General features: G+C 63.9%; 54 protein-coding genes (1 of these 54 only partly in view). 21 read left to right on the top strand and 33 right to left on the bottom strand.

The genetic code is table 11. The features are described 5' to 3' along the window. Positions 1 to 33: 33 nt before the first annotated feature. The 4 genes from ACFZCE_RS08215 to ACFZCE_RS08200 all read right to left on the bottom strand — a co-directional run bounded on the left by ACFZCE_RS08215 (position 34) and on the right by ACFZCE_RS08200 (position 3035). On the bottom strand, positions 34 to 282 hold the full coding sequence (locus tag ACFZCE_RS08215) for a GlsB/YeaQ/YmgE family stress response membrane protein (protein WP_390937840.1): 249 nt from the start codon (positions 280 to 282) through the stop codon (positions 34 to 36). A gap of 78 nt (positions 283 to 360) precedes the next feature. Next, a complete protein-coding gene (locus tag ACFZCE_RS08210) occupies positions 361 to 1437 on the bottom strand; it encodes a 5-(carboxyamino)imidazole ribonucleotide synthase (protein WP_390937838.1) in 1077 nt (358 codons plus the stop codon). A gap of 11 nt (positions 1438 to 1448) precedes the next feature. Next, a complete protein-coding gene (gene purE / locus ACFZCE_RS08205) occupies positions 1449 to 1940 on the bottom strand; it encodes a 5-(carboxyamino)imidazole ribonucleotide mutase (protein WP_390937836.1) in 492 nt (163 codons plus the stop codon). A gap of 177 nt (positions 1941 to 2117) precedes the next feature. Further along, positions 2118 to 3035 (bottom strand): LysR substrate-binding domain-containing protein, encoded by a 918-nt coding sequence (locus tag ACFZCE_RS08200; protein ID WP_390937834.1) that lies wholly within the window; start codon positions 3033 to 3035, stop codon positions 2118 to 2120. A 175-nt stretch (positions 3036 to 3210) separates the two neighbouring features. Between ACFZCE_RS08200 and ACFZCE_RS08195 the strand changes: the two genes are divergently transcribed. Continuing rightward, complete coding sequence (locus ACFZCE_RS08195) at positions 3211 to 4635, top strand: aspartate ammonia-lyase (RefSeq protein ID WP_390937832.1); 1425 nt, start codon at positions 3211 to 3213, stop codon at positions 4633 to 4635. A gap of 91 nt (positions 4636 to 4726) precedes the next feature. Here ACFZCE_RS08195 and ACFZCE_RS08190 read toward each other — a convergent pair whose 3' ends face one another. Further along, positions 4727 to 5542 (bottom strand): helix-turn-helix domain-containing protein, encoded by an 816-nt coding sequence (locus tag ACFZCE_RS08190; RefSeq protein WP_390937830.1) that lies wholly within the window; start codon positions 5540 to 5542, stop codon positions 4727 to 4729. Positions 5543 to 5728: 186 nt separating this feature from the next. Between ACFZCE_RS08190 and ACFZCE_RS08185 the strand changes: the two genes are divergently transcribed. The 6 genes from ACFZCE_RS08185 to ACFZCE_RS08160 all read left to right on the top strand — a co-directional run bounded on the left by ACFZCE_RS08185 (position 5729) and on the right by ACFZCE_RS08160 (position 12271). Then, on the top strand, positions 5729 to 7174 hold the full coding sequence (locus ACFZCE_RS08185) for an amino acid carrier protein (RefSeq protein WP_390937829.1): 1446 nt from the start codon (positions 5729 to 5731) through the stop codon (positions 7172 to 7174). Continuing rightward, the gene (locus ACFZCE_RS08180) at positions 7174 to 7953 is read left to right on the top strand and encodes an aspartate/glutamate racemase family protein (RefSeq protein ID WP_390937827.1); all 780 of its coding nucleotides are present in this window, start codon (positions 7174 to 7176) and stop codon (positions 7951 to 7953) included. The genes ACFZCE_RS08185 and ACFZCE_RS08180 overlap by 1 nt, the downstream gene beginning before the upstream one ends. Further along, positions 7950 to 8948 (top strand): asparaginase domain-containing protein, encoded by a 999-nt coding sequence (locus tag ACFZCE_RS08175; RefSeq protein ID WP_390937825.1) that lies wholly within the window; start codon positions 7950 to 7952, stop codon positions 8946 to 8948. Before ACFZCE_RS08180 ends, ACFZCE_RS08175 begins: the two co-directional genes overlap by 4 nt. A 44-nt stretch (positions 8949 to 8992) precedes the next feature. Further along, entirely contained in the window at positions 8993 to 9985 is a 993-nt protein-coding gene (locus ACFZCE_RS08170; protein WP_390937823.1) for an AraC family transcriptional regulator ligand-binding domain-containing protein, read from the top strand. 142 nt (positions 9986 to 10127) lie between these two features. Beyond that, positions 10128 to 11171, top strand: coding sequence for a histone deacetylase family protein (locus tag ACFZCE_RS08165; protein ID WP_390937821.1), 1044 nt, complete (start codon positions 10128 to 10130; stop codon positions 11169 to 11171). Further along, positions 11171 to 12271, top strand: a complete 1101-nt coding sequence (locus tag ACFZCE_RS08160; protein ID WP_390938627.1) for an extracellular solute-binding protein — start codon at positions 11171 to 11173, stop codon at positions 12269 to 12271. The genes ACFZCE_RS08165 and ACFZCE_RS08160 overlap by 1 nt, the downstream gene beginning before the upstream one ends. Here the strand turns inward: ACFZCE_RS08160 and ACFZCE_RS08155 are convergent. The 4 genes from ACFZCE_RS08155 to ACFZCE_RS08140 form a co-directional block, all read right to left on the bottom strand. Next, positions 12260 to 12598, bottom strand: a complete 339-nt coding sequence (locus ACFZCE_RS08155; RefSeq protein ID WP_390937819.1) for a helix-turn-helix domain-containing protein — start codon at positions 12596 to 12598, stop codon at positions 12260 to 12262. The genes ACFZCE_RS08160 and ACFZCE_RS08155 overlap by 12 nt on opposite strands. Before the next feature lie 40 nt (positions 12599 to 12638). Further along, positions 12639 to 12899, bottom strand: a complete 261-nt coding sequence (locus ACFZCE_RS08150; RefSeq protein WP_390937817.1) for a hypothetical protein — start codon at positions 12897 to 12899, stop codon at positions 12639 to 12641. Between the two features lie 68 nt (positions 12900 to 12967). Then, positions 12968 to 13849: a bestrophin family ion channel gene (locus ACFZCE_RS08145; RefSeq protein WP_390937815.1), complete on the bottom strand. Its 882-nt coding sequence runs from the start codon at positions 13847 to 13849 to the stop codon at positions 12968 to 12970. A 57-nt stretch (positions 13850 to 13906) separates the two neighbouring features. Further along, positions 13907 to 15403, bottom strand: a complete 1497-nt coding sequence (locus tag ACFZCE_RS08140) for an aminotransferase class I/II-fold pyridoxal phosphate-dependent enzyme (RefSeq protein WP_390937813.1) — start codon at positions 15401 to 15403, stop codon at positions 13907 to 13909. 97 nt (positions 15404 to 15500) lie between these two features. Here ACFZCE_RS08140 and ACFZCE_RS08135 point away from each other — a divergent pair, with 97 nt between their 5' ends. The 5 genes from ACFZCE_RS08135 to ACFZCE_RS08115 all read left to right on the top strand — a co-directional run bounded on the left by ACFZCE_RS08135 (position 15501) and on the right by ACFZCE_RS08115 (position 21108). Beyond that, complete coding sequence (locus tag ACFZCE_RS08135; protein WP_390937811.1) at positions 15501 to 15944, top strand: GNAT family N-acetyltransferase; 444 nt, start codon at positions 15501 to 15503, stop codon at positions 15942 to 15944. 9 nt (positions 15945 to 15953) lie between these two features. Further along, positions 15954 to 16631, top strand: a complete 678-nt coding sequence (locus ACFZCE_RS08130; protein WP_390937809.1) for a GNAT family N-acetyltransferase — start codon at positions 15954 to 15956, stop codon at positions 16629 to 16631. A 61-nt stretch (positions 16632 to 16692) separates the two neighbouring features. Then, positions 16693 to 19683, top strand: a complete 2991-nt coding sequence (locus tag ACFZCE_RS08125) for an autotransporter domain-containing protein (RefSeq protein ID WP_390937807.1) — start codon at positions 16693 to 16695, stop codon at positions 19681 to 19683. Positions 19684 to 19789: 106 nt separating this feature from the next. Continuing rightward, positions 19790 to 20254, top strand: a complete 465-nt coding sequence (locus ACFZCE_RS08120; RefSeq protein WP_390937805.1) for an NfeD family protein — start codon at positions 19790 to 19792, stop codon at positions 20252 to 20254. Beyond that, positions 20251 to 21108, top strand: a complete 858-nt coding sequence (locus ACFZCE_RS08115; protein WP_390937803.1) for an SPFH domain-containing protein — start codon at positions 20251 to 20253, stop codon at positions 21106 to 21108. The genes ACFZCE_RS08120 and ACFZCE_RS08115 overlap by 4 nt, the downstream gene beginning before the upstream one ends. A 72-nt stretch (positions 21109 to 21180) precedes the next feature. Here the strand turns inward: ACFZCE_RS08115 and oadA are convergent, their stop codons facing one another. After that, positions 21181 to 22998: a sodium-extruding oxaloacetate decarboxylase subunit alpha gene (gene oadA / locus ACFZCE_RS08110; protein WP_390937801.1), complete on the bottom strand. Its 1818-nt coding sequence runs from the start codon at positions 22996 to 22998 to the stop codon at positions 21181 to 21183. 28 nt (positions 22999 to 23026) lie between these two features. Further along, entirely contained in the window at positions 23027 to 24442 is a 1416-nt protein-coding gene (locus ACFZCE_RS08105) for an acetyl-CoA carboxylase biotin carboxylase subunit (RefSeq protein WP_390937799.1), read from the bottom strand. A 184-nt stretch (positions 24443 to 24626) separates the two neighbouring features. On the opposite strand from ACFZCE_RS08105, the gene ACFZCE_RS08100 reads away from it, so the two are divergent. Further along, positions 24627 to 25607, top strand: a complete 981-nt coding sequence (locus ACFZCE_RS08100) for a LysR substrate-binding domain-containing protein (protein WP_390937797.1) — start codon at positions 24627 to 24629, stop codon at positions 25605 to 25607. On the opposite strand, the gene ACFZCE_RS08095 is transcribed toward ACFZCE_RS08100, so the two are convergent. The 3 genes from ACFZCE_RS08095 to ACFZCE_RS08085 all read right to left on the bottom strand — a co-directional run bounded on the left by ACFZCE_RS08095 (position 25531) and on the right by ACFZCE_RS08085 (position 29630). Beyond that, positions 25531 to 25731: a PA3496 family putative envelope integrity protein gene (locus tag ACFZCE_RS08095; RefSeq protein WP_390937795.1), complete on the bottom strand. Its 201-nt coding sequence runs from the start codon at positions 25729 to 25731 to the stop codon at positions 25531 to 25533. The genes ACFZCE_RS08100 and ACFZCE_RS08095 overlap by 77 nt on opposite strands. Before the next feature lie 88 nt (positions 25732 to 25819). After that, positions 25820 to 26686, bottom strand: a complete 867-nt coding sequence (gene hexR, locus ACFZCE_RS08090; protein WP_390937793.1) for a transcriptional regulator HexR — start codon at positions 26684 to 26686, stop codon at positions 25820 to 25822. Between the two features lie 79 nt (positions 26687 to 26765). Continuing rightward, positions 26766 to 29630: an EAL domain-containing protein gene (locus ACFZCE_RS08085; RefSeq protein ID WP_390937791.1), complete on the bottom strand. Its 2865-nt coding sequence runs from the start codon at positions 29628 to 29630 to the stop codon at positions 26766 to 26768. A gap of 149 nt (positions 29631 to 29779) precedes the next feature. On the opposite strand from ACFZCE_RS08085, the gene uvrD reads away from it, so the two are divergent. From uvrD to ACFZCE_RS08070, 3 genes are all read left to right on the top strand, one after another. Then, positions 29780 to 31960, top strand: a complete 2181-nt coding sequence (gene uvrD, locus ACFZCE_RS08080) for a DNA helicase II (RefSeq protein ID WP_390937789.1) — start codon at positions 29780 to 29782, stop codon at positions 31958 to 31960. A gap of 121 nt (positions 31961 to 32081) precedes the next feature. Further along, a complete protein-coding gene (locus tag ACFZCE_RS08075; protein WP_390937787.1) occupies positions 32082 to 32945 on the top strand; it encodes a TIM44-like domain-containing protein in 864 nt (287 codons plus the stop codon). Positions 32946 to 33114: 169 nt separating this feature from the next. Then, a complete protein-coding gene (locus ACFZCE_RS08070) occupies positions 33115 to 33522 on the top strand; it encodes an SMI1/KNR4 family protein (RefSeq protein ID WP_390937785.1) in 408 nt (135 codons plus the stop codon). 3 nt (positions 33523 to 33525) lie between these two features. Here the strand turns inward: ACFZCE_RS08070 and ACFZCE_RS08065 are convergent, their stop codons facing one another. Continuing rightward, complete coding sequence (locus tag ACFZCE_RS08065; RefSeq protein ID WP_390937783.1) at positions 33526 to 35289, bottom strand: cation:proton antiporter; 1764 nt, start codon at positions 35287 to 35289, stop codon at positions 33526 to 33528. A gap of 208 nt (positions 35290 to 35497) precedes the next feature. Here ACFZCE_RS08065 and ACFZCE_RS08060 point away from each other — a divergent pair, with 208 nt between their 5' ends. Beyond that, positions 35498 to 35995, top strand: coding sequence for a hotdog domain-containing protein (locus ACFZCE_RS08060; protein ID WP_390937781.1), 498 nt, complete (start codon positions 35498 to 35500; stop codon positions 35993 to 35995). On the opposite strand, the gene pdxY is transcribed toward ACFZCE_RS08060, so the two are convergent. Beyond that, on the bottom strand, positions 35992 to 36858 hold the full coding sequence (gene pdxY, locus ACFZCE_RS08055; protein WP_390937779.1) for a pyridoxal kinase PdxY: 867 nt from the start codon (positions 36856 to 36858) through the stop codon (positions 35992 to 35994). The two genes, ACFZCE_RS08060 and pdxY, sit on opposite strands and share 4 nt — an antisense overlap. 117 nt (positions 36859 to 36975) lie before the next feature. On the opposite strand from pdxY, the gene ACFZCE_RS08050 reads away from it, so the two are divergent. After that, complete coding sequence (locus ACFZCE_RS08050; RefSeq protein WP_390937777.1) at positions 36976 to 37365, top strand: DUF3301 domain-containing protein; 390 nt, start codon at positions 36976 to 36978, stop codon at positions 37363 to 37365. Positions 37366 to 37370: 5 nt separating this feature from the next. Here the strand turns inward: ACFZCE_RS08050 and ACFZCE_RS08045 are convergent, their stop codons facing one another. Beyond that, complete coding sequence (locus tag ACFZCE_RS08045) at positions 37371 to 38318, bottom strand: GTP-binding protein (protein ID WP_390937775.1); 948 nt, start codon at positions 38316 to 38318, stop codon at positions 37371 to 37373. 17 nt (positions 38319 to 38335) lie between these two features. On the opposite strand from ACFZCE_RS08045, the gene ACFZCE_RS08040 reads away from it, so the two are divergent. Further along, positions 38336 to 38692 (top strand): NADH:ubiquinone oxidoreductase, encoded by a 357-nt coding sequence (locus tag ACFZCE_RS08040; RefSeq protein ID WP_390937773.1) that lies wholly within the window; start codon positions 38336 to 38338, stop codon positions 38690 to 38692. Here ACFZCE_RS08040 and zigA read toward each other — a convergent pair whose 3' ends face one another. Together zigA and ACFZCE_RS08030 are read right to left on the bottom strand one after the other, a co-directional pair. Then, on the bottom strand, positions 38693 to 39892 hold the full coding sequence (gene zigA / locus ACFZCE_RS08035) for a zinc metallochaperone GTPase ZigA (protein WP_390937771.1): 1200 nt from the start codon (positions 39890 to 39892) through the stop codon (positions 38693 to 38695). 86 nt (positions 39893 to 39978) lie between these two features. Then, positions 39979 to 40500, bottom strand: coding sequence for a DUF3617 family protein (locus ACFZCE_RS08030; RefSeq protein ID WP_390937770.1), 522 nt, complete (start codon positions 40498 to 40500; stop codon positions 39979 to 39981). A 131-nt stretch (positions 40501 to 40631) separates the two neighbouring features. Here ACFZCE_RS08030 and cls point away from each other — a divergent pair, with 131 nt between their 5' ends. Both cls and ACFZCE_RS08020 read left to right on the top strand, forming a co-directional pair. Next, positions 40632 to 42071: a cardiolipin synthase gene (cls, locus tag ACFZCE_RS08025; protein ID WP_390937768.1), complete on the top strand. Its 1440-nt coding sequence runs from the start codon at positions 40632 to 40634 to the stop codon at positions 42069 to 42071. Between the two features lie 157 nt (positions 42072 to 42228). Beyond that, positions 42229 to 42480 (top strand): hypothetical protein, encoded by a 252-nt coding sequence (locus ACFZCE_RS08020; RefSeq protein ID WP_390937766.1) that lies wholly within the window; start codon positions 42229 to 42231, stop codon positions 42478 to 42480. 15 nt (positions 42481 to 42495) lie between these two features. Here ACFZCE_RS08020 and glmS read toward each other — a convergent pair whose 3' ends face one another. From glmS to ACFZCE_RS07950, 14 genes are all read right to left on the bottom strand, one after another. After that, entirely contained in the window at positions 42496 to 44331 is a 1836-nt protein-coding gene (gene glmS / locus ACFZCE_RS08015; protein WP_390937764.1) for a glutamine--fructose-6-phosphate transaminase (isomerizing), read from the bottom strand. A gap of 2 nt (positions 44332 to 44333) precedes the next feature. Further along, positions 44334 to 45110 carry a DeoR family transcriptional regulator gene (locus ACFZCE_RS08010; protein WP_390937762.1) on the bottom strand — a complete coding sequence of 259 codons (777 nt, stop codon included), beginning with the start codon at positions 45108 to 45110 and terminating at the stop codon, positions 44334 to 44336. A gap of 133 nt (positions 45111 to 45243) precedes the next feature. Next, positions 45244 to 46611, bottom strand: coding sequence for a bifunctional UDP-N-acetylglucosamine diphosphorylase/glucosamine-1-phosphate N-acetyltransferase GlmU (gene glmU, locus ACFZCE_RS08005; RefSeq protein ID WP_390937760.1), 1368 nt, complete (start codon positions 46609 to 46611; stop codon positions 45244 to 45246). Positions 46612 to 46710: 99 nt separating this feature from the next. Then, a complete protein-coding gene (locus tag ACFZCE_RS08000) occupies positions 46711 to 47136 on the bottom strand; it encodes a F0F1 ATP synthase subunit epsilon (protein WP_390937758.1) in 426 nt (141 codons plus the stop codon). A 44-nt stretch (positions 47137 to 47180) separates the two neighbouring features. Further along, complete coding sequence (gene atpD / locus ACFZCE_RS07995) at positions 47181 to 48557, bottom strand: F0F1 ATP synthase subunit beta (protein ID WP_390937756.1); 1377 nt, start codon at positions 48555 to 48557, stop codon at positions 47181 to 47183. Positions 48558 to 48584: 27 nt separating this feature from the next. Then, positions 48585 to 49445 (bottom strand): F0F1 ATP synthase subunit gamma, encoded by an 861-nt coding sequence (gene atpG / locus ACFZCE_RS07990; RefSeq protein ID WP_390937754.1) that lies wholly within the window; start codon positions 49443 to 49445, stop codon positions 48585 to 48587. Between the two features lie 47 nt (positions 49446 to 49492). Further along, positions 49493 to 51037, bottom strand: a complete 1545-nt coding sequence (gene atpA / locus ACFZCE_RS07985; protein WP_390937752.1) for a F0F1 ATP synthase subunit alpha — start codon at positions 51035 to 51037, stop codon at positions 49493 to 49495. A 21-nt stretch (positions 51038 to 51058) separates the two neighbouring features. Continuing rightward, positions 51059 to 51595 carry a F0F1 ATP synthase subunit delta gene (locus tag ACFZCE_RS07980; protein ID WP_390937750.1) on the bottom strand — a complete coding sequence of 179 codons (537 nt, stop codon included), beginning with the start codon at positions 51593 to 51595 and terminating at the stop codon, positions 51059 to 51061. Between the two features lie 12 nt (positions 51596 to 51607). Continuing rightward, entirely contained in the window at positions 51608 to 52078 is a 471-nt protein-coding gene (locus ACFZCE_RS07975) for a F0F1 ATP synthase subunit B (protein ID WP_390937748.1), read from the bottom strand. A gap of 56 nt (positions 52079 to 52134) precedes the next feature. Next, positions 52135 to 52392, bottom strand: coding sequence for a F0F1 ATP synthase subunit C (gene atpE / locus ACFZCE_RS07970; protein WP_003097235.1), 258 nt, complete (start codon positions 52390 to 52392; stop codon positions 52135 to 52137). Positions 52393 to 52546: 154 nt separating this feature from the next. Next, positions 52547 to 53416, bottom strand: a complete 870-nt coding sequence (atpB, locus tag ACFZCE_RS07965) for a F0F1 ATP synthase subunit A (RefSeq protein WP_390937743.1) — start codon at positions 53414 to 53416, stop codon at positions 52547 to 52549. Between the two features lie 16 nt (positions 53417 to 53432). Then, positions 53433 to 53840, bottom strand: coding sequence for a F0F1 ATP synthase subunit I (locus ACFZCE_RS07960; protein WP_390937741.1), 408 nt, complete (start codon positions 53838 to 53840; stop codon positions 53433 to 53435). A 148-nt stretch (positions 53841 to 53988) separates the two neighbouring features. Beyond that, positions 53989 to 54861 carry a ParB/RepB/Spo0J family partition protein gene (locus tag ACFZCE_RS07955; RefSeq protein ID WP_390937739.1) on the bottom strand — a complete coding sequence of 291 codons (873 nt, stop codon included), beginning with the start codon at positions 54859 to 54861 and terminating at the stop codon, positions 53989 to 53991. Between the two features lie 9 nt (positions 54862 to 54870). Then, on the bottom strand, positions 54871 to 55536 hold the 3' portion of the coding sequence (locus ACFZCE_RS07950; RefSeq protein ID WP_390937737.1) for an AAA family ATPase. The gene runs 126 nt beyond the window's last position; only the last 666 of its 792 coding nucleotides appear in the window; its start codon lies beyond the right edge, outside the window; it ends in the stop codon at positions 54871 to 54873.

The raw sequence follows: 55536 nt of genomic DNA, 5'->3' as shown, positions 1-55536 counted from the left end.
TTACGGCACAGCCGGGCGAAGGGCCGGCGAGCCTTAGCTCTTCTTCTTGATCAACCCGTAGATGACCAGCAACACGATGGCCCCGACCAGCGCGCCCAGGAAGCCCGCGGCCTGGCCAGCCTGGTAGATGCCCAGCGCCTGGCCGCCGTAGGTGGCCAGCAACGAGCCGCCAATCCCCAGCAGCACGGTCATGATGAAGCCCATGCTGTCGTCGCCGGGCTTGAGGAAGCGGGCCAGCAGCCCGACGATGAAACCGATGATGATGGTGCCGATGATACCCATGTGTCTCCCCTTCCAATGGCTGTGCCGCCCACGGCGGCCTCAGCCATCAGAGAGCGGGGAGCTGCGTTGGTTCCACCGTCAAACCAGCGCTTGCACCTCTGCGATGCGCTTTTTCAGCGTGGCCGAATCGGCGCAGCGCAGGGTGGCGTGGCCAACCTTGCGGCCCACCTTGAACGCCTTGCCGTAGTGGTGCAGGTGGCAATCGCCAATGGCCGCGACCTGGGCCACCGCGGGCACTTCGCCGATGAAGTTGATCATCGCGCTCTCGCCCACCTTGGCGGTGGAGCCCAGCGGCAGCCCGGCGACCGCGCGCAGGTGGTTCTCGAACTGGCTGCACTCGGCGCCTTCGATGGTCCAGTGCCCGGAGTTGTGCACCCGTGGGGCGATTTCGTTGGCCTTCAGGCCACCGTCGACCTCGAAGAACTCGAACGCCAGCACGCCGACGTAGTCGAGCTTCTGCAGTACCCGGCCCACGTAGTCTTCGGCCAGCGCCTGCAGCGGGTGGCCACTGCTGGCCACCGACAGGCGCAGGATGCCGTTGTCGTGGGTGTTGTGCACCAGCGGGTAGAAGCGCGTTTCGCCGTCGCGGCCACGCACGGCCACCAGCGACACCTCGCCAGTGAACGGCACGAAGCCCTCGAGCAGGCACGGCACGCTGCCCAGCTCGGCGAAGGTGCCGGCCACGTCGGCGGCGCTGCGCAACACCTTCTGGCCCTTGCCGTCGTAGCCCAGGGTGCGGGTTTTCAGCACCGCCGGCAGGCCGATGCTGGCCACCGCGGCCTCAAGGCCGGCTTGCGACTGGATGTCGGCGAAGGCCGGGGTGGGAATGCCCAGGTCCTTGAACAGGGTTTTTTCGAACAGCCGGTCGCGGGCGATGCGCAGCGCCTCGGCGCTGGGGTACACCGGCACGAACTGCGAAAGGAAGGCGACGGTTTCAGCCGGCACGCTCTCGAATTCGAAGGTGACCAGGTCGACCTCGTCGGCCAACTGGCGCAGGTGCGCCTGGTCGCCGTAGTCAGCCCGCAGGTGCTCGCCCAGCGGCGCCGCACAGGCGTCTGGCGCGGGGTCGAGGAAGGCGAAGTTCATGCCCAGCGGAGTGCCCGCCAGGGCCAGCATGCGGCCCAGCTGGCCGCCACCGATGACACCGATTTTCATGGAACGAGACCTCAGGCCTGGCGCGGATCAGGGTTGTCGAGCACGGTTTGCGTCTGCTCGGTGCGGAACTGCTCCAGCGCCGCATGGTACTGGGGGTGCTTGCCGCCGAGGATGCTCGCCGACAGCAGCGCCGCGTTGACGGCACCGGCCTTGCCGATGGCCAGGGTCGCGACCGGCACGCCCGCGGGCATTTGCACGATCGACAGCAGCGAGTCGACGCCGGAGAGCATCGCCGACTGCACCGGCACGCCCAGCACCGGCAGGTGGGTTTTCGCCGCGCACATGCCCGGCAGGTGGGCGGCGCCGCCGGCACCGGCGATGATCACCTCGATGCCGCGCCCGGCCGCCTGTTCGGCGTATTGGAACAGCAGGTCAGGGGTGCGATGGGCCGATACCACCTTCACTTCGAAGGGAATGCCGAGCTTTTCAAGCATATCGGCGGTGTGGCTAAGGGTGGACCAATCGGACTTGGAGCCCATGATCACGCCAACCAGTGCACTCATCGTCGAGCCTCTTTCATCGTGGCGCCGCGCGGCGCGTCAAAAAACAACAAGCCACGCGGCTAACCAGCGTGGCTTGTAGTGATGGCCGGCCAGGGTGTGCCACCGGCCGAAGGCCGCGCAGTATACCGCAAACCCGCGGGAAAAAACGGCCCCGGCCGATAATCGCAACAGGCCGCCTCAGGCGCCCTCGCCGGCCACGTTGCCCTTGGCTTCAAGCTTGCGCCACAGCAGCCGCACGTTGGCCTTGCGCACCAGCGCGCAGCGGTACAGGCGGATCTCCAGCGGCACCTGCCAATGGGCACCGCCACACACCACCAGTTCGCCCCGGGCCAGCTCGGAACGCACGCTCAGCCGCGGCACCCAGGCCACGCCCATGCCTTCGAGGGCCATCGACTTGTGGCTGTCGGCCATGGCGGTTTCATACACCGTGGTGTAGCGCAGGTTGCGCTGGCGCAGCAGGCCGCTGACCGAACGGCCGAGGAACGCCCCGGCGCTGTAGGCCAACAGCGGCACGCTGGCGTCGCTGTCGAGGTCATACAGCGCCCGGCCGTGGCCATCCACGGCGCACACCGGGAGCATTTCGGTCATGCCCAGGTGCAGCGAGGGAAAGATCTCCGGGTCCATCTGCATGGCCGAGTCCGGGTCGTAGAAGGCCAGCATGATGTCGCAACTCCCCTCGCGCAGGGCATGCACCGCATCGCCGACGTTGGTTGCCACCAGGCGCGTGGCCATCGGCAGGCCGTCGTTGCGCAACTGCGCCACCCAGCCCGGGAAGAACCCCAGCGCCAGCGAGTGCGCCGCGGCCACCTGCACCACCTCGCCCTGGCCGCCTTCGAGGTGATGCAAATGCCGCAGCACCTCGGCGAGCTGGTCGACCACCGTGCGCGCGGTGACCAGGAACAGCTGGCCGGCTTCGGTCAACTCCACCGGGGTGCGCGAGCGGTTGACCAGGGTCAGGCCCAGCGCGGCCTCCAGGCTACGGATGCGCCGGCTGAAGGCCGGCTGGGTGACGAAGCGCCGCTCCGCCGCCTGGGAAAAACTCCGGGTGGCGGCCAGGGCGCTGAAATCTTCGAGCCATTTGCTTTCAAGGTTCATCTCGAACTCCGGTTGCACCGGGTTGCACACGCCCGAGTGCGGCATAAGGTCACATCAATCGTTATGCCGTTTGTGCATAGGCCAGCGAGGAACAGCATTGGCCACCGTACGGCTACAAGTGCAGTATTATAGGCATTCCGGTACAGGCCGGGCCATCCCAGAGACTACCTCTATCATGTCCTCCGCTGCATCAGTGCGCACCGAAAAAGACCTGCTTGGCGTTCTCGAAGTCCCCGCTGATGCCTATTACGGCATCCAGACACTGCGGGCAGTGAACAACTTCCGCCTGACCGGCGTGCCGTTGTCGCACTACCCCAAGCTGGTGGTTGCACTGGCGATGGTCAAACAGGCCGCCGCCGACGCCAACCGCGAACTGGGCCACTTGCCGCAAGACAAACACGCGGCGATCAGCGAAGCCTGTGCCCGCCTTATCCGCGGCGACTACCGTGACCAGTTCGTGGTCGACATGATCCAGGGCGGGGCCGGCACCTCGACCAACATGAACGCCAACGAGGTGATCGCCAACATCGCCCTCGAGGCGATGGGCAAGCAGAAGGGTGAATACCAGTACCTGCACCCGAACAACGACGTGAACATGGCGCAGTCGACCAACGACGCCTACCCCACGGCCATCCGCCTGGGCCTGCTGCTGGGCCACGATGCGCTGCTGGCCAGCCTCGACAGCCTGATCCAGGCCTTCGCCGCCAAGGGCGAGGAATTCGCCCACGTGCTGAAGATGGGCCGCACCCAGCTGCAAGACGCCGTGCCGATGACCCTCGGCCAGGAATTCCACGCCTTCGCCACCACCCTGACCGAAGACCTCAACCGCCTGCGTACCCTGGCCCCCGAGCTGCTGACCGAAGTCAACCTGGGCGGCACCGCGATCGGCACCGGCATCAACGCCGACCCGCGCTACCAGCACCTGGCGGTGCAGCGCCTGGCGACCATCAGCGGCCAACCGCTGGTACCCGCCGCCGACCTGATCGAAGCCACCTCCGACATGGGCGCCTTCGTGCTGTTCTCGGGCATGCTCAAGCGCACCGCGGTCAAGCTGTCGAAGATCTGCAACGACCTGCGCCTGCTCTCCAGCGGCCCGCGCACCGGCATCAACGAGATCAACCTGCCGGCGCGCCAGCCGGGCAGCTCGATCATGCCGGGCAAGGTCAACCCGGTGATCCCGGAGGCGGTGAACATGGTCGCCTTCGAAATCATGGGCAACGACCTGGCGCTGACCATCGCCGCCGAAGGCGGGCAACTGCAGCTGAACGTGATGGAGCCGCTGATCGCCTACAAGATCTTCGACTCGATCCGCCTGCTGCAGCGCGCCATGGACATGCTGCGCGAGCACTGCGTGGTGGGCATCACCGCCAACGAACAACGCTGCCGCGAACTGGTCGAGCACTCGATCGGCCTGGTCACCGCGCTGAACCCTTACATCGGCTATGAAAACGCCACCCGCGTCGCCCGCACCGCGCTGCAAACCGGCCGCGGCGTGCTGGAGCTGGTACGCGAAGAAGGGCTGCTCGACGACGCCATGCTGGCCGACATCCTGCGCCCGGAAAACATGATCGCCCCGCGCCTGGCCCCACTGAAGGCCTAAACGCGCACTGTCTCACCAGGTCGAGGGACTAGACACCTCTCACCTTTCAAGGCTCCAGGGCAGTCCCTGGGGCCTTTTTTTTGTGCCTGGGTTACTGGCCAATCTGAAACAACCCATCCTGCAGGCGGGTATCGGCCAGGCGCGCCTTGATGTCATCGTCGATGTCGGGCGAATCGGGGCTGTGCAGGCGTACCTTGCGGTAGGCACTGACGCGGTTGACCTCGCTGCCCAGGTACTCCCACACCACCCGCGTGCAGGCCGGGGCGCGTTGGTCGGCGGAGGACACACCGATCTTCAAGCCATTGAGCCGGCTGATCCGCGCTTTATAGCTGGGGATCAGAACTGTCTGAGAAATCTCGTTGGAGGTCAGCGACTCGTAATCGACGAAGAACAGCCGGTTCTGCAGGTAATAGGCCACGCCCAGGTAGCGGTAGCGCTCGAACTCCTCGCCACGCCCGGTATTGCTTTGCAGACGTTCGTTTCGTTCGTAGGTATAGTGCCCGCCCTCTTCGCGCAGGTGCACCAGCGCGCAGAGGATGCGCCCGGGCACCGACATGGAGTGGTAGTACTCATGGTAGTAGCCAGCCAGGGCTTTCAGTTCAGGGGAAGAACACTGCCGCAGGTGGTCCAGGATGCCACGTGGGGCGCTCTTGTCCGCCTTTTCGCCGGCCGTGGGCTGGCGCACACCGATCAACCGGGTGAACTGCTCGGCCGGTAGGCCGATTTCGTACTCTTCAACCCCGAAAAAGTCGCAGATGCGCTTGAGGTTGAAGGGCGTGGGCAGGCTTTGGCCGCTAAGGTACTTGTTGAACTGCGCACGGTTGATGCCCAGTTGGCGGCAAACTTCGGCGATTGACCGGTAATGGCGGCACAACAGCTGAAGATTTGAGGGAAGGTGATCACGCATGGTTCGCTCGTCGGAATGGCGCGGCATGATGCGAAGGTAGCATCAAGTCGCAACAAATTCTAACAACCTGCGAACTTGTTCATGGCGGCACAATCGCCAACTATTTGCGCCCCTGGTCCGGGGCAGCGGCCACGAGCCAAAACCGGCCAGGTTCGCCATCAGAAAAAAAACAGCGAGGTTTACTCAATGCTCGAAGTCATCAACGACTTCCTTTCCGGCAAAGTACTGATCGTACTCATCGTCGGCCTTGGCGGTTACTTCACGATCCGTTCGCGTTTCGTGCAGTTGCGCCATTTCTGCCATATGTTCGCTGTGTTTCGTGACAGCTTGCGCAACAGCTCCTCCCAGCTTTCGTCGTTCCAGGCACTGATGCTCAGCCTGGCCGGCCGCGTGGGCGCCGGTAACATCGCCGGTGTCGGCGTGGCCGTGACCCTTGGCGGCCCGGGCGCGGTGTTCTGGATGTGGGTCACCGCCCTGGTGGGCATGGCCAGCAGCTTCTTCGAATGCTCCCTGGCGCAGTTGTTCAAGCGCTGCTCGCCGGATGGCCAGTACGTCGGCGGCCCGTCGTTCTACATCCAGCACGGCCTGAAACAGCGCTGGCTGGGGATGGTCATGGCGTTCTTGCTGCTGATCACCTTCGGCTTCGCCTTCAACGGCCTGCAGTCGCACGCAGTCACCACCTCGCTGAACGACGCCTTCGGCGTTGACGTGCGCTACGCCGGGATCGCCCTGGCGGTGCTGATGGCGCTGGTGTTCATCGGCGGGATCAAGCGTATCGCCAAGGTCGCCGACCTGCTGGTACCGGTGAAAACCCTCGCCTACATCGCCGTGACCCTCTACGTGATCGTGCTGCAGCACGAGTTGGTGCCACAAATGCTGATGACCATCGTCAAGAGCGCCCTGGGTATCGACCAGGTGTTCGGCGGGCTGATCGGCAGCGCCATCGTGATGGGCGTGAAGCGTGGCGTGTTCGCCAACGAAGCCGGCCTGGGCAGCGCCCCCAACGTGGCCGCGGTGGCGCAGGTCGAGCACCCGGTGGCACAGGGCGTGGTGCAGGCGTTCAGCGTGTTCCTCGACACCTTCGTGATCTGCACCTGCACCGCGCTGCTGATCCTGCTGTCGGGCATCTACTCGGTGAGCTTCGCCGGCAACGGCATCGTCCTGGCGCAGGATTCGCTCGCCGCCGTGGTCGGGCCGTGGGGCAAGATCTTCATCAGCGTGGCGCTGGCGTTGTTCGTGTTCACCTCGATGCTCTACAACTACTACCTGGGCGAGAACAACCTGCGCTTCATGGTCGGTGAGCGCAAAGGCGCCGTGTGGAGCTACCGCGCGCTGGTGCTGGCGCTGGTGGTCTGGGGCGCGGTCGAAGACCTCTCCACCGTATTCGCCTTCGCCGACATCACCATGACCCTGCTGGCGTTCGTCAACCTGATCTCGCTGTTCCTGCTGTTCAACATCGGCCTGCGCCTGCTGGCGGACTACGACGGCCAGCGCAAGGCCGGGATCAAAACCCCGGTGTTCGACCGCAGCCAGTTCAGCGACCTCGACCTCGACCCTCAGGCCTGGCCGCTGAAGGGTGAAACCCCGGCCGCCGCCACCGAGGCCCAGGCCAAGCCGCAGGCCCAACACTGATGGAGCGCGCGGCGGGCCTGGCCGGCGCGCGCTATCAGGCCCGCCCCCGGCTCGGCATCATCACCGGGTCCGGGCCTGAGGCCGGCATGGACATGTGGGCCAAGCTGCTGGTGGAAAACCGCCGGCGGCTGGGCCCGCGCTTTCGCGGCGACATCGACGCGCCCGCCCTGCGCCTGGTCAGTGACCCGGAGCTGGGCCTGTCGATGGAGCTGGAAACCACCGAAGACCAAGTGTGGCTGGCGCTGCGCGATGCCATCTGTGCCCTCGACGGGCAGGTGGCGGCGTTCGCCATCGCCTGCAACACCCTCAACCTGTTCGCCGAGCGCATCGCCGGCCTGCGCCTGCAGAGCGAGTTCGTCTCGTTCCAGGGCGTGGTGCACGCCTGGGCGGCCGAGCAGGGCATTCAGCAACTGTGTGTGCTCGGTGGCCGCCAGGTCGCGGAGCTCGGCGCCTGGTCGGCCTACCGCGCGCTGGCCGGGCAGGTGCGCTGCGAGCCGGTGCCGGATGCCGCCGCTCTGCACCAACTGATTTACGACATCAAAACCCACGGTGCCGAGCACCCGGGCCTGGCGGCGCGGTTCGACACCTTGCTGGCCGGCATCGGCAGCGATACGGTGTTGCTGGCCGGCATCGGCAGCGATACGGTGTTGCTGGCCTGCACCGAACTGCCATTGCTCAACGGTTTGAACACCTCAAAAAACCTGGTCGACGTGACCCAACTGGTCGCCCAGGCATTACTCGATCACAGCGGCGTATTCGCTACGGAGCCCTCCCCATGACCTCCCCGCAACCCGCGCGCAACGTACGCGTGCTCTACACCGGCGGCACCATCGGCATGCTGCAGAACGCCAACGGCAGCCTGGCGCCCGCCAGCGGTTTCGAAGGCCGCATGCGCGCGCAGCTGAAGGAGCAGGCGGTCGCCGTGCCGGCGTGGTCGTTCCGTGAGATGCAGCCGCTGATCGACAGCGCCAACATGACCCCAGCCTACTGGCAGCAACTGCGCGAGGCCATCGTGCAAGCGGTAGACGCCGACGGCTGTGACGCGGTGCTGGTGCTGCATGGCACCGACACCCTCGCCTACAGCGCCGCGGCCCTGGCGTTCCAACTGCTTGGCCTGCCGGCGCCGGTGTTGTTCACCGGCTCCATGCTGCCGGCTGGCGCGCCCCAGAGCGATGCCTGGGAAAACGTCAACGGCGCCCTCGCCGCCCTCGGCGCCGGGCAACCGGCCGGCGTGCAGTTGTTCTTCCATGGCGAGCTGATCGCCCCCAGCCGCTGCGCGAAAATCCGCAGCTACGGCCGCCGCCCGTTCGCGTCGTTGCAACGCAACGGCGGCGTGGCCAAGGCCGAGGCGCTGCCGGCGCAACTGCGCTACACCCAGCACAAGGAACTGGCCAACGTGGCCGCCCTGCCGCTGGTGCCAGGCTTCGACGCCGCGGTGTTGCGGGCGATCGTCGACAGCGGTGTGCAGGGGCTGATCCTCGAGTGCTACGGCAGCGGCACCGGCCCCAGCGACAACAGCGCCTTCCTGGAAGCCTTGCAGCATGCCAAGGCCAAAGGGGTGATCGTGGTCGCCATCACCCAGTGCCATGAAGGCGGGGTCGAGTTGGGCATCTACGAAGCCGGCAGCCGCTTGCGTGAAGCCGGGGTGTTGTCTGGCGGCGGGATGACCCGTGAAGCCGCTTTCGGCAAGCTGCATGGCCTGCTGGGCATTGGCTTGTCGCCGAGCGAAATTCGCCGCCTGGTTGAGCTCGACCTGTGCGGTGAGCTGCGCTAGGTACGTAACTTGCTCGGTCAGGCCCACACCCAAGGGCCTGGCCGATGCTCCACTCCCACCTCACCACCCTCAACGCCGTCTCGCTGGTGCTCAGCACCCTGCGCGATGAGGGCGTCAGCGCCGCCACGCTGTTGGCCGGCAGCGGTATCTGCGAAGCGGATCTCGCCCAACTCGACCCTCGGATCACCACCGCCCAGGAGATGCAGGTGTGCGCCAACGCACTGGCCCTGCGCGAAGCCTTTGGCCTGGAATTGGGCCAGCGGATGCATGTGTCGTCTTACGGCATGCTCGGTTACGCCCTGCTGCTCAGTGCCACCTTAGGTAGCGCCCTGGCGCTGGCGTTACGTTACCCGGCGCTGCTCGGCACGCTGTTCCACCTGCGCCTAGTGCCAGACGGCGAGCGCGTGTGGCTGTGCGCCAGCGATTACGACCACCGCCCGGAGCTGGCGGTGTTCAACGCTGAACTGTGCCTGGGCTCGCTGCGGGTGATCTGCAGCGACCTGCTCGGCCAGCGCCTGCCGTTGCTGGCCGCGCGCTTTGCCCACCCGGCCCCCGCCTACCATCAGCAATACACCGCGCGGTACGGCTGCCCGGTGCAGTTTGGCGCCGCCGACCACGGCTTTGCCTTCGCCCGCCAATGGCTGGAGCAGCCACTGCCCCTGGCCGACGCAGTCACCCACCGCGCCATGGCCGAGCGCTGCCGCCAGCAGAACGCCGAGTTCACCGGCCGCCAGGCCTGGCTGGGGCGGATCCGCCAACTGCTGGCCGAGCAGTTGGCCAGCCCGCCTGGGCTGGAAGGCCTGGCGCGGCAGATGAAGTGCTCGTCGCGCAGCCTGCGCCGGCACCTGCACGCGGTGGGCAGCAGCTACCAGGACCTGCTCGACGGCCTGCGCTTCGAACGCGCCAAGCACCTGCTTGCCGAGGGCCAGTGGCCCATCCAGCACATCGCCGATGCCTTGGGCTACAGCGAAACCGCCAGCTTTCGCCATGCGTTCATCCGCTGGAGCGGTGTAGCGCCCAGCCAGTTTCGCACCTGAACGGGGCTGGGCGCCCTCTAAAAGAGCGATATGCGGTCAGTGGTTTTGGCCACATCGATCCCCTTTTGGCCGTTCGCAACGTTCTCCCCCGGGGCCAGCTACTTTGACAATGCAAGGCGCCACCCGCCTGAGGAGAACAACAATGCTGACCATCTACTCTGACGACCACCACCTGCACCACGGCCGCTGCGAGCTGATCGACGGGCAACTGATGCCCTGCTTCGAGATGCCGTCGCGGGCTGATCACATTCTGCAACGTGTACAGGCCCAGGCCCTCGGCCCGGTCGAGCCGCCCAAGGACCACGGCCGCGAGCCGCTGCGCCGGGTGCACAGCGATGACTACCTGGCGTTTTTCGAAGGCGCCTGGGCGCGCTGGCAGGCCATGGGCGATGACGGTGACCTGCTGCCCTTCACCTGGCCGGCGCGCACCCTGCGCGCGGTCAAGCCGCGGGGCCTGCATGGCGAGCTGGGCTACTACAGCTTCGACGGCGGCGCGCCGATCACCGCCGGCACCTGGCAGGCGGCCTACAGCGCCGCCCAGGTGGCGCTCACCGCCCAGGCCGCGGTGCAGGCCGGCGCCGACAGCGCCTTTGCCCTCTGCCGGCCGCCGGGGCACCACGCCGCCAGCGACCTGATGGGCGGCTACTGCTACCTGAACAACGCCGCCATCGCCGCCCAGGCGTTCATCGACCAGGGCCGCGCCAAGGTGGCGATCCTCGACGTGGACTACCACCACGGCAACGGCACCCAGTCGATTTTCTACGATCGCGCCGACGTGCTGTTCACCTCGATCCACGGCGACCCGGCCGATGAGTTTCCGTTCTTCCTCGGCTATGCCGACGAAACCGGCGAAGGCGCGGGCGAAGGCTTCAACCTCAACCTGCCGCTGCCCCACGGTAGCGACTGGGCGCGTTGGAGCCAGGCCCTGGAGCATGCCTGCCAGGCCATCGCCGAGTACGGCGCCGAGGTGCTGGTGGTATCGCTGGGGGTAGACACCTTCAAGCAAGACCCGATCTCGCAGTTCAAGCTCGACAGCCCCGACTACCTGACCATGGGCGCGCGCATCGCCGCCCTCGGCCTGCCGACGCTGTTCGTGATGGAAGGCGGCTACGCCGTGGAAGAAATCGGCATCAACGCCGTGAACGTACTCGAAGGTTACCAAACCGCCCGCAAGGAGGCCGCATGATGAACTGGCTCAAACGTTCCCTGGCATCGGCGCTGTGCGCCGCGCTGGCCACTGGCATGGCGAGTGGCGCCGAACAGCGCACGCTGAAGGTGTACAACTGGTTCGACTACATCACCCCGCAAACCCTTACGGCGTTTCAGCAAGAGGCCAACCTGAAGCTGGTGTACGACATCTTCGACACCAACGAGGCGCTGGAAGCCAAGCTGCTCACTGGCAACTCCGGCTATGACGTGGTGGTGCCCTCGAACGTGTTCCTGGCCAAGCAGATCGAGGCCGGGGTGTTCCAGCCGCTGGACCGCGCCAAGCTGCCGAACTGGCAGCACCTCGACCCGAAGCTGATGAAACTGCTCGAAGCCAACGACCCCGGCAACCGCTTTGCCGTGCCATACATGTACGGCACGATTCTGATCGGCTTCAACCCGGCCAAGGTCAAGGCCGCGCTGGGCGACGATGCGCCGGTGGACAGTTGGGACCTGCTGTTCAAGCCTGAGAACATCAGCAAGCTGAAAAGCTGCGGCGTGGCGATGCTCGACTCGCCGTCGGAGATCCTGCCACTGGCGCTGCAGTACCTCGGCCTGGACCCAAACTCCAACAAACCGGCCGACTACCAGAAGGCCGAGCAGTTGATGCTGAAGATCCGCCCGGACATCACCTACTTCCACTCTTCCAAGTACATGGCCGACATCGCCAACGGCGACATCTGCGTGGCCGTGGGCTACTCGGGCAGCTTCTCCCAGGCCGCCAACCGCGCCAAAGAAGCCAAGAACGGCGTGGTGGTCGACATGCGCCTGCCCAAGGAAGGCGCGCCGATCTGGTTCGACATGCTGGCCATCCCCAAAGGCGCGGCCAACCCCGAAGACGCCCATGCATTCATCAACTACCTGCTGCGCCCCGAGGTGATCGCGCCGATCAGCGACTTCGTGGGCTACCCCAACCCCAACAAGGACGCCACCGACAAGGTAGACCCGGCGATCCGCAACAACCCCAACCTCTACCCCACCGAAGCGGCGATGGCGCACCTGTATACGCTCAAGCCGCTGGACCGCGACGGTGAACGCGCGCGCACCCGGGCGTGGACGCGGATCAAGTCAGGGACTTGAGGGCTCAGGGCCGTCCAGTTGCGCCAGCCACTGGACGGTTTCAGGATGTTTGGCAATCAACCGAATCAGAATAGTTGCCTGGTCGTTCGGCCGGGAGCGACCTTGCTCCCAATTTTTCAACGTAGACGGCTTGGCATGCAGGGTTTGCGCAAATACCGGCTGAGACATATTCAAACTACGCCGTACTTCTTGAATTTCTTCGGCAGAGGCCGGCGCCAATGCTTCAAGATCATGCACATGCCCCCGCAGCGTTCGTTTGCCCTGCCGGTGCGCGGCCAGGTCATCGAAGCCTTCCAGCAGCTCAGCGTAAATATTCCTTTGTTTCATTGCTCAGCCCTCGCGCTCAATTCGCGCTCTAGCAAAGATTTCAGCCCTGTACGTTGCTCATGGCAAAGGTCATCCTGCTGCGCTTTCCTTTTCCGCGGTGAGGGTCCGCGTATCGAACTTTTCGCAGGCCACCGGTACCTGCAATTACATCGCCCGAATATGGGCGCTCAAGAAGCATTTCTTGCAATCCACGAAACTGCTCATCGGAAAGGAGACCTGACCGGTGGCGCTCGAAGGGCTTGAGCTCTAGAAACATCTGCAGCATCAAATTGTACGCCATTTGCGTATAAATTGGCTGCAAGCTTTCTCCAGATCCCCAAGCCAGGTAAAGCGCCTAACTGTTTCCTCAAGCTTCCAGGCGCTAGGCCATCACGCCGGCACCCGCTGCGCATCCCGCAGCATCGTCAGCAGGTTGCCCTCGATGTTCTCGCACAGTGAATCCATCCTGATCTGGTGCTCGCTGGGCTGGAAGGGGCTTTGCAGGTCGCTGCCGATCTTCTCGATGGCCAGCAGCATGAAGCCCACCACGCTGGAGGCCAGTGGGGTGAACCAACCGAGGGTTTCGACCAGGCCGATCGGCACGATCATGCAGAACAGCGTGATGAAGATCCGCGGGAACGCCACGTAGGGGTACGGCAGCGGCGTGTTGGCGATGCGCTCCATCCCGCCCTGGGCGTTGGAGATGTCGACCAGGGTGGATTCGATCCGCGCCAGGCGGATGCTGTCGAGCCGGCCGCTTTTGTATTCCTGGGCGATCATGCCGGCGGAATAGTTGAGGATGTCGTTGGGGAAGTTGTTGGTGTGCTGGCGGCGGGCGTACTCGGCGGGCGTGAGCAGGCTTTCAACGCTCTCAGGCATCGGCTGGTGGCGCAGGTGCGCGTTCAGGCAGCGCACGTAGGCCACGTGGCGGCGCAGCAGGGTGCCCTTGATTTCGTTTTTTTCGTCGAGGTCGTCGATCAGCGTGAGCACCTGGCGGCCGAAGCTGCGCGAGTTGTTGACCATGGTGCCCCACAGGGTGCGCGCCTCCCACCAACGGCCATAGGCGCTGGAGTTGCGAAAACTGGTGAGCACCACCAGCGCCGAGCCAAGCAGCGTGAGCGGCAGGTTGGGCAGGGTCAGCTTGCGTTCGAGAAACACCATGTAATCCACGGTGACGATCACATCCCAGATGAGCAGCCAGAACAACGACCAGCCTACGTAACGGACGGTCTGCTGGATCACTCGGCACTGGCGGGTCAATAGGTTGGCCATAAGCCGGGCTCCTGTGGTTTTACGTCAGAGCCTTCGAATGCAAATGGCTGGAAGGGTTCAGCGCCGCCAGGCAATCTGCAGTGCTTTACACGCCTCGGCGATAGCCCCCTCGTTGACGCTGGCAAAGCCCAGCACCAGGCCAGTACGGCTGGGCGCGGCAGGGCCTTGCCGGTAGGCACTGAGCCGGTTCAGCTCAACGCCCGCCGCTGCCGCCCGGCTGACCAACTCGGCCTCCCGCGCGGCATTGGCCACCTCCACGCTCAGGTGCAAGCCGGCACTCACCCGCGGCAGCGGCGCGCAGCCGGCCACGGCCTGCGGCCAGTGCTCGATCAACGCATTGCGCCGCGCCAGCGCGGCCTTGCGCATGCGCCGGATATGCCGCTGGAAGTGCCCATCGGCGATGAACCGCGCCATCACCTTCTGCGTGCCCACCTCGAGGTGGCGGCCGGCCAACGCGCTGGCGTTGACGAACGCCGGCACCAGCGCCGGGGGCAATACCAGGTAGCCCAGGCGCAGCGCGGGGAACGCCACCTTGCCGAACGTGCCCACGTAAACCACCCGCCCGGCGCGATCGAGAGCCGCCAGGGGCGCGAGCGGCGCACCGCTGTAGCGGTACTCGCCGTCGTAGTCGTCTTCGATGATCCAGCCATTCTGCCGCTGCGCCCACTCCAGCAGCGCCAAGCGCCGGGCCAGGCTCATGGTCACCCCGGTAGGGTACTGGTGCGCGGGGGTGACGTAGGCCAGTTGGCACCCCGCGAGCGCCGCCAGTTGCTCGACGCAAAGCCCTTCGGCGTCGACCTCGACCGGCTGCACCTGAGCGCCGGCATTGGCCAGGGCAAGGCCCGCGGCACGGTACCCGGGGTTTTCCACAGCGGCGCAGGTGCCAGGTTGTAGCAGGATCTGTGCACAAAGTGCTACGGCCTGTTGTGCGCCGCAGGTGAGCACAATTTGATCAGCATCGCAGTACAACCCGCGCGAGCTGCGTAAATAGGCGGCGATCAGCTCGCGCAGTTGGCGGTCCCCGGCGGGGTGCTGGTAACCCAGGTCTGCCAGCGCCGGGGCCCGCCAATAGGCGGCTTGCAGCTTGCTCCAGGTGTGAAACGGGAACAGATCGAACGCCGGCACCCCCACCCGGAAGGCCTTCGGTGGCTGCGCCGAGGGCAACGGCAAGGCCAACGCGGGCAATGTTACCTCGCCTGCCGCGTCGGCCTTTTGCGGGCAATCTGTGGACAACCCTGTTGATAAGCCTGGGGATAAACCTGTGGATGACTTTGTGGATTGTTTCACGGCGTCAAGCGCCAGCGGTGAAACATATGTGCCATCCCCTACCCTACCCTCGATAAACCCCTCGGCGTAGAGCTGGTCATAGGCGCGCATCACGCTGTTGCGAGAAATCCGCAGTGCGCTGGCCAACTCGCGGCTGGCCGGCATGCGCACGCCACTGGCCAGGCGGCCGTCGAGCATGCGCGCGCGCAGCGCCTGGTACAGCTGGCGGCTGAGGCCGCCGGCGCGGTCCAGTTGCAGGCCGGCGGGGTCGAAAGGCAATCGGGTCATGGTAATGGACCTACGCAAATACGCGGCAATGGATCTTGGGAAGGGCCAATTTGCCACCTAGCATGGGGCACACGCAACCCACCCCCTGGAGCCGACCATGCCCCTCACCCTCCGCCCCGCCCGCGCCGAAGACCACGCTGCCTGGCTGCCCCTGTGGCAGGCCTACCAGGCTTTTTACAACGTCAGCCTCAGCGAGGCCGTGACAGCCAGCACCTGGGCGCGCATTCTCGATGAACACGAGCCGATCCATGCCACGCTGGCTTGGCAGGGGGCCACCGCGGTGGGCCTGGTGCACTACATTTATCATCGCTCGTGCTGGAGCATCGAGAACTCCTGCTACCTGCAGGATCTAATCGTCAGCGAGGGGCAACGGGGCCAAGGTACAGGCCGGCGGTTGATCGAGCACGTGTACCAGCAGGCGAAGGCCGATGGCTGCGTGAAGGTCCACTGGCTGACCCATGAAACCAACAGCACCGCCATTGGCCTGTACGAGCAAGTGGCCGAGCGCCCCGGCTTCATACAGTTTCGAAAGGCCATCTAGGAGCCAATAATGTCCACTGCACTGCACTGGAACCCCGTGAAAGCCCCTGTGGCCACGACGATCGAAGGCCGTTACATGCGCCTTGAAAAGCTCGACCCCGGCCGCCACGGCGATGACCTGTGGGATCTGCTGCACGGCCCGGCCGCGGATAAAAAGCAGTGGGACTACCTGCCCTACGGGCCCTTCCGCGACCGCGAGATGTTCGACATCTGGCTAGACGGCTACGCGGTCAGCCCAGACCCGCTGGGCTATTGCGTGGTCGACCGCAAAACCGAGCAGGCCCAGGGCATCCTCAGCCTGATGTCGATCGTGCCGGCCCACGGCCGTATCGAGATCGGCCATGTGGCGTTTTCCTCGGCGATGCAACGCACGCCCAAGGGCACCGAGGCCATCTACCTGCTGGCGCAGTACATCTTTGGCCTGGGTTACCGGCGCGTGGAATGGAAGTGCGACAACGCCAACGAACGCTCACGCCGCGCCGCCACCCGCTTCGGCTTCACCCCCGAGGGGGTGTTCCGCCAGCACATGGTGGTCAAGGGGCATAACCGCGATACCGCCTGGTTCTCGATCCGCGACCAAGACTGGCCCGCGCTGGAAAAAAGCTACGAGGCCTGGTTAGCCCCCAGTAACTTCAAACAGGGTGAACAGATACAAACCTTGGAGAAACTGCGCGGACTGTATCCATAAAAATGTAATGTCACTTGGCTATACAGGGCGATCCTAAAGAAAAACTCATGGTCGCCCTCCTATGTTATTCACACCCCACCGCTTGGCCGCCGCCGTCGCCCTGCTGAGTGCCGGCGCGCCTCTGGCCGCGCACGCTACTGGCTACAACCTCGACACGACTTCCAGCAGCCAGGTGAGCTTGGTGGGTGGCGATACCTACACGGTGGGCAGTAACGGCAAGCTCACCCCTTCAGGTGGCAAAAAAGCAGTGAGCTTGGCGGCCGACACCGCCGGCCAGACCATCACTGTGGATAACGCTGGGCAAATTACCTCGACCGCCAAACGCGGCATCGACACAGACGCCGACGGCGTGAGCGAAACCCATTTCGTGATCACCAACCGGGCTGGCGCGCTGATCAAGGGCTACGACGACGGTATCCGTATCGACACCAACCCCACGGCGGGCGGCACCGTCGTGATCAACAACGCCGGCACCATCACCTCCCAGACCGGGCAGGCCATCGACCTCGAAAGCGTGGGCATCGACAACCCGCTGTTCGGCACTGTGATCACCAACCAGGCGACCGGGGTTATCCACAGCGATGGCAACGACGCCTTGAAAACCGGCTCCAATGCCGTGTTGTACAACTACGGAGAGATATCCACAGCCACCGCGCCGCAAAAGAGTGACGGTAGCGACGACCATTACGATGGCGTCAAGATCGACGAATCGACCAACGTCACGGTGTACAACTACGGCACCATCAGTGCCGACCGCCACGGCATCGACCTGAAAACCGATGCCACACTGTACAACTACGAAGGCGCCAGCATCACTGGGCGCAACGGCTCGGGCTTCGGCTCAGATGGCTATGGCACGGTGTACAACTGGGGCACCATCACCGGCGCGAAGAACGACAGCAAGGTCAACGGCGACGGCGATGGTGTCGACATCGACTTTGTTGGCCATGTGTATAACTACGGCATCATCCAGGGCCAGGGCGCCAAAGGCGTGGACTCCGGCGGCCAGCCGAACAACAGCGAAGGCATCGCCATGGGCGGCGGTGAAGTCATCAACTATGCAGGCGGGATCATCCGCAGCGTTGACAACGGCATCCTGGTTGACGACGGTTCCAACGGCTCCGGCGTGGCCACCACCCATATCACCAACTATGGCACCATCGAAGGCACCAACGGGTTCGGTATCAAGCTGGTAGGCGACTTTGCCGACACCGTGATCAACGCCGGCACCATCAGTGGTGGTGACGGCCTGGCCCTGAGCATGGGCGCCGGCGACGACAGCCTGATCGTACAAACCGGCGGCGTGTTCGACGGCCTGGTAGACGGCGGCGACGGCACCGACACCGTTGAGTTGCAGGGCACCGGTACGTTCGGCAACAGCGCCAACTTCGAAAAACTGCTGGTCAGCAGCGGCCAGTGGACCCTCACCAGCATCGATGACTTCAGCCAGGGCGGCGAAGTGGCCAGCGGCGCCACGCTGATCAACCAGGGCAGTGTGCTCGGCACGATGCTGGTCGATGCCGGTGGCGTTTATGCCGGTGGCGGTTCGGTGGGCGGGCTGACGGTCAACGGCACCCTGCTGACCAACACCGGCCTCGGCGTGGCCCACGTGGCCGGCGACCTGACCTTCGGCAGCGGCGGGGCCCTGGTGTACGGGGTGAACGCCGACGGCAGCAGCGCGCCAATCAGCGTAAGCGGCACCGCCAGCCTGAACGGCGCCAGCCTGCAGGTGCAACCTTCGGCCGGCGAGTACCCCTGGCAAAGCCATTACACCGTGCTGACCGCCAGCGCGGTGAACGGTACCTTCGGCAGCGTGACCAGTGACTACGCCTTCCTCACCCCCACGCTGACCTACAGCAGCACCAGCGTTGGGCTGGATTACACCCGCAACGACGTCAGCTTCGCCAGCTATGCCAGCAGCGGCAACGGCGGCGCCGCGGCCCGCAGCCTCAGCGGCCTCGGCAGCAGCAGCAAGCTGTACAACGCCCTGCTCAACACCTCTACCGCTTCGGCCAGCAGCGCCATCGAGCAATTGGCCGGCAGCAGCACCGCCAACCTCGCCGCCGCGACCGTGAGCGGCAGCGCCCAGGTGGGCAGCACCATGCTCTCGGCGATGCAATCGATGGGCAGCAACGCCAGCCTGCTGGTGGGCATGAACGACCAGGACACCCCCACCCTGGCCGCCACCGGTGTGCCGCAAAGCGCGCGCAACCTGAACAACCCGAACGCCTTGGGCCGGGTGTGGGTGCAGGCGCTGGGCAGCTACGGCAAGCTCGACAGCAGCCATGGCGGCAGCAGCCTGGAACAACGCACCCGCGGCGCGGTGCTGGGCGCAGACTGGGCCCTGAACGACCTGTGGCGCCTGGGTGTGCTGGGCGGTTACTCGCGCACCACCCTCGACACCACCGGCATGGATGGCAACGTTGGCAGCTGGCACGCCGGCGTTTATGCACTGCGCCAGAGCGGCCCACTGGCCCTGCGCCTGGGCGCGGCCTACAGCAGCCATGACGGCGAAAGCAAACGCAGCATCAGCTTCGACGGCTTCAACGAGCGCCCCAAGGGCAACTACGACGCCGCCAGCCAGCAGGCCTTCGCCGAGCTGGGCTATGCCCTGGGCAGCGGCCGCTTCAGCGCCGAGCCATTCGCCAACCTCGGCTACCAGCGCTACCACCGCGACGCCTACAGCGAAAAAGGCGGCGATGCCGCGTTGCGCGTAGAGGCCGATACCCAGGAGAACGTGACCAGCACCTTCGGTGTGCGAGTGGCGCACCTGGGCCAGTTGGCCAACGGCATGAGCCTGACCCCACGCGGCAGCCTCGGCTGGCGCCATACCTACGGCAGCGTCGATACCAGCAGCCGCCAGGCGTTTCTCTCCGGTGGCAACGCGTTCAGCGTCGAAGGCAGTGCCCTGGACCGCGACAGCCTGGTGGTCGAGGCCGGCCTTGACCTCGGCGTGAGCGCCCGGCAAACCCTGGGCGTGGGTTACAGCGGCGAACTGGGCAGCAACAGCCGCAACCACGCGGTGGTCGGCCAGTGGCAGCTGAAGTTCTGAAAATAGCGGTAATACATATTTAGTGACGCCAAGGCGCTGCCGGGATCCAATCGCCCAGCGCTATACTTGCGCCTTGTTCACGCCATCAGGGATAAGGCGCTTGTCCATGGACGTTACCTGGTATTACTGGCTCATTCTTGGCCTGGCCATGGCCGCGCTCGAGGTGTTCACCGGCACCTTCGTGCTGCTTTGTTTCGGCCTCGGCGCGGTGCTGGTCGGGGCGCTGAGCTGGGCATTCCCCTCACTGCCGTTGTGGGGCGCGGTGCTGGCCTGGGTCGCCTTCACCTGCCCGCTGTTCGCCGCCTGCCTGCGCTGGGCCCGGCGCCAACCCAAAGACGCCCGCTGGACGGCCGACGAAGCCTTGGGCGAAACCGGCCTGCTCACCGTGGCCGTGAATGAATTCAACAAAGGCCGCGTGCGCTTCCAGAAGCCCATTCTGGGCGCGGACGAATGGCCCTGCATCGCCGATGCGCCCATCGCCGCCGGCGAGCGGGTGCGGGTGCTCGCCGTGCTGGGCGGCTCGATGCGCGTGTGCTCTACCGCCCCTTCACCACAAGGAACCCCCTCATGACCCCTAGCCTGATCCTCATGGTCGCCCTGCTGGTCTTCGTCGCCATCACCCTGGCCAAGGGCATTCGCATCGTGCCCCAGGGCGAAGAGAAGATCGTCGAGCGCCTGGGCCGTTATCACAGCACCCTCAAGCCTGGCCTGAACTTCACCATTCCCTACGTCGACCGGGTGCGCTACACCCTGCCCACCAAAGACATCATCCTTGACATCCAGCAGCAGGAGATCATCACCCGCGACAACGCGGTGATCCTCGCCAACGCCCTGTGCTTCGCCAAGGTGATCGACCCGAAAAAAGCCGCCTACGGGGTGGAAAACTACCAATTCGCCGTGGCCAGCCTGACCATGACCGCCCTGCGCGCGATCATCGGCACCATGGACCTCGACGAAGCGCTGTCGAGCCGCGAAATGATCAAGGCGCGGCTGGCCGAGGCCATGACCGTGCAAACAGACGACTGGGGCATCGCCGTGCGTTCGGTCGAAATCCAGGACATCAAGCCGTCGGAATCCATGCAGATCGCCATGGAACGCCAGGCCGCCGCCGAACGTGAGCGTAAAGCCGCGGTGACCCGCGCCGAAGGCGAGCGCCAGGCCGCGGTGCTGGCGGCGCAGGCGCGCCTGGAGTCGGCCGAGCGCGACGCCGCGGCCACCGTGCAGTTGGCCGAGGCCTCGGCGGTGGCCATTGAAAAAGTCGCCCGCGCGGTGGGCAACGACAACGCCCCTGCCCTGTTCCTGCTCGGCGAGCGCTACATCACCGCGATGCAGGCGCTGGCCACCAGCAACAATGCGAAAACCGTGGTATTGCCGGCGGATATTCAGCAAACCTTGGGCGGGCTATTGGGTAAAGTCAGGGCTTGAGGCCCCTTGCCCCAGGCAAAAAAAGGGGGAGCCTAAGCTCCCCTACGAGGTTAACCAGCGACCAAGCCCTGCTCAGCCTTCAATTTCGATCAGCACTTCACCCGGGTTCACCCGGTCGCCCTTGGCGATATGGATCGCCTTCACCTTACCGGCGATCGGCGCCTGCACTTCGGTTTCCATCTTCATGGCCTCGGTGATCAGCACCGCCTGGCCCGCCTTGACCTGATCGTCCACCTTCACCAACACATCGACGATGTTGCCTGGCATGGTGGTGCTCACATCCCCTGGCGCGCTGGCCTGTTGGCGTTTGCCACTGCCACCGCTGGCGACGAACTCGTTGAGCGGTTCGAACACCACCTCTTCCGGCACGCCGTCGATGGACAGGTAGAAGTGGCGTTTGCCTTCGGCTTTCACGCCCACGCCGGTGATGTCGACCCGGTAGCTTTCACCGTGCACATCAACGATGAACTCGGTCGGCACACCGCCCTTGGCGCTGGCGGCCGTGGCGCTGGCGCCGGCTTCCGGGATCGGCAGCAGCGGCTCTGGCGCCAGCGTGCCGGCGGCGCGCTCTTCGAGGAACTTGCGGCCAATGTCTGGGAACATGGCAAAGGTGAGCACGTCTTCTTCGCTTTGGGCCAGCTCGCCGATGTCGGCGCGCAGCTTGTCCATCTCGGGCTTGAGCAGGTCAGCCGGGCGCACGTCGATGATCTCTTCGCTGCCGATGGCCTGGCGCTGCAGTTTTTCGTTGATCTGCCCCGGCGCCTTGCCGTAACGGCCCTGCAAGTACAGCTTCACCTCGTTGGTGATGGTTTTATAACGCTCGCCGGCCAACACGTTGAAAAACGCCTGGGTGCCGACGATCTGCGAGGTCGGGGTGACCAGGGGCGGAAAGCCGAGGTCTTCACGCACCCGCGGGATTTCCGCCAGCACTTCGCCCATGCGGTTCAGCGCGCCCTGCTCCTTGAGCTGGTTGGCGAGGTTGGAGATCATCCCGCCGGGCACCTGGTTGACTTGCACGCGGGTATCCACCGAGGTGAACTCGCTTTCGAACTGGTGGTACTTCTTGCGCACGGCATAGAAGTACAGGCCGATTTCCTGCAACAGCTCGAGGTCCAGGCCGGTGTCGAATTCGCTGCCCTTGAGCGCCGCGACCATCGACTCGGTGCCCGGGTGGCTGGTGCCCCAGGCAAAGCTGGAGATCGCCGTGTCGATGTGGTCCGCGCCGTTTTCAATGGCCTTGAGCTGGCACATGGCGGCCAGGCCAGCGGTGTCGTGGGAATGGATGAACACCGGCAGCGACTGCTCGGCCTTCAGCGCCTTGACCAACTCGCCGGTGGCGTAGGGGGTGAGCAAACCGGCCATGTCTTTGATGGCCACCGAATCGCAACCCATGGCCTGCATCTGCTTGGCCTGGGCCACGAAGGCCTTGATGGTGTGCACCGGGCTGGTGGTATAGGCGATGGTGCCCTGGGCGTGCTTGCCAGACGCCTTCACCGCTTCGATGGCCACCTGCAGGTTACGCACATCGTTCATGGCGTCGAAAATGCGGAATACGTCGATGCCGTTGTCGGCCGCCTTGGCCACGAACGCCCGGACCACGTCGTCGCTGTAATGGCGGTAACCGAGCAGGTTCTGCCCGCGCAGCAGCATTTGCAGGCGCGTGTTCGGCAGCGCGGCGCGCAGTTGGCGCAGGCGCTCCCATGGGTCTTCCTTGAGGAAGCGCACACAGGCGTCGAACGTGGCGCCACCCCAGGCCTCCAGCGACCAGTAGCCGACCTTGTCGAGCTTGTCGCAGATCGGCAGCATGTCTTCGGTGCGCATGCGGGTCGCCAGCAGCGATTGGTGGCCATCACGCAAAACGGTGTCGGTTACGAAAATCTTCTTGGTCATTTTTTGATCTCTCCGTAGCTCGCCGGCTTCACAGCCCTGCGTGTGCGGCAATGGCGGCGGCAATGGCCAAGGCCAGTTCTTCAGGTTTGCGCTTGATCGAGTAGTTGGTCAGCTCGGGGTGGCTCTCGACGAAACTGGTGTTGAACTGCCCACTGCGAAACTCTGGGTTGCGCAGGATTTCCTGGTAATACGCGGCGGTGGTCTTCACCCCCTGCACGCGCATGTCGTCGAGCGCGCGCAGGCCGCGGTCCATCGCCTCTTCCCAGGTCAGGGCCCACACCACCAGCTTCAGGCACATCGAGTCGTAATACGGCGGGATGGTGTAGCCGGTATAGATGGCGGTGTCGGTGCGCACCCCCGGCCCACCCGGCGCGTAGTAGCGGGTGATTTTGCCGAAGCTGGGCAGGAAGTTGTTTTTCGGGTCTTCGGCGTTGATCCGGAACTGCAACGCGAAACCGCGGTGAATGATGTCTTCCTGCTTGACCGACAGCGGCAACCCCGAGGCGATGCGGATCTGCTCGCGAACGATGTCGATGCCGGTGATTTCTTCGGTAATGGTGTGCTCCACCTGCACCCGGGTGTTCATTTCCATGAAGTACACCTCGCCCTCGGCGAGCAGGAACTCCACGGTACCCGCGTTCTCATAGCCCACCGCCTTGGCCGCGCGCACCGCCAGGTCGCCGATATAGGCGCGCTGTTCGGGGGTCAGTTGGGGGCTGGGGGCGATCTCGATGAGCTTCTGGTTGCGCCGCTGGATCGAACAATCCCGCTCGAACAGGTGCACCACGTTGCCGAAGCTGTCGCCGAGCACCTGGGCCTCGATGTGCTTGGGGTTGACGATGCACTTTTCGAGATACACTTCGGCCGAGCCAAAGGCCTTGGTCGCCTCGGAAATCACCCGCGGGAAGGCGTGCTCGAGCTCTTCACGGCTGTTGCAGCGGCGAATGCCACGGCCGCCGCCGCCGGAGGTGGCCTTGAGCATCACCGGGTAGCCAATGCGGTCGCCTTCGGCCAAGGCTTCGGCGATGTCCGCCACGTTGCCTTCGGTGCCAGGGGTGCAAGGCACGCCGGCGGCGATCATGCTGCGGCGGGCTTCGGTCTTGTCGCCCATGCGGCGGATCACGTCGGCGCTGGGGCCGATGAACTTGATGCCACGCTGGGCGCAGATTTCTGCCAGCTCAGCGTTTTCAGAGAGAAACCCGTAACCGGGGTGCAAGGCGTCGCAACCGGTTTCCACCGCCAGGTTCACCAGCTTGCGCGGGTTGAGGTAGCCGGCCAGCGGCTCCGCGCCAATGCTGTGGGCCTCGTCGGCGCGCTTGACGTGCAACGCGTGGCGGTCTGCGTCGGAGTAGATCGCGACAGAGCGAATACCCATTTCGGCGCAGGCCCGCACGATGCGGACGGCAATTTCACCACGGTTGGCGATGAGTATTTTTTTTATCACGTGGGCTTCCCTCGACCTGAAATCGAAAAGGGCCAGCAGCGCTGGCCCACGACCGGAACGCCAGTAACCTGTCGCCCCATTACGTTAGCGCCGGGCAGCAATTAACAAAAATTAATCTTTGTTAGGTTACACATTAGCAATCACTTATATTAGCGGGGAGCCACCGGCCTGGAGCGATCTGAAAATGCGTAAGTCATTGATGCGTATCACGTTGCGGCAATTGCAGGTGTTCAATGAAGTGTGCGACCTGCGCTCGTACAGCCGCGCGGCGCAAGAGATGTCACTCACGCAACCGGCGGTCAGCCTGCAGATTCGCCAGCTCGAAGAGGTGATTGGCCAGCCGTTGTTCGAATACGTGAACAAGCGCCTGTACCTCACCGATGCCGCCCAGGCGCTGCAGCGGGCAAGCCGCGACATCTTCGGCCGGCTAGAGAGCTTCGACATGCAGCTGTCTGACATGCAGGGCTCGCTTCAAGGGCAATTGAAGCTGGCCGTGGAGTCCAGCGCCAAGTATTTTGCCCCGCATTTGTTCGCGGCCTTCCGCCGCGAGCACCCGGAAGTGAGCCTGAGCCTTACCGTGGCGAACCGTGCGCAGGTGATCCGCCGCCTGTCGGACAACCGCGATGACCTGATCATCATGTCGATGGTGCCGCAAGACATGGGCCTGGATTTTCTGCCGTTCCTGAACAACCCGATCGTGGCCGTGGCGCCACCGGACCACCCGTTGTGCCAGCAGCCCAGCCTGCGTTTGCGCGACCTGGAGCCGTACCCGTTGCTGATTCGCGAGCAAGGTTCGGGCACCCGCCAGGCGTGCGAGGAGTTCTTCAAGGAGAAGCATCTGCACTGCGCGCAAACGCTGGAGGTAGCGTCTTCGGAGGCGCAGAAGGAAGGCGTCAACGCCGGCCTGGGCATCGCCCTGATGACCCGCCACGCGTTGCCGCTGGAGCTGCAAAGCGGGCGGCTGGTGGAGTTGCCGATCGAAGAACTGCCGCTTTACCGCAGTTGGTGCATCGTCAAGGCCAAGGCCAAGCGGCAATCACCGGTGGCCATGGCGTTCGTTGACTTCATCCGCACCCAGCGCCAGCAGATCAGTACCCTGGCTGAGCGTTTTGCCAGCCCGGCATGGCCGGCGCCTGCCACAAGGCAGCATCCGGATAGTCACTGATTTCGCTCAGCAGCCGCCGCTCGTCTTCGCGGCATTCGATCGCACGGCGGAACGCCATGCGGCGGGCATCTTCCTGTTGCCGGCGGGTTTTGCTGGTTGCTGGCCCTTCGAAGGAACGCGCCATGGGTGTCATCCTGTTCGAGTTCGGGGAACTCTACGATGCACCTGGCAGGTGACGGTTTAACAACCGGCCGATGACAAGGCCATGAAGCTCAGTCGTCTAGCGCTTTCACCGATTTTGGCGACAGGCGCAGGCTGCGCAGGCTACGTTTGACGCTTTTCAGGTGGTTCACCAGCGCCGGCCCGCGGGCCATGGCCACGCCCATGGCGAGCACGTCGATCACCACCAGGTGGGCGATGCGCGAGGTCAGCGGGGTATAGATTTCAGTGTCTTCGTGCACGTCGATGGCCAGGTTCACCGTGGCGAGGTCGGCCAGCGGCGTTTGGCTGGGGCACAGGGTGATCAACGACGCGCCGGTTTCGCGCACGATGTTGGCGGTGATCAGCAAATCTTTCGAGCGCCCGGACTGCGAGATGCACACCGCAACGTCTCCAGGCTTGAGGGTGACCGCCGACATCGCCTGCATGTGCGGGTCGGAGTAGGCGGCCGCGCTGAGCAGCAGGCGGAAGAACTTGTGCTGGGCATCGGCGGCGACCGCGCCGGAGGCGCCAAAGCCGTAGAACTCGACCCGCTGGGCCTGGGCCATGGCGGTCACGGCGCGCTGCAAGGCCTGGGGGTCGAGGTGCTCGCGCACTTCCATCAGGGTATGCAGGGTGGTGTCGAAAATCTTCAGGCTGAAGTCTTCGACCGAGTCGTCTTCATGGATCGCGAACTGGCCGAAGCTCGCGCCGGCGGCCAGGCTCTGGGCCAGCTTCAGTTTCAGGTCCTGGAAGCCCGTGCAGCCAATCGCGCGGCAGAAACGCACGATGGTCGGCTCGCTGATACCCACGTGGTGCGCCAGGTCCGCCATGGAGCTGTGCATCACCGCGGCCGGGTCGAGCAGTACATGTTCGGCCACCTTCAGCTCGGATTTACGAAGCAGGTGGCGGGACTGGGCGATGTGCTGCAAAAGGTTCAAGGGCAGGCTCTTCTTCGTGGCTACGTGGCCTGTGGGCCAGGTTCTTGTAGTTATACTACATGCCTGTTGCCAGGCCCAGTTAAACCGGCTGGCACCCTTCGGCCAGCAGCGAAGCCAGGGCTGGCGCGGGCACCGGCCGGCTGAACAGGTAGCCTTGCACCTCATCGCAATGCAGTTGCCGCAAGCGTTCGCACTGCGCCGGGGTCTCGACGCCTTCGGCCACTACCTCCAGGCCCAGCCCATGGGCCAGTTCGATCACTGCCCGCACGATGGCCTCGTCGGCGCTACCCGCCTGGCCCAGGCCGCGGATGAACACCTGGTCGATTTTCACGCAATCCACCGGTAGCAGCTTCAGGTAACTGAGCGAAGAATAGCCGGTGCCGAAGTCATCGATGGCCAGGCGCACGCCCATCGCCTTGAGCTGCTCGAAGGTCGCCCGGGTGCCCTCGGTGAACTGCAACCACTGGCTTTCGGTAAGCTCGAGCTCCAACGCATCGGCCACGGTGCCGGCGGCCTCCAGCGCCTGGCGCACGCCACTGGCGAGCTTGCCGTGGCGCAACTGCTGGCTCGACAGGTTCACCGCCATGCGGAAGCCACCCTGGCCTGCGCGGCGGATCCGCGCCACCTCCGCGCAGGCTTGGCGCAGCACGAAATCACCAATGGGCAAGATCAACCCGGTCGCCTCGGCCAGGGCGATGAATTCCCCGGGCAGAATCAGCCCGCGCTCGGGGTGGCGCCAGCGTACCAGGGCTTCGGCGCCGGTCACCTGGCCGTCGGCCAGGCGGATGCGCGGCTGGTAGTGCACCTCCAGCTCGCCTTTGTCGATGGCCTTGCGCAGTTGCTGCTCGAGCACCAGCCGCTGGTGCGGCTCGGCTTGCAAACTTTGTGTGAAAAACTGCACGTTATCGCCACCCAAACGTTTGGCTTCCTGTTTGGCGAGGTCAGCCTGCACGATCAGCTCTTCCAGGTCACGGGTGTTTTCCGGGTACAGGCTAATGCCGATCGAGGCGCTGAGGGTCAGCTCGCGGCCCTCCACGGCCAGCGGCGCGCGCAGTTTGTCGAGCAGCCGGGTGGTCACGGCGATCAGGCTCGACAGGTGGTTGTAGGCGTCGAACAGCACTACGAACTCATCGCCGCCCAGCCGGGCGATGCTGTGCGCCTGCGGCAGCGCCGCCAGCAAGCGCCGGCCCATGGCCTGCAGCACGCTGTCGGCGCGGTCGTGGCCAAGGCTTTCGTTGAGCAGCTTGAAGCGGTCGAGGTCGATGTGCAGCAGCGCCAGGCTTTGGCTGCCACTGCGCAGCGCTTGGCTGGCCTCGAGCAAACGTTGGCGGAACAACCCGCGGTTGCCCAGCCCGGTGAGCTCATCGTGGTGGGTCAGGTAGTACAGGCGCTGCTCGGAGGCGCGGCGGGAAGAAAGGTCGGAGATGAACGCGATCACCTTCTGCACCTCGCCGCGCTCGCCGTGCACCGCCGACAGCTGCAGCCATTGCGGGTACAGCTCAGCGCCGTTGCGGGCCTCGACCAACTCGCCCTGCCAACTGCCGCGTTGCTCGATCGCCTCGACGATCTGCGGCCAATGGCGCTGGGCATCGCGGCAACAGGCCAGGGCGTGGAACAACTGGCCCTGGCAGGCCTGCTGGGCATGCCCGGTAATGCGGGTAAAGGCTTGGTTGATTGCCAGCACGCGGAAGTCGGGCTCGAGAATGGCAATCCCTTCGCTGATCGCGCCGAACACGCTGGCGGCGAGGGTTTGTTGTTCTTCCTGGCGCTTGCGCGCGCTGATGTCGCGGCGGGTACCGAGCATGCGGATCACCCGCCCGCCCGGCGTTCGCTCCACGGCTCGGCCGCGGTCTTCGACCCACACCCAGTGGCCCAGGGCGTGGCGGATGCGGTACTCCACCCGGTACGCCTCGCTGCGGCCCTTCATGTGCTCGGTCAAGGCATGCTTGAGGGCGGGCAGGTCTTCAGGGTGCAACCGCGGGCGCAGGTGCTCGAGCACCCGTGCCGCCTCGCCAGGCGGCAGCCCGAACAACCGCTCAAGGCCGGTGTGGTGAACTTCGTCGGTGCGCAGGTTCCAGTCCCACAGGCCCAGCTCGCTGGCCTCCAGCGCCAGTTCCAGGCGCGCCTGGCTTTTACCCAGGGCCTGCAGGGCTTCATCCAAGGCCTGCCCACGCTCACGCACGCGCTGCTCGAGGGTGCCATGGGCCTGGCGCAGGCCAGCTTCGGCTTCGCTGCGCCGTTGCACTTCAACTTCAAGCTCTTGGTTCAGGCGCGAAATCACCACCTGCTCCTGCTGCAACGACTCGATCAGCGCCTGGTTCTGGAAGCGCCGCAACAGCCCGCGTTCGATCAACCGGTGCACCTGCCAGGCCACCAGGCACAGCGAACCGAACAGCATCAGGCCCAGCCAGCCCCAGCCACGCTGGTGCGGGTTGCCTTCCAGCAGTAAATAAAGGATGGGCGGGCCCAGGCAGGGCAAGACGAAGGTGAGAAAGGCGCTGATGCTCACCGCATAGGCGATGCTCGCCGACAGCGCCGCGGCGCCGAGCAGGCCGTATACCCAGGCCTGCTGGATGAAGTTATCCACCGGCGCCAGGGCGATGGCCGCGGCGCCGAGGGTCATGCCGCTGGCGCCGGCGCCCAGCAAAAACCGTTGGCGCCAGCGCGAGGCGGCCTGGTCGAGGGGTAAAGCGGCTTCGAAAGCGGCGACGAGGATCACCCGCAGGGCGATCAGCAGCATCAGCCAGATCAGCCAGCCGCTGATGGCCAGGTGGTTACCCGGCTGCCAGAGCACCGCGGACACCAACAGGCCCACCAGCAGCATCAGCAGGGTGGGCAATAATGAGCCCTGGTACAACAGGCGTGTTCGTTCGGCAGCCAGCTGCGCGGCAAAGTGCTCGCGCAGCCCCGCCAGCGCCGTTGCCGCGGCGGAAATGTTCGTCATAGGCGTGTTTCTTGTTGTTTGGCCTTGAGGCACGCAGCATACACAAGATTGCACGGCGACGAACGCCAAGGTCGGATCCGATCGTCTGCTGGCGCGCCCGGGCGCAGGCCGGGTTTGCCGCCGCCGCCCGCGCACCCTAGAATGCGCCGATGCACGATGACGTCTCCCTACTGCTCAATTCACTCAACGATGCCCAACGCCAGGCGGTCGCCGCTTCGCGTGGGCGCCAGTTGGTCCTCGCCGGCGCCGGTTCCGGTAAAACCCGTGTGCTGGTGCACCGCATCGCCTGGCTGATGCAGGTCGAAGGCGCTTCGCCGCACTCGATCCTATCGGTGACCTTCACCAACAAGGCCGCCAGCGAGATGCGCCAGCGCATCGAGCAATTGATCGGCGTGAGCCCGGCAGGCATGTGGGTAGGCACCTTCCACGGCCTGGCGCACCGCCTGTTGCGGGCGCACTGGCAGGAAGCGCGGCTGGCGCAGAACTTCCAGATCCTCGACAGCGACGACCAGCAGCGGCTGGTCAAGCGGGTGATCCGTGAACTGGGCCTGGACGACAACAAATGGCCGGCGCGCCAGGCGCAGTGGTTCATCAACGGGCAGAAGGACGAAGGCCTGCGCCCGCAGAACCTGCAGCCCAACGGCGACCTGTTCCTGACCACCATGCGCTCGATCTACGAGGCCTACGAACAGGCCTGCGAGCGCGCCGGGGTGATCGACTTCTCCGAGCTGCTGCTGCGCGCGCTGGACCTCTGGCGCGACCACCCGAGCCTGCTTGCGCATTACCAGCGGCGCTTCCAGCATGTTCTGGTCGACGAGTTCCAGGACACCAACGCCGTGCAGTACGCCTGGCTGCAACTGCTGGCGCGCGGTGGCGCCAGCCTGATGGTGGTGGGCGACGACGACCAGTCCATCTACGGCTGGCGCGGCGCGCGCATCGAGAACATCCAGCAATACTCCACTGACTTCCCCGACGCCGAGCTGATCCGCCTGGAGCAGAACTACCGCTCCACCGGGATGATCCTCAACGCCGCCAACGCCGTGATCGCCAACAACAGCGGGCGCCTGGGCAAACAGTTGTGGAGCGATGTGGGCGAAGGCGAGCCGTTGCTGCTGTATGCGGCCTACAACGAACACGACGAAGCACGCTATGTGGTCGAAACCATCGAAAGCGCGCTGAAAACCGGCCTCGCCCGCCGGGAAATCGCCATCCTGTACCGTTCCAACGCGCAATCGCGGGTGCTTGAAGAAGCCCTGCTGCGCGAGCGCATTCCGTACCGCATCTACGGTGGCCAGCGCTTCTTCGAGCGCGCCGAGATCAAGAACGCCATGGCCTACCTGCGCCTGCTCGACGGCCGCGGCAACGACGCGGCGCTGGAGCGGGTGATCAACGTGCCGCCTCGCGGCATCGGCGAGAAAACCGTCGAAACCCTGCGCGAGCGCGCCCGCGCCGCTGGGGTGTCGATGTGGCAGGCGATGAGCGAGCTGGCCGCCAGCGGCAAGGGCCGCGCCGCCACCGCGCTGGGGGCCTTCATCGACCTGATCGAAGAACTCGCGGCCAAAACCCAGGACCTGCCCCTGCACAAGATGACCCAGGCAGCCATCGCGCAATCCGGCTTGATCGAATACCACGAAGCGGAAAAAGGCGAAAAGGGGCAGGCGCGGGTAGAGAACCTCGAGGAACTGGTCAGCGCCGCGCGGGCGTTCGAGAACGAAGAACCCGAAGACGACCAGACGCTGCTGGCGGCCTTCCTCGGCCACGCTTCGCTGGAGGCCGGCGACACCCAGGCCGACGAGCACGAAGACAGCATCCAGCTGATGACCCTGCACAGCGCCAAGGGCCTGGAGTTCCCCTACGTATTCCTGGTGGGTATGGAAGAGGGGCTGTTCCCCCACAAAATGAGCATGGAAGAGCCTGGCCGCCTGGAAGAAGAACGCCGCCTGGCCTATGTGGGCATCACCCGCGCCATGCAGCACCTGGTGCTGACCTACGCCGAAACCCGGCGCCTGTACGGCAGCGAAACCTATAACAAGGTGTCGCGCTTCGTGCGCGAAGTGCCGGCGCAGTTGCTGCGCGAAGTGCGCCTGTCGAACAGCGTGAGCCGGCCGTATGGCCAGAGTGCAGGCAACACGGCCAGCCTGTTCGCCAATGCGAGCATTCCACAGACCGAGTTCAACCTCGGCCAGCGGGTGCAGCATGCGGTGTTCGGCGAAGGCATCATCATGAACTTCGAAGGCTCCGGCGCGCAGGCACGGGTGCAGGTGAACTTCGAAGAGGGCAGCAAGTGGCTGATGCTCGGTTACGCCAAGCTGGTGCCCCTGGAAGGTTGACCCGGGGGCCACCGAGGGCCCCTGTAGGACATTTCCGTAAAAGTCAGAAACAATCTACGGCTGGTCAGCAGCCTACGCCCTGTGCAACATGGCGTTTATCCGTACAACCGTGGGAACACCAATGAAACGTTTTCTTAGCATTGCCATGGCGCTGTGCATCGGCCTCACCCTGAGCATCGATGCCTCGGCTGCCAAACGTTTTGGCGGCGGCAAGAGCATGGGCGCCGCCCCGACTCACCAAACCCGCGACGTCGCGCCTTCCGCTTCCGCCGCGGCCCCCGCCGCCGGTGCTGCCGCGGCAGCCGCCGCGCGCCCGGCCAGCGGTGCCTCGCGTTGGCTCGGCCCACTGGCGGGTATCGCCGCGGGTGGCCTGCTGGCCTCCATGTTCATGGGTGATGGCTTCGAGGGCTTCCAGTTCTTCGACTTCCTGATCGTCGCCCTGATCGCCTTCATGGTGTTCCGTTTCATCGCCGCTCGCCGCCGCCAGCAGCAGGCGCCGCACATGGCCACCTCCGCCGGCCCGGTGCCGTTCCAGCGTGAAGCTGCCAGCGCCCCGGCGGCCAGCATCTTCGGCGGCTCGGCCGCGCCGGCCTACAACCCAACGGCCAAGGCCCCGGCGTGGTTCAACGAGCAATCCTTCCTCGGCGCCGCCCGCGAGCACTTCAATGCACTGCAACAGCATTGGGATGCCAACGAAATGGACAAAATCGCCGAGTTCGTGACCCCCACCCTGCTGCAGGGCCTCAAGCAGGAGCGCGCCGCATTGGGCGAAGGCTACCAGTCGACCTACATCGACAACCTGCAGGTACAGCTCGACGGCGTTGAAGAACATGGCGGCAAAACCGTGGCCACCCTGACCTTCTCCGGTGTGTCGAAAGACACGCGCTTCGACCAGGGCGAAGCCTTCAGCGAAAGCTGGAACATGGAACGCGCCGAAGGCGAGAACCAGCCTTGGCTGATCGCGGGTATCCGCCAGAACGGCTGATCACTGGCAGTACCGCTCAGCGCAAAACGCTGACCAAAGCGAACCCCGGGCTTGCCCCGGGGTTTTGCTTTGTGGAATTTGCTCTACTATCGCAAGAGGAATCGGTGCCCGGCATGCTCTACGCCAGGCACTGGTAGTAGCCTGGGCCAACACATGAAGGACAAATCCTGTGGAAGACGTGATCGAACAGCTAAGAGAAGCCAATGAACCGGTACCGGTGCCTCTGGAGCTGCCAGACGAAGACGTGCTGGTCGAGATTCAGGAGCAGATCCTGATCCACATCCCCGATGACATGAAGGCATTCCTGCTGACCGTCAGCGACGTAATCTACGGGAGCCTCGAGCCGGTCACGGTCACCGACCCCAACTCCCACACCTACCTGCCGGAAGTCGCCGCCAACGCCTGGGACGCCGGCATGCCCCGCGAGCTGGTGCCGCTCTGCCAAGACGGCAGTAACTACTACGCCGTGGAAGAAGACGGCACCGTGGTGCTGTGGGACGCCGACGACGAGATCGTCACCGAAGAGAGCTGGGACAGCGTGTGGACCTGGGCCCGCGATGTGTGGCTGGAGTCCTGAGCCTTAGCCGTGGTGCTCGGGTTCGCGGCTGCTGAGGGTATCGAGCAGCGCAACCTGCATCCGCGTGTGCAGGCGGATCATCCAGCGCCATAGCACCGCGGCCACCACCACCGCCACGGCAGCGATCGCCGCCATCATCTCGGCGGTGGGCAGGATGCTCGCCGACAACCCCGCCAGCAGCACGAACAACAACCCCAGCGCCATCAGCGGGATCACCTCGGCGATCGCCCGGCGGGCGCGCTGGGTGTGGCGGCCGGCAAATTCGCTGCGCACGCTCACCTCCGCCAGCAGCATCGCCAGGGCCTTGATCTTGCGGTAGGCGGCAATCAAGAAGGGCAGCGCCAGCAACAGGGCCACCGCGCAAATCAGCGCCTTGTGGCCGGTGTCGTCACTCACCCAGGTTGCGGTATAGCTGGCCAAGGTGGGGGCGAAGTACCCGCCAGCCAGGAACAAGGCGATCACCAGCGCCAGGTTGACCCCCACCTGCATAAGGATTTTGCGCAGCATGGCCGCCAATTGGGCCTTCTCGCCCTGCGGCTGCAGGTTGCGCAGCCATTCGCCATACAGCCCGAACACCCGCGCCAGGCGGCTCGGCACGCAGCGCGCCAGAGCGTGGGAGAGTGGGTCGGCGGTGCGGATCAGGTATGGGGTCAGCAACGTGGTTATCGCTGAGACCGCCACCGCCACCGGGTAGAGAAACTCGCTGGTCACCTGCAGGCTGATGCCCAGCGCGGCGATGATGAAGGAAAACTCGCCGATCTGAGACAACCCCATGCCCACCCGCAACGAGGTACGGCCGTCGTTGCCAGCCACGAACGCCCCCAGGCTGCACGACACCACCTTGCCGATCACCACCGCCGCGGTGATCACCGCGATCGGCCAGGCATACTGCACAAGGATTTCAGGCTGGATCAGCAGCCCGATCGCCACGAAGAAAATCGCGCTGAACAAGTCGCGGATCGGTTCGATCAGCCGCTCGATTTTCGCCAACTCGCGGGATTCGGCCATGATCGCGCCAATCAGGAAGGCCCCCAGCACCATGCTGTATTCAAGCTTGGCCACCAGCAGGCAAAAGCCGAAACACAGCCCCAGCACGGTGATCAGCAGCATCTCGTTGCTGCCGAAGCGCGCCACATAGGCGAGGATCCGCGGCACCAGCAAAATGCCGATCACCAGCGCAACCACCATGAACAACACCAGCTTGCCGACCGTGGCCGCCACCTCGGCCGAACTGACCGTGCCAGTGGCGGCGATCCCCGACAGCAGCGCAATGATGCCGATGCCGAGGATGTCTTCGACGATCAGCACGCCGAAAATCAGCTGGGCGAAGCGCTGCTGCTTCATGTTCAGGTCATTGAGGGCTTTGACGATGATGGTGGTCGAGGAAATCGCCAGGATCGCCCCCAGGAAGAGCGAATCCATGGTGCCCCAGCCAAACCACTGGCCGATTTCATACCCCAGCCAGATCATCAACAGGATTTCCAGAAACGCCGCGATAAAGGCGGTGGCACCCACTTTGAACAACTTGCCTAGGCTGAACTCCAGCCCCAGGCAGAACATCAGGAAGATCACCCCCAGCTCGGCCAGGGTCTTGATCGTCTGTTCATCGTGGATCAGCCCGAAGGGCGGCGTGTGCGGGCCGATCAGGAAGCCGCAGAGGATGTACCCCAGTACCACCGGCTGGCGCAAACGGTGAAACACCACGGTGACGATACCGGCCACCAGCATGATCACCGCCAGGTCCTGGATAAATGCGATGGCATGCATGGTGAAAACTCCTCTTTTACGCCACAAGTTCTGTTACAAACGCCAAGATAGCACCGCGGTTTTCCACAATGCCGCGCTGCAATATGCAGAAACAGAACGCCTGGCCGTGACGGCCCGCCCACCGGCGGCGTCAAGCTCAACAGGATGGGACGAAGAACCTATGCAGCGCCACCAAGAGCGCGTTGATCAAACTGACCGTGAGCACACTATGGAACCTGGAAACGCGCAGTTAACGATGACCGTGCTGATGACCCCGGACATGGCCAACTTTTCTGGCAATGTTCATGGCGGCACGCTGCTGAAGTACCTCGATGAAGTGGCCTACGCCTGCGCCAGCCGCTATGCCGGGCGTTATGTGGTCACCCTGTCGGTCGACCAGGTGATCTTCCGCGAGCCGATCCACGTGGGTGAACTGGTGACCTTCCTGGCATCGGTGAACTACACCGGCAACACGTCGATGGAAATCGGCATCAAGGTGGTGACCGAAAACATTCAGCAACGCTCGGTGCGCCATACCAACAGCTGCTTCTTCACCATGGTGGCGGTCGACGACCAACGCAAGCCGGCCGCCGTGCCCGCCCTGCAGCCCACCAGCGCCGAAGGCAAGCGTCGCTTCGCCCAGGCCCAGCAGCGCCGGCTGATCCGCCAGGAACTGGAAAAACGCTACCAGGACCTGCGCGCCGAAGACGCCGGCGGCAACGCCTAAAGCGCCTGCGCCGGGAAACGCTGGCGCGGGTGCGCGATACGGTCTTGGGCCCGCACCAGCTGCAGCTCGTAGCTGGCGCAGGCCTGGGTTTCCAGCAGCACTTCGTGCACCGCCGCGCCGGCGGCCTCCATGGCCTGGACCGGGCCATCGCCGAGCAACAGCCGCGCCAGGAACAACCCTGAGGTCAGGTCGCCCACGCCCACCGGCGCCTTGGGGAAGGCCAGCAGCGGCCGGCGCAGCAACCAGGCGCCGGCAGCCGTGACCAACAGCATTTCGAAGTCTTCTACCCGTTTGCCTGGGTAGAAAAGGTGCTTGACCAGCACGGTTGAGGGGCCCTTGGCCAGCAGCGAGCGCGCCATGCTCACGCATTCTTCCAGGCTTTGCGCCTGGCGCCCGCAAAACGTGTTGAGCTCAAGCTGGTTGGGGCACAGCACGTCGGCCTTGGGCAGCGCGCCCTCGAGCAGGAAGGCCGACACCTCGGGGGCGACGATGCAGCCTTTTTCCGGGTGGCCCATGACCGGGTCGCACAGGTAGATCGCCTTGGGGTTGGCGGCCTTGACCCGCTGCACCACCTCAAGAATGGCCTCGCCCTGGGCCGCGCTGCCGAGGTAGCCGCTGAGCACCGCGTCGCATTGGGCCAGCTCGCCGATCGCGGCGATCCCGGCGACCAGCGAAGGAATTTGCTCACAATCGAGCACTTGCCCGGTCCAATGGCCATACTGAGTGTGGTTGGAGAACTGCACGGTATTGAGCGGCCACACGTTAACCCCCATCCGCTGCACGGCAAACGCCGCAGCGCTGTTGCCGGCGTGGCCGAAGACGACATGGGATTGAATGGCGAGCAGGTGTGGCGTGCGTTTCATGGGCGGATCCGGGTTGGCGCAGAGTCGTTGAGGTTGCCCAGTATGGCGCCAAAAGCGACCTGTACGACAGGCCTGGGTCACAGGTAAGCTGATCGCGTCCTGTTGGAGCATTCCTAGATGTTGACCCTCGAGAATCTGTTGGTGCTGATGCTGTTCGCCACCTGCGCCGCCTGGCTCTGGCACAACCATGGCTTGAGGGAAAAGGCCCTGGCGCGGGTGAAGGCCCACTGCGCGCAGCTTGACCTGGAACTGCTCGATGAGGCCGTGGCGTTCAAACGCCTTGCCTTCGTGCGCGACGCCAAGGGCACGCGGCGCCTGGCGCGCATCTACAATTTCGAGTTCACCGTGACCGGCGAGCAACGCCACCCGGGCACCATCACCCAGTTCGGCGCCCATTCGGCGCAGATCGAGCTCGCGCCCTACCCGTTCGAGATCAAGAAACAACCCACGGCGGAGATCATCGAACTCAGCCAGTGGCGCCAGGACCATAAAAAGCGCCAGCCCTAAGGGCCCTACACCCTCGCTGCCGCTACCGCCGCCTCCAGTGCCTCACGCGGCTGCGCCGTGGCGAAGATCAGCTCCAGCCGGCTATCCCGCGACCACTGCGAGGGGTTCCAGATCACCTCTGTGGGTAACTTCGCGTTCAGCGCCATAAAACCCGCCGAGGTGTGGATAACCGCTTTGGCCCGCAGCCATGGCCAGCGCGCCAGCTCAGCAGCCAGCGCTTGAAGGTCAAAGCGCGTGGCTGCGGGCCAGCGCCAGCCGATAGACCAATGCTCGCCCTGCTCACCGGCGACCACGCTGGCGGCCTGGGGTACGGCAGCCGGCCACTCAAGGGTTGGCGGCAGCGCAGAGGTTTTATCCACAAGCGGCGCCATTGCCACCGGTACCGCTGCCAATGGCAACTGGCCGAAATCCACAGCCCGCACCGCCCTGCCCTGCCAATGCTCGAGCAGCGCCTGCAGCTGCGCCGGGTGCGCACTGCCCGCCTTGTTGATAACTATCAAGCCAGCCGCGGCGTAGGCCTCCTCCAGCGCCGGGTGCAGGCCCACCGGCGCGGTGGCTTCGGCCACCATCAGCAGCGGTTGCACCTGCAACACCCCTTCCCAGGGCGGCGAGCGCAGCTGCTTCAGCAGTGGCAGCGGGTGCCCAAGCCCCGAAGCTTCGATGAACAAGCGCTGCGGCCGCGCCTTGCGCAGCAGGCGCGCCAGCCCTACCTGAAACGGCGCGCCGTTGACGCAACACACGCAACCGCCAGCCACTTCGCCAATTGCGATACCATCATCGGCCGTGGCCATCAGGGCAGCGTCCAAGCCTACCTGGCCAAACTCGTTGACCAGCACCGCCCAGCGCTCGCCAGCGGGGCGTTGCCCCAGCAAGTGCCGCACCAGGCTGGTTTTGCCGGCACCCAACGGCCCGGCGATCAAGTGCGTGGTGATGTGGGTCAGTTTTTCGTTCAAGAGAGGTATCGCGAACAATGAAGGGGTTGTCGATCATCTGGCTGGCGCTGTTCAGCACATCATGCTGGGCCCAGGCCTGTATTGTCCACAGCACGGCAGACCGGCTGGACGTGAAGGTCTGCCAGGAAAACCGCAACATCCCCAACGAGTTGTTCAGCAATGGCTTCTGCCAGCCCACCCTGAAAGGGCAGAAAGTCACTGTCGCCTACGCCGAGCACTGCCCCACCGGGGCTTTCGGCGTGTGCAGCAACGCCCATGTGGATAACATGCCGTACCGGCAAGACATCCACTATTACGGGGTGGCCAGCGACCAGCGCTTTCTGCAGCCCTTTTGCGAGCAAAAAAGCCAAGGGGTGTGGATAAAACAGCCGTGATCAGTGCCAGGCCCCGAACGGGTCGGCCTCGGCCTGCCAGCTTGCCGCCGGGCGCGCCCATTCTTCGTCGCTGAGCAGGCATTCATCCAACGCGCTGTGGAGTTTATCCACATCCAGGTGCTGGCCGATGAACACCAGTTCCTGCCGGCAATCGCCAACCTGTTCATCCCACTTCTGCGCGATGGCTTGGCGCTCTTCTTTATCCACAGGCCAGTGCTGGGCCGGCACATAGCGCCACCAGTGCCCCGCCCCGCCAAACTGCCCGGTGCCCCCGGCCTGGGACCAACTACCGGCTTCTTTCATCCGGCTGGCCACCCAGAAGTAGCCCTTGGAACGCAGCAGTTTGCCGTGGGCCCACGGCCGGTTGAGAAACTCAAAAAACCGCTGTGGATGAAACGGCCGCCGCGCCTGGTAGGTTGTGGATGAAATTCCATACTCATCGCTTTCGCTGCTGTGCTCGCCGCGCATCACCTGCAACCAACCCGGGGCCTGCGAGGCCCGCTCAAAATCGAACAAGCCGGTGGCCAGCACTCGCTCGAGCGGCACCTGGCCCATCACCGCGGGCACCACCTGGGCGTGGGCGTTCAAGCGCCGCAGCACCGCCAGCAACGCCTCGCGCTCGCTGCTGCTGACCAGGTCGATCTTGTTCAGCACGATCACATCGGCGAACTCCACCTGTTCAATCAACAGGTCACTGACGCTACGCTCGTCTTCCTCGCCCAGGCTTTCGCTGGAGGCATCGTTGAGCGCCTCGGCGGCTTCGTAGTCCTTCATGAAGTTGAGCGCATCCACCACGGTGACCAGCGTGTCCAGCCGCGCGCGGTCAGCCAGGCTGCGGCCCAGTTCATCGCGGAAGGTAAAGGTTTCGGCCACCGGCATCGGCTCGGAAATCCCGGTCGACTCGATGATCAGGTAGTCAAAGCGGCCTTCGTCGGCCAAGCGCGCCACTTCGAGCAGCAAGTCTTCGCGCAGGGTGCAGCAGATGCAGCCGTTGCTCATTTCCACGAGCTTTTCTTCGGCGCGGTTCAGCGTCACCCCTTGCTGCACGCCCTGGCCGTCAATGTTGATCTGGCTCATGTCATTGACGATCAGGGCGACCCGCAGGCCTTCACGGTTACGCAGGATGTGGTTAAGCAGCGTCGTTTTGCCGGCGCCGAGGAAGCCCGACAACACAGTCACGGGCAAACGTTGGTCTGACATAGCTCAGCCCTCGAATCAGGAACACGGGGCGAGCATCATAGCAATAATGTTATGTTATAACACTATTGTTTGTTTCACGTGGAACATCAGCTGCGTGGTTTCACCGTGCCGCAGTTTGCCCCTAGCCACACGGCACGGGTGTTCATGCTGCCACGCTGGGTGGTGCCCGACGCGTTGAAGGTCCCGGCCACCGTGGTGGTGAACTCCCGGTCGCTGAGGAAACGCGCCTCACCGGCGCCTTGCGCTTTCGGGCAGCTGAAGCGGAATTTCCATACATTGCCGTTGCGCTCGGTAATCTGCTGGGTACAGCCGGATTTCGGGTCTTGCAGGGGGATGTCGTTGCTTTTCACCTGCTCGGGGGTCAGGCAGGATCGGATGCCATTGCCGCCCAAGGTGATGCCCTGGTTGGCCAAGGTCTGCTCCATCATCGCACGCTGCTCCGGCGCGAGGTTCTTCAACTGCCCCAGCATGAATTGCATGTCTGGCATTTGCTGGCCTTCGACCTGCATGTTGCTGGTGGTCAGCTCCCACAGGCCCGGTTGCAGCATCTGGCCATGGGCAATGGGCGCCAGCAATAGAAGGGATAAAAACGTGGCAGACGAGCGCATTAAGGTGCCTCCAGGTGGTCATCAAGCGCTTTGACAGAATCCGTTACGATACGTTGCGCCTGGCACTGGATGCCACTCCTTAACACCGCTATGGTCCAAGCACATGAATGCTGCTGACCGCTTAGGAAGATATGGATTATCACAGCCCCCTGTTTTTCGGCTACGTGCTCGGGTTCATCCACCTGTTGGGCTTTGGTGCCGCCATCCACGCACTGTTCAATGTACGCACCTCACAAGGCGCGATCGCCTGGGGCATGTCATTGCTGTTCGTGCCTTACCTCACGCTGATCCCTTACCTGATTTTCGGCAGCAGTTCGTTCGAGGCGTACATCCGCGCCCGGCGCCAAGCGAACCGGGAAATGCACACGGCGATTGCCGACCTCAACTGGCGCCCCTGGGTCGAGGAGGCGATTGCCGCCAAGGCTTCGGCGTCTTACGGTGCGCTGCGGGCGATGCGCAAGCTGGGGCGCATGCCGTGCCTGGCCAACAACAAGGTCGGGCTGTTGGTGAACGGCGAGGCTACCTTCAACGAAATCCTCAGCGCCATCCGCGCCGCGCGCAAGGTGGTGCTGGTGCAGTTCTTCATCATCCATGACGACCTGATCGGCCGCCGCCTGCAGGCCTGCCTGATGGAAAAGGCCGCCGAAGGGGTAGACGTCTACGTACTGTATGACCGCGTCGGCAGCCACGCGCTGCCGCAAAGCTACACCGGTGCCCTGGAACGCGCCGGCGTGCACGTGAAGGCGTTTGCCACACGCAAGGGGCTGATCAACCGCTTTCAGGTCAACTTCCGTAACCACCGCAAGATCGTGGTGGTCGACGGTGAAAAGGGCTTTATCGGCGGCCACAACGTCGGCGATGAATACCTGGGGGACGACCCGCGGCTTTCACCTTGGCGTGATACGCATATCTGGATTGTCGGGCCAGTGGTGGCCAACCTGCAGGAATCGTTCGCGGAAGACTGGTACTGGGCCGCGCGCAAGCTGCCACCGTTGCTGCTGCCCGAAGAGTACCCAGACGACGGCGTGCTCTGCCAATTGCTGGCCACCGGCCCTGCGGACCCGAACGAAACCTGCGCGCTGTTCTTCCTCGAAGCTATCCACAGCGCCCAGCAGCGGGTGTGGATCACCAGCCCGTATTTCATACCTGATGAAGCCGTGCTTGCCGCGCTGCGCCTGGCGGTATTGCGCGGGGTCGAGGTGCGCATCCTGTTGCCGTCCCGGCCCGACCACAAGATCGTCTACGCGGCTTCCAGCCTGTACGCCTTCGAAGCCGTGCGCGCGGGCGTCCGGGTGTTCCGCTACACACCAGGGTTCCTCCACCAGAAGGTGGTATTGGTGGATAGCGCCATCAGCGCGATCGGCAGCGCCAACATGGACAACCGTTCGTTCCGCCTCAACTTCGAAGTCATGCTGCTGACCGTCGACGAGGCCTTTGCCCAGGACGTCGAGGCCATGCTGGAAGCGGACTTTGCCCAGGCGCGCGAGATCACCGCGCAAGACAGCGAGTCGACCCACCGCTTGCAGCGGCTGGGTATGCGCGTGGCGCGGTTGATTTCGCCGATTCTGTAGGCTGGGCTTAAAAGATGAGGGCTTTTCCTACAAGGGATGCAGAATCGTCTGGCATCCACCGGCCGGCTACGGGGGTTTAATCCAGCTTCTCTTTCACAGGTGACCCCCGATGCGTAAACACAGCCTCTTTCCTGCCCCGCCCTCTGGCCATGGTGACATGGCCATCGAGAGCTGCCTGTCGATCAATACGCCCAGTGCCCAGGTCGGGCTGCTGAACCTGCTGGAAATCACCGAGCACAGCATCTGCCAGGAGGACGACGAAATACTCCACACGCTGGTATTCCGCAGCGGCAAACGGTTGCGCATTCACAGTGACGGCCAGGTAGTCACGGTGATTGGCCGGCGGATTGCCTTCCACCCTAGTGAGATCTACCCGTACAACACGTTGCTGGGTGAACCGGGGGCATAACACGCCCCCGCTGGGTTACTCCACGGTCACCGACTTCGCCAGGTTGCGCGGCTGGTCGACGTCAGTGCCCTTGAGCACCGCCACGTAGTAACTCAGCAGCTGCAGCGGCAAGGTATACAGCACCGGCGCCAAAGCGTCGTGAATGTGCGGCATGGCCACCACCGTGGTGCCCTCGCCGTCGCTGAGCTGGGCTTCGGCGTCGGCGAACACCACCAGTTCGCCGCCGCGGGCGCGCACTTCCTGCAGGTTCGACTTGAGCTTTTCCAACAGGGCGTTGTTGGGCGCCACGGTGACCACCGGCATGTCGGCGTCGACCAAGGCGAGCGGGCCGTGCTTCAGTTCTCCCGCTGGGTAGGCCTCAGCATGGATGTAGGAGATTTCCTTGAGCTTGAGCGCACCTTCCATGGCCACCGGGAACTGCGCGCCGCGCCCGAGGAACAGGGTGTGGTGCTTCTCGGCGAACAGCTGCGCGACTTGTTCCACGGTGGTGTCCATCGCCAGGGCTTCGCCCAGGCGTACCGGCAGGCGCCGCAGCTCTTCCACCAGTTCCGCTTCCAGGCCATCGGCCAGGGTACCGCGTACCTGGCCGATGCCTAGGGTGAGGAGCATCAGCGCCACCAGCTGAGTGGTGAAGGCCTTGGTGGAGGCCACGCCAATCTCCGGGCCGGCCTGGGTCAGCAGGGTCAGGTCGGATTCACGCACCAACGAGCTGATGCCCACGTTGCAGATGGCCAGGCTACCGAGGTAGCCGAGGCTTTTGGCGTTGCGCAGCGCGGCCAGGGTGTCGGCGGTTTCCCCCGACTGGGAGATGGTCACGAACAGCGTATCGGGCTGCACCACCACCTTGCGGTAGCGAAACTCCGAGGCCACCTCGACCTGGCAGGGGATGCCCGCCAAGCCCTCGAGCCAGTAGCGAGCAACCATGCCGGCGTGGTAACTGGTGCCGCAGGCCACGATCTGCACATTGCGCACCTTGGCGAACAGCTCGGCGGCCTGGGGCCCGAACGAAGGCACCAACACCTGCTGCTGGCCCAGGCGGCCTTCGAGGGTGCGTTGCACCACCGCCGGCTGCTCGTGAATTTCCTTGAGCATGAAGTGGCGGTACTCGCCTTTGTCCGCCGCTTCCGCGCCTTCGTGATAGCGCACTACCTCGCGCTGCACCGGCTGGCCTTCGTGGTCCCAGATCTGCACCGTGTCACGGGTGATCTCGGCGATGTCGCCTTCTTCCAGGTACATGAAGCGGTCAGTCACCTGGCGCAGGGCCAGCTGGTCAGAGGCAAGGAAGTTTTCGCCCAGGCCCAGGCCGACCACCAGTGGGCTGCCGCTGCGCGCGGCGACCAGGCGATCGGGCTCGCTCAAGCGAATCGCGGCCAGGCCATAAGCACCGTGCAGCTGGCGCACGGTGGCTTTCAATGCGGCGGCAAGGGTGGCGTGTTGTTTCAGCTTGTGGTGCAGCAGGTGGGCGATCACTTCGGTATCGGTTTGCGAGGTGAACACATAACCCAGGCCCTGCAGCTCGGCGCGCAACGGTTCGTGGTTCTCGATGATACCGTTGTGCACCACGGCGATTTCACCGGCGGAAAAGTGCGGGTGGGCGTTGCCTTCAGTGGGCGCGCCATGGGTGGCCCAGCGGGTGTGGGCGATGCCCAGTTGGCCGTTGAGCGGGTTTGCCGCCAGGGAGGCGGCCAGCTCGCTGACCTTGCCCACGCTACGGCAGCGCTCCAACTGGCCTTCACGGGTCAGCAGCGCCACGCCAGCGCTGTCATAGCCGCGGTATTCCAGGCGCTTGAGGCCTTCGATCAGTACGGCAACGACGTTACGTTCGGCGATAGCGCCCACGATTCCACACATGGTCAATTCTCCTGAGTCACGGCTGCGCAAATGAGCGTAACGCCCAGCGCACGAATCTGATCGCGGGCCTCGGGCGCCAGGCGATCATCGGTAATGAGTACATGGACGCTGCTCCAGGGCAGCTCCAGATTGGGGATTTTGCGGCCCACCTTGTCGGCTTCGACCATCACGATCACTTCCCGCGCCACCTCAGCCATCACCCTGGAGAGGCCCAGCAATTCATTGAAAGTGGTGGTACCCCGGGCCAGGTCGATGCCGTCGGCGCCAATGTACAGTTGGTCGAAATCGTAGGAGCGCAGCACCTGCTCGGCCACCTGCCCCTGGAAGGATTCAGAGTGTGGGTCCCAGGTGCCGCCGGTCATCAGCAACATGGGTTCGTGCTCCAACTCGGTCAGCGCGGTGGCCACCTGCAGGGAGTTGGTCATCACCACCAGGCCGGGCTGGCGGCCCAGTTCGGGGATCATCGCGGCGGTAGTGCTACCGCTGTCAATGATGATCCGCGCGTGCTCGCGCAGGCGCGCCACCGCCGCTCGGGCGATGGCTTGCTTGTAGGCCGAGATCTTACTCGGCGCTTCTTCGATCATCTCCCGTGGCACCGGCACCGCCCCGCCATAGCGGCGCAACAGCAGGCCGCTGCTTTCCAGCGCGGCGAGGTCCTTGCGGATGGTCACTTCGGAAGTCTGAAAGGCTTGGGCCAGTTCGTCCACGCTGACCTCGCCCGCCTCGGCGAGGCGTTCGAGAATCTTGTGGCGACGTTGTGGTGTATTCCGTTTCGACATCGTTAAGTTTCGGTTCGAAAATTAATGAATCGAATCAAAACCTATTGGCGGGGATACGTCAAGCGGTGGAGGGCAATTCGCCCAACAAAGCCGGCCCGTGGCAGGCCGGCCGTGCCGGGCGAGGGGCACTGCGTCAGGGCTTAGGCGCTTTCACTGGGCGCTTCCAGCCGTCGACGTTGCGCTGGCGGCCGCGCGCCACGCCCAGTTGGCCTGCGGGCACATCCTGAGTGATGGTCGAGCCGGCGGCGGTGGTGGCACCCGCGCCCAGTACCACCGGCGCCACCAGGGCGCTGTTGGAACCGACGAACACGTCTTCGCCCATGACTGTGCGGTGCTTGTTGGCGCCGTCGTAGTTGCAGGTGATGGTGCCCGCGCCAATGTTGCTGCGCGCGCCGACATCGGCATCGCCCAGGTAGCTGAGGTGGCCGGCCTTGGCGCCTTCGCCCAGCCGCGCGTTCTTCAGTTCGACGAAGTTACCCACATGGGCGCCAGCGCCCAGTTCGCTGCCGGGGCGCAGCCGCGCGAATGGGCCGGCGTCAGCGCCCTCGCCCACTACCGCGCCCTCGAGATGGCTGTTGGCTTTGATCACCGCACCGCGCTTCAGGGTGCTGTCCTTGATCACACAATTCGGGCCGATCTGTACGTCATCCTCGATCACCACCTGGCCCTCGAGGATCACGTTGATGTCGATCAACACGTCGCGGCCGACGCTGACTTCGCCGCGCACGTCGAACCGGGCCGGGTCGCGCAGGGTCACGCCCGCGGCCATCAGGCGCTCGGCTTCCCGTTGCTGGTAGGCGCGCTCCAGGTCCGCCAGTTGCCGGCGGTCGTTGGCGCCCTGCACTTCAGCGGTGCCCTCGGGCTGCTCGGTGGCCACCTCAACGCCATCGGCCACGGCCATGGCGATGATGTCAGTCAGGTAGTACTCGCCCTGGGCGTTGTGGTTCGACAACTGCCCCAGCCACTTGGCCAAGTGCGCACGCGGCACGGCGAGAATGCCTGTATTGCCTTCACGAATCGCCAACTGTTCAGGCGTCGCGTCTTTTTGCTCGACGATCGCCTGCACCACGCCTTCAGCATTGCGGATGATCCGCCCATAGCCGGTGGGGTTGGCCAACTCCACCGTCAACAAGCCGATGCGGTTGGCGGCCACCCGCGCCAGCAGGCGCTGCAGCGTGCCGACCTGAATCAGCGGCACGTCGCCGTAGAGGATCAGCACGGTGTCAGCGGTGAGTGCCGCCAGCGCCTGCGCCACCGCGTGGCCGGTGCCAAGTTGTTGGGCCTGCAGGGCAAAGCCGATGCCCGGCCCCTCGGCCTGTTGGCGAACCTGGTCAGCGCCGTGGCCGACCACCACATGGATACCCACAGGCGCGAGTTGCTGGGCGCTGTGGATAACATGGCCGAGCATGCTGCGGCCAGCCACGGGGTGCAACACTTTGGGCAGCGCCGAACGCATGCGGGTGCCTTGGCCGGCGGCGAGAATGACGATATCAAGAGACATGGAATCGAGTACCGATCAGGGGCGCGGCGTGCGCGCGCCGGAAAAGAAAAAAGGGTAGCCGAAGCTACCCTTTTGACTCAACGAAGATCCGTAAGAGGATCAGCCGCCGAATTTCTTGCGGATCTGCTGAATGGTGCGAAGCTGAGCAGCGGCTTCGGCCAAGCGCGCGGATGCAGCGCTGTAGTCGAAGTCGGCGCCTTTCTCGTTCAGGGCCTTCTCAGCGGCTTTCACAGCCTCTTGAGCAGACGCCTCATCGAGGTCGGCGGCGCGTTGCACGGTGTCGGCCAAGACCTTCACCATGTTCGGCTGGACTTCGAGGAAACCACCGGAGATGTAGTACACCTCGGCTTCACCACCCTGCTTGATCACGCGGATCGGGCCCGGCTTCAGATCGGTGAGCAACGGTGCGTGGCCTGGGGAAATACCCAGGTCACCCAGGTTACCGTGCGCAATCACCATCTCGACCAGGCCGGAGAAGATTTCCCCTTCCGCGCTGACGATATCGCAATGGACAGTCATAGCCATCTGTTTGCCTCAACCTGAGGGGCGCCCGCGAACGGGCGCCAGGATTACAGTTTCTTGGCCTTCTCGATCGCTTCGTCGATGCTGCCGACCATGTAGAACGCTTGTTCTGGCATGTGATCGAAGTCACCGTTGAGGATGCCTTTGAAGCCTGCGATGGTGTCTTTGAGCGAAACGTATTTGCCCGGTGCACCGGTGAAGACTTCCGCCACGAAGAACGGCTGAGACAGGAAACGCTGGATCTTACGAGCGCGAGATACCAGTTGCTTGTCCTGCTCGGACAGTTCGTCCATACCCAGGATGGCGATGATGTCTTTCAGCTCTTTGTAGCGCTGCAGCACGTACTGAACGCCACGGGCGGTCTCGTAGTGCTCCTGGCCGATCACGTTCGGGTCCAGCTGGCGCGAGGTGGAGTCCAGTGGGTCGACCGCCGGGTAGATACCCAGCGAGGCGATGTCACGGGACAGAACCACGGTGGCGTCCAAGTGGGCGAAGGTGGTCGCTGGCGACGGGTCGGTCAGGTCGTCCGCCGGTACGTAGACCGCCTGGATCGAGGTGATCGAGCCTTCCTTGGTCGAAGTGATGCGCTCTTGCAGCACGCCCATCTCTTCAGCCAGGGTCGGCTGGTAACCCACCGCCGATGGCATACGGCCCAGCAGTGCGGACACTTCGGTACCGGCCAGGGTGTAACGGTAGATGTTGTCGACGAACAGCAGTACGTCGTTACCTTCGTCACGGAATTTCTCGGCCATGGTCAGGCCGGTCAGCGCAACGCGCAGGCGGTTCCCTGGTGGCTCGTTCATCTGGCCGTAAACAAGGGCGACCTTGTCGAGAACGTTGGAGTCCTTCATCTCGTGGTAGAAGTCGTTACCCTCACGAGTACGCTCACCCACACCGGCGAACACGGAATAACCGCTGTGCTCGATGGCGATGTTACGGATCAGTTCCATCATGTTAACGGTCTTGCCGACGCCGGCGCCGCCGAACAGGCCGACTTTACCGCCCTTGGCGAACGGGCAAACCAGGTCGATAACCTTGATGCCGGTTTCCAGCAGGTCGTTGCCGCCTGCCTGGTCCGCGAAGGAAGGCGCGGCGCGGTGAATGCCCCAGCGCTCTTCGGTGTCGATCGGGCCAGCTTCGTCGATCGGGTTGCCCAGCACGTCCATGATACGGCCCAGGGTCGCTTTACCGACCGGTACCGAGATGGCCGCATTGGTGTCGACAACGTCGAGGCCGCGTTTCAGGCCTTCGGTCGAACCCATCGCAATGGTACGCACCACGCCGTCGCCCAGCTGCTGCTGAACTTCCAGGGTGGTTTCAGCGCCTTGTACTTTCAAGGCGTTGTAGATGCTCGGAACGCTGTCACGTGGGAATTCCACGTCGATAACGGCGCCGATGATTTGAACGATACGTCCGCTACTCATAGCTGGATCCTCTGAATATTTGAACCGTTAAACCGCGGCAGCGCCGCCGACGATTTCCGAGATCTCCTGGGTGATCGCAGCCTGACGGGCCTTGTTGTAGATCAATTGCAATTCTTTGATCAACGAACCGGCGTTATCCGTGGCGTTCTTCATAGCGATCATCCGCGCCGCTTGTTCGGCTGCGTTGTTCTCAACCACCGCCTGATACACCTGCGACTCCACGTAACGCACCATCAAGCCGTCGAGCAGCTCCTTGGCGTCGGGTTCGTAGAGGTAGTCCCAGTGGTGCTTGAGTTCTTGATCCGGGGTGGCGACCAAGGGCACGAGCTGTTCGACCGTGGGCTTCTGCACCATGGTGTTCACGAACTTGTTCGAGACCACCGACAACTGGTCGATACGGCCTTCCAGGTAAGCATCGAGCATGACCTTGACGCTACCGATCAGGTCGTTGATCGAAGGCTCTTCACCCAGGTGGCTGATCGCGGCGACCACGTTGCCACCGAAGCTACGGAAGAACGCGGCACCCTTGCTACCCACCACGCACAGGTCGATTTCAACGCCCTTTTCGCGGTTGGCGGCCATGTCCTTGACCAGGGCCTTGAACAGGTTGGTATTCAAGCCACCGCACAGGCCACGGTCACTGCTCACCACGATATAGCCGGCACGCTTGACGGCGCGCTCGATCATGAACGGGTGGCGGTACTCGGGGTTGGCGTTGGCCAGATGACCGATCACCTGGCGGATGCGTTCCGCGTACGGGCGGCTGGCAGCCATGCGCATTTGAGCTTTGCGCATTTTGCTGACGGCCACTTTTTCCATGGCGCTGGTAATTTTTTGCGTGCTTTTTACGCTCGCAATCTTACTGCGTATCTCTTTTGCGCCTGCCATGTATCACCTATCAGGTTAGCAAGCGGGGGCAATGCCCCCGCCGCGGCTTACCAGGTCTGGGTGGCCTTGAACTTCTCGAGGCCGGCTTTGATGCCTGCGTCGATTTCGTCGTTGAAGTCACCCTTCTCGTTGATCTTCGCCAGCAATGCGGCGTGATCACGCTTGAAGTAGGCAATCATGGCCTGCTCGAAGCTACCGACCTTGTCGATGGCGACGTCGGTCAGGAAGCCACGCTCGGCGGCATACAGCGACAGGCCCATTTCAGCAATGGACATTGGCTGGTATTGCTTCTGCTTCATCAGCTCGGTAACGCGCTGGCCGTGCTCGAGTTGCTTGCGGGTCGCTTCGTCGAGGTCGGAAGCGAACTGTGCGAAAGCAGCCAGTTCACGGTATTGCGCCAGGGCGGTACGGATACCACCGGAGAGCTTCTTGATGATCTTGGTCTGGGCAGCACCACCTACACGGGATACCGACACACCGGCGTTGACCGCAGGGCGGATACCGGAGTTGAACATGCCCGATTCCAGGAAGATCTGACCGTCGGTGATGGAAATCACGTTGGTCGGAACGAACGCGGAAACGTCACCGGCCTGGGTTTCGATGATCGGCAGTGCGGTCAAGGAACCGGTTTTGCCAGTCACGGCGCCGTTGGTGAACTTCTCGACGTACTCTTCGGAAACGCGCGATGCACGCTCCAGCAAGCGGGAGTGGAGATAGAACACGTCGCCTGGGTAGGCTTCACGGCCTGGTGGACGGCGCAGCAGCAGGGAGATCTGGCGGTAAGCCACAGCCTGCTTGGACAGATCGTCATAAACGATCAGCGCGTCTTCACCGCGGTCGCGGAAGTACTCGCCCATGGTGCAACCGGAGTACGGTGCCAGGAATTGCAGCGCCGGGGATTCCGAAGCACTGGCAGCCACGATGATCGTGTTGGCCAGGGCGCCGTGCTCTTCCAGCTTGCGTACCACGTTGGCGATGGTCGATTGCTTCTGACCCACTGCCACGTACACGCAGAAAATGCCGCTGTCTTTCTGGTTGATGATCGCGTCGATCGCCATGGCGGTCTTGCCGATCTGGCGGTCACCGATGATCAGCTCGCGCTGGCCACGGCCTACCGGGATCATGGCGTCTACAGCCTTGTAGCCAGTCTGTACAGGCTGGTCTACCGACTTACGCCAGATCACGCCCGGAGCAACTTTCTCGACCGCGTCGGTCTCGGTGTTGTTCAGCGGGCCCTTGCCATCGACAGGGTTACCCAGGGCATCGACCACGCGGCCCAGCAGTTCCTTACCAACCGGAACTTCCAGGATGCGGCCGGTGCACTTGGCGCTCATGCCTTCAGCCAGAGAGGTGTAAGCGCCCAGCACAACGGCACCCACCGAGTCTTGCTCGAGGTTGAGGGCCATGCCGAAGACGCCTTCGGGGAATTCGATCATCTCGCCGTACATGACGTCGGTCAGACCGTGGATCCGCACGATACCGTCAGACACGCTGACGACGGTACCTTCGTTGCGGGCCTGGGAGGCCACATCGAGGTTATCGATGCGCCCCTTGATGATTTCGCTAATTTCGGAAGGATTGAGTTGCTGCATTGCTCTGCTGCCCCTTCAAACTCAAGATTTCAATGCTTCGGCCAGTTGCGCGAGTTTGCCACGCACCGAGCCATCGATTACCAGGTCGCCTGCGCGGATGACCACACCCCCAATGAGGGTGGAATCTTCTGCAGTGTGCAGTCGCACTTCCCGGCCGAGCCGTGCACTGAGAACCTTGGCGAGTTTGTCTTGCTGTTCTTGGTCCAACGCAAAAGCACTGGTCACGTCCACGTCTACGGATTTCTCCTGTTCGGCCTTGTACAGGTCGAACAGGGCCGAAATCTCCGGCAACAGCAGGAGACGTTCGTTTTCCGCGGCCACGTGAATGAAATTCTGTGCCTGGGCATCAAACTGTTCGCCGCACACTTCAATGAAAGCGGCGGCCTTTTCTGCGCTCGTCAGTCGCGGGGCCTTGAGCAAACGCTGCATGGTGTCGTCTTGCGACACTGCCGCGGCCAGGCCGAGCATGGCTGACCAATTGGCCAGTTGCTGATGGGCCTGGGCATGCTCGAAGGCAGCCTTAGCGTAAGGTCGGGCCAACGTGGTCAGTTCTGCCATGATCGCCCTCGCTTAGATCTCTGCGGCCAATTTATTGACCAGATCCGCATGCGCGTTTTGATCGATCGAAGCACCCAGGATTTTCTCGGCACCCGTCACGGCCAGGCTACCCACCTGGGCGCGCAGCGCGTCCTTGACGCTGTTGACTTCCTGCTCGATCTCGGCAGCTGCCTGATGTTTCAGGCGCTCAGCCTCAACGCGGGCCTGGTCGCGAGCTTCCTCGACGATCTGGTTGCCACGTTTCTTGGCCTGCTCGATGATCTCGCTCGCCTGAGCCTTGGCTTCACGCAGTTGCTGACCCACTTTGTCTTGGGCCAACTCCAGGTCGCGTGCAGCACGGCTGGCAGCGTCCAGGCCGTCAGCGATCTTCTTTTGGCGTTCCTGCAGTGCCGTAATGACCGGAGGCCATACGTACTTCATGCAGAACCACACAAAAATCAAGAACGCAACGGACTGGCCTATCAGGGTTGCATTAATATTCACGCCACACCTCTGCTCGTTCTTAGTCCATCACACCAACACACTCGCCACGCGAGTGATTAGCCAGCGATCTGACCAACGAAGGGGTTCGCGAAGGTGAAGAACAGGGCGATACCAACACCGATCATGGTCACGGCGTCGAGCAGACCGGCGACGATGAACATCTTGACTTGCAGCATTGGGACCATTTCTGGCTGGCGAGCTGCGCCTTCCAGGAATTTGCCGCCCAGCAGACCGAAGCCGATTGCAGTACCCAGAGCGCCCAGGCCGATCAGCAGAGCAACAGCGATAGCGGTCAGACCAACTACAGTTTCCATCTTTCCTCCCGACTTTTTACGTCGTATTGGTTAGGTTTTCTTAGGTTTAAAACGGTAAAGCAAAAAGGTTACAGCGCGTGCCTAAGCAGTAGCCGCCGCTGGCACCCCAGCCCCCACCCGAAAGCGGGGGCCTATAAGACGCGCCAGACGAGCCTTAGTGGTTATCTTCGTGGGCCATCGACAGGTAGACGATGGTCAACATCATGAAGATGAACGCTTGCAGCGTGATGATCAGGATGTGGAACACAGCCCACGCCCACTGCAGGACCACGCCCAGGCCGCTGAGCCAGAGCAGGCCGCTGCCGAACATCACAGCGATGAGGATGAACACCAGCTCGCCGGCATACATGTTGCCGAACAGTCGCAGGGCCAGGGATACCGGCTTGGCGATCAGGGTGACGAACTCGAGCAGGAAGTTGACCGGGATCAGGATCGCCTGCACAACCACGTTCTTGCTGCTGAACGGGTGCAGGGTCAGCTCACCGATGAAGCCGCCGATGCCTTTGATCTTGATGCTGTAGATGATGATCAGCGCGAACACCGTCAGGGCCATGCCCAAGGTGGCGTTCGGGTCGGTGGTGGACACCGCGCGGAACGGGATTTCGTGGTCGCCGGTGATTTTGGCGGCCAGTTGCGGAATCCAGTCGACCGGGATCAGGTCGATGGCGTTCATCATGAACACCCAGGCGAAGATCGTCAGCGCCAGCGGGGCGATGACGGCGCTGCGGCCGTGGAAGCTGTCACGCACGCTGGTGTCGACGAACTCGACCAGCACTTCGACGAAGTTCTGCAGGCAGCCAGGCTGCCCGGAGGTCGCCTTGCGCGCCGCCATGCGGAAGATGAAGACAAACAGCAGGCCCAGTGCAACCGACCAGCCCAGGGTGTCTACGTGGAATGCCCAGAAGCCCATTGCCTTGGCCTGCGCGGCATCGTGGGCAAAGCCCCAGGTGCCATCCGCCAGGCGGCCGAAGGTTAGGTTCTGCAAGTGGTGCTGTATATAGCCCGAAGCGGTTTCTGCTGCCATGGTTGCCTCAAACGCCCTAAGGTCTCGAAAATCTTGTTTTCATGAGCAGGGGCGCGAACCAGCTGACCATTTGGGTCAGTAGAAAGCAGCCAAACAACGCCAACGGCGCCAGTGGCTTTACCCCCGCGAACGCCAGTGCAAACAGCACTGCCGTGAGAATCATCTTGCCTGCCTCGCCGGCGTAGAACGACCGGACGATGGCTTGCGCTGCCCTGGCGCCGGTGTACCGAAACGCCTTATAAGCAAAATACAGATTGGGCACCCAAACGATCAGGCCACCCATCAGCCCCGAATAACCGCTGACTTTCCCCTGCCACTGCCAGAGCACGAGTGCCGCCAGCAGTAAAACGATCAATTGCGCCAACAGCACCGGAAAAACCGGCCAACGATGGAAAGGCAGGCGGTTTGGCGTGCGGGTTTCCATCAAGTCGACTCCTGTTGGCCGGCGCACCTTATATCCATGACTTGGCATAAAATGTGCCGACAAAATGCGCGCAGAGTATAGGGGCGGTTCAGCCCCCGTTCAACTGTCAGGTAGGGTTTTCCGACTGGCCGCTACAGGTTCAATTGTTTCAACGAATGTGGGCGAGAACGCCCTGAAGTTCATCCAGCGAATTGTACCGGATAACCAGTTGCCCTTTACCCTTGTTGCCGTGCTTGATCTGCACCGCAGAGCCCAGCCGCTCGGCCAGGCGCTGTTCGAGGCGGGTGATGTCCGGGTCCGCCTTGGGCGGCTCGACAGGCTCCGGTTTGCCGTTCAGCCACTGGCGCACCAAGGCCTCGGTCTGGCGTACGGTGAGGCCGCGTGCGACAACGTGTCGCGCCCCTTCAACCTGTTGATCGTCCGGCAAACCCAACAAGGCGCGGGCATGGCCCATTTCCAGGTCGCCGTGGGAGAGCATGGTCTTGATCACATCCGGCAGCGCGATCAGGCGCATCAGGTTGGCCACCGCCACCCGTGACTTACCCACAGCGTCGGCAACCTGCTGCTGGGTGAGCTGGAATTCCTGCTGCAGGCGCTGCAGGGCGATCGCCTCTTCCACCGGGTTGAGGTCTTCGCGCTGGATGTTCTCGATCAGCGCCATGGCGATCGCGGCTTCGTCCGGCACTTCGCGGACCATCGCCGGGATCGTGTCGAGGCCGGCCTGCTGGCTGGCGCGCCAGCGGCGTTCACCGGCGATGATCTCGAAACGGCCCTGGCCGATCGGGCGCACCACGATGGGTTGCATCACCCCCTGGCCCTTGATGGACTGCGCGAGCTCTTCAAGCGCTTGTGGGTCCATGTCGCGGCGTGGCTGGTACTTGCCGCGCTGGATGAGGTCCAGCGGCAGGTGCTGCAGCTCGCGCTGGTCGGCCTGGGTGGCTTGTTCTTCCATCACGCTGGCGGTGGGGCCACTGAGCAGCGCATCCAGCCCGCGACCGAGCCCTCGTTTCTTGACGGCCATTGCTGCTCCTTAGATTGCGGTAGCGGTGCGGGTTTTGCGGCGCTGGCGGCGGACCAGCTCACCGGCCAGCTCCAGGTAGGCCTGGGCGCCCCGTGATTGCTTGTCGTACGCCAGGGCCGGCATGCCGAAGCTCGGCGCCTCGGCCAGGCGCACGTTGCGCGGGATCACCGTGTCGTAGAGCTGGTCGCCGAAGTGTTCCTTCAACTGCGCGGACACGTCGTTGATCAAGCTCAGGCGTGGGTCGTACATGGTGCGCAGCAAGCCTTCGATCTTCAGCTCAGGGTTGAGCAAGGTACCGATGCGCTTGATGTTATCCACAAGGTCGCTGAGCCCCTCGAGGGCGAAGTACTCGCACTGCATGGGGATAATCACCCCATCGGCGGCCACCAGCGCGTTGAGGGTCAGCATCGACAGCGACGGCGGGCAGTCGATCAGGATGAAGTCGTAGTTCTCCCGCACCGGCGCCAGGGCGGTGCGCAGGCGGCTCTCTTTCATCTGCATTTCGAGCAGCACCACTTCGGCGGCGGTGAGGTCGCGGTTGGCAGGCAACAACTGGTAACCGCCATGTTCGGAAAAGTGCATGGCCTGGGCCAGGTCGCACTCACCGATGAGCAGGTCGTACACGGAGTTTTCCAGCCCGTGCTTGTCGATCCCGCTGCCCATGGTCGCGTTGCC

Origin of the sequence: Pseudomonas sp. NPDC007930, assembly GCF_042958985.1 — a bacterium.
In the GTDB taxonomy this organism is placed as follows: Bacteria; Pseudomonadota; Gammaproteobacteria; order Pseudomonadales; family Pseudomonadaceae; genus Aquipseudomonas.
The sequence above is the reverse complement of the archived record's forward strand: the minus strand, read 5'-3'. Positions and strand labels throughout refer to the sequence as shown.

Excerpts from the sequence above, each read along its gene's own strand:
- ACFZCE_RS08170 (WP_390937823.1), top strand. The coding sequence starts at position 8,993 with ATGCTCCACTCCCACCTCACCACCCTCAACGCCGTCTCGCTGGTGCTC.
- ACFZCE_RS08040 (WP_390937773.1), top strand. The coding sequence starts at position 38,336 with ATGAAGGGGTTGTCGATCATCTGGCTGGCGCTGTTCAGCACATCATGC.
- zigA (WP_390937771.1), bottom strand. The coding sequence starts at position 39,892 with ATGTCAGACCAACGTTTGCCCGTGACTGTGTTGTCGGGCTTCCTCGGC.
- atpD (WP_390937756.1), bottom strand. The coding sequence starts at position 48,557 with ATGAGTAGCGGACGTATCGTTCAAATCATCGGCGCCGTTATCGACGTG.
- ACFZCE_RS08140 (WP_390937813.1), bottom strand. The coding sequence starts at position 15,403 with ATGACCCGATTGCCTTTCGACCCCGCCGGCCTGCAACTGGACCGCGCC.
- atpG (WP_390937754.1), bottom strand. The coding sequence starts at position 49,445 with ATGGCAGGCGCAAAAGAGATACGCAGTAAGATTGCGAGCGTAAAAAGC.
- glmU (WP_390937760.1), bottom strand. The coding sequence starts at position 46,611 with ATGTCTCTTGATATCGTCATTCTCGCCGCCGGCCAAGGCACCCGCATG.
- ACFZCE_RS08135 (WP_390937811.1), top strand. The coding sequence starts at position 15,501 with ATGCCCCTCACCCTCCGCCCCGCCCGCGCCGAAGACCACGCTGCCTGG.
- ACFZCE_RS08215 (WP_390937840.1), bottom strand. The coding sequence starts at position 282 with ATGGGTATCATCGGCACCATCATCATCGGTTTCATCGTCGGGCTGCTG.
- pdxY (WP_390937779.1), bottom strand. The coding sequence starts at position 36,858 with ATGAAACGCACGCCACACCTGCTCGCCATTCAATCCCATGTCGTCTTC.
- glmS (WP_390937764.1), bottom strand. The coding sequence starts at position 44,331 with ATGTGTGGAATCGTGGGCGCTATCGCCGAACGTAACGTCGTTGCCGTA.
- ACFZCE_RS08200 (WP_390937834.1), bottom strand. The coding sequence starts at position 3,035 with ATGAACCTTGAAAGCAAATGGCTCGAAGATTTCAGCGCCCTGGCCGCC.
- ACFZCE_RS08190 (WP_390937830.1), bottom strand. The coding sequence starts at position 5,542 with ATGCGTGATCACCTTCCCTCAAATCTTCAGCTGTTGTGCCGCCATTAC.
- ACFZCE_RS08160 (WP_390938627.1), top strand. The coding sequence starts at position 11,171 with ATGAACTGGCTCAAACGTTCCCTGGCATCGGCGCTGTGCGCCGCGCTG.
- ACFZCE_RS08130 (WP_390937809.1), top strand. The coding sequence starts at position 15,954 with ATGTCCACTGCACTGCACTGGAACCCCGTGAAAGCCCCTGTGGCCACG.
- ACFZCE_RS08020 (WP_390937766.1), top strand. The coding sequence starts at position 42,229 with ATGGCCATCGAGAGCTGCCTGTCGATCAATACGCCCAGTGCCCAGGTC.
- ACFZCE_RS08210 (WP_390937838.1), bottom strand. The coding sequence starts at position 1,437 with ATGAAAATCGGTGTCATCGGTGGCGGCCAGCTGGGCCGCATGCTGGCC.
- uvrD (WP_390937789.1), top strand. The coding sequence starts at position 29,780 with ATGCACGATGACGTCTCCCTACTGCTCAATTCACTCAACGATGCCCAA.
- ACFZCE_RS08085 (WP_390937791.1), bottom strand. The coding sequence starts at position 29,630 with ATGACGAACATTTCCGCCGCGGCAACGGCGCTGGCGGGGCTGCGCGAG.
- ACFZCE_RS07980 (WP_390937750.1), bottom strand. The coding sequence starts at position 51,595 with ATGGCAGAACTGACCACGTTGGCCCGACCTTACGCTAAGGCTGCCTTC.
- ACFZCE_RS08120 (WP_390937805.1), top strand. The coding sequence starts at position 19,790 with ATGGACGTTACCTGGTATTACTGGCTCATTCTTGGCCTGGCCATGGCC.
- oadA (WP_390937801.1), bottom strand. The coding sequence starts at position 22,998 with ATGACCAAGAAGATTTTCGTAACCGACACCGTTTTGCGTGATGGCCAC.
- ACFZCE_RS08010 (WP_390937762.1), bottom strand. The coding sequence starts at position 45,110 with ATGTCGAAACGGAATACACCACAACGTCGCCACAAGATTCTCGAACGC.
- ACFZCE_RS08125 (WP_390937807.1), top strand. The coding sequence starts at position 16,693 with ATGTTATTCACACCCCACCGCTTGGCCGCCGCCGTCGCCCTGCTGAGT.
- ACFZCE_RS08195 (WP_390937832.1), top strand. The coding sequence starts at position 3,211 with ATGTCCTCCGCTGCATCAGTGCGCACCGAAAAAGACCTGCTTGGCGTT.
- ACFZCE_RS08175 (WP_390937825.1), top strand. The coding sequence starts at position 7,950 with ATGACCTCCCCGCAACCCGCGCGCAACGTACGCGTGCTCTACACCGGC.
- ACFZCE_RS08155 (WP_390937819.1), bottom strand. The coding sequence starts at position 12,598 with ATGAAACAAAGGAATATTTACGCTGAGCTGCTGGAAGGCTTCGATGAC.
- ACFZCE_RS08145 (WP_390937815.1), bottom strand. The coding sequence starts at position 13,849 with ATGGCCAACCTATTGACCCGCCAGTGCCGAGTGATCCAGCAGACCGTC.
- atpA (WP_390937752.1), bottom strand. The coding sequence starts at position 51,037 with ATGCAGCAACTCAATCCTTCCGAAATTAGCGAAATCATCAAGGGGCGC.
- ACFZCE_RS08065 (WP_390937783.1), bottom strand. The coding sequence starts at position 35,289 with ATGCATGCCATCGCATTTATCCAGGACCTGGCGGTGATCATGCTGGTG.
- ACFZCE_RS08030 (WP_390937770.1), bottom strand. The coding sequence starts at position 40,500 with ATGCGCTCGTCTGCCACGTTTTTATCCCTTCTATTGCTGGCGCCCATT.
- ACFZCE_RS08100 (WP_390937797.1), top strand. The coding sequence starts at position 24,627 with ATGCGTAAGTCATTGATGCGTATCACGTTGCGGCAATTGCAGGTGTTC.
- atpE (WP_003097235.1), bottom strand. The coding sequence starts at position 52,392 with ATGGAAACTGTAGTTGGTCTGACCGCTATCGCTGTTGCTCTGCTGATC.
- ACFZCE_RS08115 (WP_390937803.1), top strand. The coding sequence starts at position 20,251 with ATGACCCCTAGCCTGATCCTCATGGTCGCCCTGCTGGTCTTCGTCGCC.
- purE (WP_390937836.1), bottom strand. The coding sequence starts at position 1,940 with ATGAGTGCACTGGTTGGCGTGATCATGGGCTCCAAGTCCGATTGGTCC.
- ACFZCE_RS08075 (WP_390937787.1), top strand. The coding sequence starts at position 32,082 with ATGAAACGTTTTCTTAGCATTGCCATGGCGCTGTGCATCGGCCTCACC.
- ACFZCE_RS08185 (WP_390937829.1), top strand. The coding sequence starts at position 5,729 with ATGCTCGAAGTCATCAACGACTTCCTTTCCGGCAAAGTACTGATCGTA.
- ACFZCE_RS08095 (WP_390937795.1), bottom strand. The coding sequence starts at position 25,731 with ATGGCGCGTTCCTTCGAAGGGCCAGCAACCAGCAAAACCCGCCGGCAA.
- ACFZCE_RS08000 (WP_390937758.1), bottom strand. The coding sequence starts at position 47,136 with ATGGCTATGACTGTCCATTGCGATATCGTCAGCGCGGAAGGGGAAATC.
- ACFZCE_RS08165 (WP_390937821.1), top strand. The coding sequence starts at position 10,128 with ATGCTGACCATCTACTCTGACGACCACCACCTGCACCACGGCCGCTGC.
- cls (WP_390937768.1), top strand. The coding sequence starts at position 40,632 with ATGGATTATCACAGCCCCCTGTTTTTCGGCTACGTGCTCGGGTTCATC.
- ACFZCE_RS07955 (WP_390937739.1), bottom strand. The coding sequence starts at position 54,861 with ATGGCCGTCAAGAAACGAGGGCTCGGTCGCGGGCTGGATGCGCTGCTC.
- ACFZCE_RS08060 (WP_390937781.1), top strand. The coding sequence starts at position 35,498 with ATGGAACCTGGAAACGCGCAGTTAACGATGACCGTGCTGATGACCCCG.
- atpB (WP_390937743.1), bottom strand. The coding sequence starts at position 53,416 with ATGGCAGCAGAAACCGCTTCGGGCTATATACAGCACCACTTGCAGAAC.
- ACFZCE_RS07960 (WP_390937741.1), bottom strand. The coding sequence starts at position 53,840 with ATGGAAACCCGCACGCCAAACCGCCTGCCTTTCCATCGTTGGCCGGTT.
- ACFZCE_RS08180 (WP_390937827.1), top strand. The coding sequence starts at position 7,174 with ATGGAGCGCGCGGCGGGCCTGGCCGGCGCGCGCTATCAGGCCCGCCCC.
- ACFZCE_RS08050 (WP_390937777.1), top strand. The coding sequence starts at position 36,976 with ATGTTGACCCTCGAGAATCTGTTGGTGCTGATGCTGTTCGCCACCTGC.